Source organism: Brevundimonas sp. CEF1 (assembly GCF_051353055.1).
GTDB lineage: Bacteria > Pseudomonadota > Alphaproteobacteria > Caulobacterales > Caulobacteraceae > Brevundimonas.
Map to the genome: position 1 here is coordinate 1,222,403 of NZ_CP195593.1, position 54,247 is coordinate 1,276,649.

A 54,247-nucleotide genomic window follows, 5' to 3' on the forward strand; every position below is an offset into this window, starting at 1 on the left:
TCTCGGCGCGCATGACCTACACTTGGCGGTCGAAGTATTTCACCGGCGTGGATCGTGGCGACAACATGTATGTCCGCGCCTACACGGGCCTCGACGCCACGGCGGCCTATGCCTTCAACGAACGGGTCAGCCTGACGGTCGCGGGCCAGAACCTGCTCGACAGCGAATACTACGCCTACGCCAATACGGTCAGCCTGCCGCGGGGCGTCTATCGCACCGGCCGCAAGCTGATGGCGACGCTCAGCGTCGAGTTCTAGGACGCGGGGTTCGGGGGACGGCGTTCGCCATCCCCCGTTCCGCCTATCGCCAAGGCTCTCTCCTGAGGCCAGACTGGCGCGGGGCGTCATCGTCCCGCGCGCTTTTTTTTGATGCGAGACTGCGTATGACCCAGGTGGTTCGATCGAGGGCGCATGCCCTGCGGCTGACGTCCGTTACTGCCCTGATGGCGGTCTTGGCTTCGGCCTCCGTCGCCTTGGCCGAAACGCCTGCCGGGTCGGTGATTCCGCGTCCCGCCGTCGTGACCCCGGCCCAGGGCGTCTTCGATCTGGGCGAGGCCACGGTCCTGATCGTCCCTCGCGGCGACGCCGAGGCCCTGCGCGCGGCGACCTATTTCGCCGACCTGATGCAACGCACGCGCGGCCTGAATCTGACGGTTCGCGAAGGCGAGGTCGCGCCCGGCGCCGTCGTCTTCCATCGTGCCCCTGAAACCGCCGCTGACGCCTATCGCCTGGACGTGACGCCGCGCGGCGCGGTCATCACGGGGGGCGACTTCGGCGGGCTGCTCTATGGCTCCATCAGCCTGTGGCAACTGGCCACCGCCGAGGCGGGGCAGGGGGCCGCGACCATTCCCGCCGTGGCTATTTCCGACGCCCCGCGCTTTGGCTGGCGCGGCGTCATGCTGGATTCCGCCCGCCACTATCAATCGCCGGAGTTCATCAAGGGCTTCATCGACTGGATGGCCCTGCACAAGCTCAACGTCTTCCACTGGCACCTGACCGACGATCAGGCCTGGCGGCTGGAGATCAAGCGCTACCCCCGGCTGACCGAGGTCGGCGGCTGGCGCGTCCATGCGGGGGCCTCGGCCCGCAAGGACATCGACCCGGCGACGGGCCGTCCGCGTCTCTACGGCGGGATCTACACGCAAGATCAGGTGCACGACATCGTCGCCTATGCGGCGGCCCGCAACATCGTGGTGGTGCCCGAGATCGACGTGCCGGGCCACGCCAGCGCGGCGGTGGCCGCCTATCCCGAACTGGGCGTGACCGACGCGCCCGGCGCCGCCGTGCCGGCCGTGCCCGCAGACTGGGGCGTCTATCCAACCCTGTTCAACGTCGAGGAGTCGACCCTGACCTTCCTCGAGAACGTCATGGACGAGGTCGTCGATCTCTTCCCCTCGGAATACATCCACATCGGTGGCGATGAAGCGGTCAAGGATCAGTGGAAGGCCTCGCCCCGCGTGCAAGAGCGGATGCGGGAACTGGGTCTGGCCGACGAGGAGAAGTTGCAGTCCTGGTTCGTCGCCCGCCTGGAGAAGCGCCTGAACGACCACGGCCGTCGCATGATCGGCTGGGACGAAATCCTGGAAGGCGGCATCAATCCCAACGCCAGCGTCATGTCCTGGCGCGGCGTCGCGGGCGCCATCGAGGCGGCGCGTCTGGGCCACGACACGGTGATGTCGCCGGCGCCCGTCCTCTATTTCGACAACCGCCAGAGCGCCGACGACGGTTCGCCGGGGCGCGGCTTCACCTCCACCCTGCGCGACGTCTACAGCTTCGACCCGACGCCGGACGTGCTGACGGCGGAACAGGCGCGCCGCGTCCTGGGGGTGCAGGGCAATCTGTTCTCCGAGCACATGCGGACCGAGGACCGGGTCGAATATCAGGCCTTTCCCCGTATCTCCGCCCTGGCGGAAATGGCCTGGACCCCGCATGCGCGGATGGACTTCGCCGACTTCCGCGCCCGTCTGGACCCGCAGCTCGCCCGCTATCGCGCCCTGGGCATCGACTATGCGACCATCGGCCTGACCGAGGTTCCCGCCACGCCGCCTGCCGACGGCCAGCGCCGCTACGACCACCAGATGAAGTTGTGCAGCGCGGCCCTGCCGCTGTCGCTGATCGACGACGCTCCGCTACAGGGCGAGCGGCCGGCCCTGCTCATGGACATCCTCAACCCTTGCTGGATCTATCAGTCGGCGGACCTGACCAAGGGTCTGCGTTTCGAGGCCGCCGTCGGCCAGGTCCCCTTCAACTTCCAGATCGGCGCTGATCGCGACAAGATCCGTCTGGGGGCGCCGCGCACCCCGGAGGGGGAACTTGAGGTCCGCATCGACGGCTGCGAGGGCGAACCCGCCCTGATCCTTCCCCTGGCCGAGGCCGCCGGCAACGACGGGATCACCACCCTGTCGGGCCAGTTGCCTGCCCGCGCAGGTCAGCATGACCTTTGCCTGAAGTTCACGCAGAAAGAGCTGGACCCGATGTGGGGCATCGACTGGGTGCGCGTCTCCGATCCCGCAGCCAAGCGCGAGAGCGACTGATGGCGGCCGAGATGATCGTCCACGCCCCGATCGACGGCTGGGTCTGTGCGCTGGAGGAGGTCCCCGACGCCGCCTTCGCCGCGCGCATGGTCGGCGAAGGCCTGGCCATCGATCCGACCGGGATGACGGTCTGCGCCCCCTTTGACGGGGTGGTGTCGAGTCTTGCCCGTACGGGCCACGCGGTCAGCGTCCGTTCGGACGAGGGTGCGGAAATCCTGATCCATCTGGGGCTGGAGACGGTGAGCCTGAACGGCGCGGGCTTCACCGCCCATGTCACCGCCGGGACTCGTGTGAAGACCGGCGATCCTCTGCTGACGCTGGATCTCGAGGTGGTGGCGGCGGGCGCCAAGAGCCTGATCTCGCCGATCTTGCTGGCCAATGAGGGGGAGGTTCGCCTGCTGCCGCTGAACCGTCTGGTCGTGGCGGGCGAACCGATCATGACCGTGCGTCAGGCTGCAATCGCCGTATCGACGTCCGGCGACGGCGGGGCAGTCCTGACCCGCACGGTGCGCGCGCCTCTGCCGCATGGTCTGCACGCTCGCCCGGCCTCGCGCCTGGCCGCCGCCGCCAAGGGCTTTGACGCCCACGTCCGCCTGATCCTGGGCGAGCGCAGCGCCGACGCGGTCAGCCTGACCGCCATGATGACCCTCGGCCTCAAGGATGGCGACGAACTGATCCTCAGCGCCAGCGGCAGGCAGGCCGAGGCGGCGCTGGAGGCCGTCGTCGCCCTGATCGCCTCCGGCCTGGGCGAGGGCGGTGAGGCCGCCCACGCTGCGCCCGCCGTCGAAACGCTGGGCGCGCAGGCCGGCCCCGCCTCGGGCGAGGACGGCGAACTGATCTTCTCGGGCGTCACGGCGGCGCCAGGTCTGGTCATCGGCCGCGCCGTCCGTCTGTGTCAGGCTGAGATCGAGACGCCTGAGCACGGTCGCGGCGTCATGCTGGAGCAGGCCGCGTTGCAACAGGCCTTGAGCGCAGTGCGAAGGCGTATCGAGGCCTCTGTCGCCTCGGGCGGGTCCCATCGCCGCGCCATCCTGGCCGCCCATCTGGCCTTCCTCGACGATCCCGGCCTGATCGCCACGGCGCAGGAAGCCATTGAGGCGGGCCGCAGCGCGGGCTTCGCCTGGCGCACGGCGACGCAGGGCGGCGTGGCCCTGTTCCGCTCGCTGGGCGACGCCCGCACAGCTGAACGCGCCGACGATCTGATGGATCTGGAGCGTCAGGTTCTGGTCGAACTGTCGGGTGAGGCCGCGCCTGCACCGGTGGTGCTGGGGGCCGGGTCGGTCATTCTGGCCGACGACCTTCTGCCGTCGCAGCTGATCGCGTTGGATGCGGTCAAGGTGGCGGGCCTGTGCACCGCGCGCGGCGGGCCGACCTCGCACGTCGCCATCCTGGCCGCCGCCATGGGCGTGCCCGCCCTGGTCGCCGTCGGGCCGGGTCTGGATCGGGTCGAGGACGGCGCCCTGGTGGTGCTGGACGCCGACGGGCGACGTCTAGTCGCCAGTCCGTCCGCCGCCCGGCAGGCCCGTGCCCAGAGCGCCGCCGCCGCGCGCGACCGCCGTCGCGCCGAGGCCCGCGCCCTAGCCGCCGAGGACTGCCGCACCGCCGACGGCGTCCGCATCGAGGTCTTCGCCAACCTGGGCGATGTGGCCGAGGCCGCGCCCGCCGTGGCCGGAGGCGCCGAGGGCTGCGGCCTGCTGCGCACCGAGTTCCTCTTCCTGGAGCGCCAGAGCGCCCCGACCGAAGACGAGCAACTGGCCCAGTATCAGGCCATCGCCGACGCCCTGGACGGACGACCCCTGGTCATCCGCACCCTGGACGCGGGCGGCGACAAGCCCTTGCCCTATCTGCCCATGCCGCATGAGGACAATCCGGCCCTGGGCCTGCGCGGCGTGCGCACAGGCCTGCACCGGCCCGACCTGCTGCTGACCCAACTGCGCGCCGTCTGCCGAGTGCGCTCCAGCGGAGCCGTGGCTGTCATGCTGCCGATGATCGCCTCGGCATCCGAGGTGCGTCAGGTCCGCGCCCTGCTGGACATCGCAGCCTCCGAAACTGACAGCGCGGCGCCCCTGCTGGGGGTGATGATCGAGACCCCGGCGGCGGCCATGACGGCCGATCTGCTGGCGCCCCATATCGACTTCGTCTCGGTCGGCACCAATGACCTGACCCAGTATGCGCTCGCCATGGATCGCCAGAACGCCCATCTGGCGGCCCAGTTGGACAGCCTGCATCCGGCGGTGTTGCGCCTGATCGCCCAGACGGCGGCGGGGGCGGCCGACACGCGCTGGATCGGCGTCTGCGGGGGCCTGGCCTCGGACGTTCTGGCCGCGCCCATTCTGATCGGTTTGGGCGTCACAGAGCTGTCGGCCACGCCGTCCATGGTGGCCGAGATCAAGGCCCTGCTGCGGGGCCTGACCCTGGCTGACTGTCGCCAACTGGCGGGTGATGTCCTGACGCTCGACAGCGCCGAGGCGGTACGCGCCCTGGCCGACGAACGTCTGGCCGCTCTTTTGAAATCCCGTGTCGTCGGAGCGGTCGCATGAAGATCGGATTGTCCAGCCTGCAGCCGCTCGGCCGGGCCCTGATGTTGCCCATCGCCGTCCTGCCGGTGGCGGGCCTGCTGCTGCGACTGGGCCAGCCGGACCTGCTCGACATCGCCTTCATCTCGGCGGCGGGGCAGGCGGTTTTCGCCAACCTGGGCCTGCTGTTCGCGGTCGGCGTCGCCGTGGGGCTGGCCAAGGACAACAATGGGGCGGCGGGCCTGGCGGGCGTGGTCTGCTTCCTGATCTCGGTCGAGGCGTCCAAGGTGCTGCTGAGCGTGCCGCCCGAGGTGATCGCCGGCCTGACAGGCGACGCCGTGGATGCGGCGTCCAAGGCCTTCAAGGATCAGGCCCTGTCACGATTGGGGGTGCCCATCGGCATCGTCGCCGGTCTGATCGCCGGAGCCTGCTACAACCGCTTCTCCACGCTGAAGCTGCCCGACTATCTGGCCTTCTTCGCGGGGCGCCGCTTCGTGCCCATCGTGGCGGGGGTGGCGGGTCTGGTGGTCGCTGCCGCTGTGGGCCTGACCTTCACCGGCATCGACCATGCCATCGACGTCTTCAGCCGCGCCGTCATTGGCTCGGGCGAGTTCGGCCTCTTCGTCTATGGTCTGCTCAACCGGCTGCTGATCGTCACCGGCCTGCACCACATCCTGAACAACGTCGCCTGGTTCATCGTCGGCGACTACAACGGCGCGACGGGAGACTTGAACCGCTTCTTCGCGGGCGATCCCAGCGCGGGCGTCTTCATGAGCGGCTTCTTCCCCGTCATGATGTTTGGCCTGCCCGCCGCCTGTCTGGCCATGTATCACGCCGCCCGCCCGGATCGCCGCAAGGAGGTAGGGGGGATGCTGTTCTCTTTGGCACTGACCGCCTTCCTGACAGGGGTGACCGAGCCGATCGAGTTCACCTTCATGTTCCTGGCGCCGGTCCTTTACGCCATCCACGCCGTGCTGACCGGGGTGTCGATGGTGGCGATGGACCTGCTGGGCTCACGGCTGGGCTTCACCTTTTCGGCGGGTCTGTTCGACTATGTACTGAACTTTGGACGCGCCACGCGACCGTGGCTGCTGCTGCCGATCGGCCTGATCTATGGCGGCCTTTATTATGGCCTGTTCCGGGTCGCCATCAGGGTCTTCAACCTGAAGACTCCGGGGCGCGAGGATGAACCCGTCGCGGCGGCGCCAATCGCCGGGGTGTCGGGCGGTCGAGCCGGGGCCTTCGTCGCGGCGCTGGGCGGGGCAGGGAACCTGACGGCCGTCGCCGCCTGCACCACGCGGTTGCGGCTGCACATCCGCTCACGCGAGGCGGTGGACGAAGCGGCGCTGAAACGGCTGGGCGCGCGCGGCGTGATCGCCCCCGGGCCAAACCAGCTACAGGTCGTCCTCGGCCCCATCGCCGACGCCGTGGCCGATGAGATCAGGGCGGTGGTCGGCGCGGGCGAGCAAACGCCCGCTCAGGTCTCTAGCGCGACCTTTGCAGAGACGCAGTCAGACCTGTCGCCAGACCTTCTTGCGGCTCTGGGCGGCCCCGAAAACATCGCGCGCGTCGATCACCAGGCCGGTCGCCTTTGCGTGCGATTGAACGCGGCCGAGATCGACCTGGATCGGCTGGCGGTCCTCTCGCCGCGCGGTTTCGTGCGCACCGGCGAGCGAACGCTCCAGATCCTCAGCGCGATCTAGCGTCGCCAGACCTCGCGGCCTTCCTTCCAGGTGGACTGCACCTTGATCCCGGCAAGCCTGTCGGGATCGATGGTCATGGGGTTGGCGTCCAGGAGGGTCAGGTCGGCCAGCTTGCCCACGGCCAGCGAGCCCTTACGGTCGTCCTCATAGTGCTGCCATGCGGCCCACAGGGTCATGGCCTTCAGGGCGACATCGACCGGCACGCGTTCGTCCGGGCCGAGTATGTCGCCCGACCGGGTGCGGCGCGTGACGGTGGCGGACAGGACGCGCATGGCGTCGGGGTTGGCCACCGGCGCATCGTGGTGGCTGGTGAAACGCATCCCGCGACGCACGACCGAGGCGCACGGCGAAATGAACTCGGCCCGGCGCGGTCCCAGTACTGAATCCCGATGATAGTCGCCCCAGTAGAAGGTGTGCATGGGGAAGAGGGACGGCACGATGCCCAGGGTTTTCAACTCGTCCAGTTGATCCATGCGTGTGGTCTGGCCGTGGATCAGGACGGGGCGGCGGTCCCTGGCGCCGTGCTTCCTCGTCGCCTCGCGCACCGCTGCGATCAGCAGGTCGATGGCCGCGTCGCCGTTGGCGTGGACTTCGATCTGCCAGTCGTTCTTGAAGGCCAGTTCGACCGCGGCCAGCGCCTGTTGCTCGGTCACGGCGGGATAGCCGCGATAGGAGGCCGGCTTGCCCTCCGGTGGCACGTAATAGGGCTGGGACAGCCAGGCTGTCTTGCCCTGGGGCGAGCCGTCCAGCGTCAGCTTGACCCCGCCGACGCGGTACTTGCCGACGTAGGTCCTGCGATACAGCGGCGTCGCCATCACGTCCGTCGAGGTCAGGATGTCGGGGAAGGACAGGATGTCGATGGGCAGTTCGCCGCGCTCGGCCAGCATGGCGATCATGCGACAGGTGTCGGTCGAGGAGCGACCGTCCTGGGCCGTGGTGTAGCCGAAGCTGGAATAGAAGCGCGCGCCCTCGCGGATCATCTCCATGTTGGCCTGAAGGTCCAGGCGCGTGAACAGGGCGCCCATGACGGTGAACAGGGCAGTCTCCTCCATGACGCCATTGGGCTGCTGCGAGCCCTCCTCGCGCCGGAAGACGCCGCCGTCGGGATTGGGCGTGGAGGCGGTCACGCCCGCTGCCGCCAGGGCCGCGCTATTGGCCACACCCAGGTGACCGGACTGGTGCATGAACAGGATCGGCACGCTATGGGAAACGGCGTCCAGTTCCTTACTGGTCGGATGGCGACCTTCCTTCAACTGGGAGTCGTCGTAACCGAAGCCGATGACCAACTGGGTGTCTCGGACCAGGGCTTCGTGCGCGTTCATCCAGTCGCGAGTGATCCGTTGCAGGGCTGGAATGTCATTTCCCTCCCCGTCCGGCGCAGGCAGCAGGTTGGCGTAGCGCGCTTGCAGGCCCACCATCGAGACATGGCCGTGGGGATCAAAGAAGCCGGGCAGCAGGGTGCGCCCGTCCAGATCGACCATCTGGGCGCTCCGGCCCGCCTCGGCGCGGGCGGCGTCCAGTGAACCGACAGCGACGATGACCCCGTTGTGAACCGTCACGGCCTCTGCGGTCGGCATGGCCTCGTCGATAGTCAGGATCGGACCGCCGGTGAAGATCGTGGCCGATCCGGCGCGTGTGGTTTGGGCCATGCTGCGGCCTCCCAGAAGGGTGGTTCCGGCCAGGGCGCCGGCGCCGGCGAGCAGGCTGCGGCGGCTGGACGGGGGGAGGGTCAGGGTCATGAACGCCTCGTTCGACTGGCTCGGGCGGCGGCTTTGATCTGAGGCTAAGCCCAAAGCTCCAGCTTCGAAAGGCCGCGTCCTATTCTGGCGGAATGTGCCCATCGCCCTCGACGCGGTCGCGATAGACGGCGGCGCGGGCCAGCAGGATCAGGGTCACGGGCGTCGTGACGGTCAGGAAGACCCCGATGAGCAGGTCGCGGAGCGCCAGCCGTCCCTCGGTCAGGGACCAGAAGGCGACTGAGGCCGCGACGATCAGCGCCATGCCCAGGGTGGCTCCCAGGGTCGGGGCATGGACCCGCTCATAGAAGCGTTTCAGCACGACCAGGCCGACGGAGCCGATCAGCGCCAGCAGGCTGCCGAAAACCGTGACGGCGACGATGGTCCAGGCCGCCCACAGCGGCAGGTCGGAGGGGCTCATTCGATCACCTCGCCACGCATCAGGAACTTGGCCAGGGCGACGGTGGCGGTGAAGCCCAGCATGCCGATGATCAGGGCCGCCTCGAAGTAGAGGCCGACCCCGCTGCGCATCCCCTGAACCAGGATCAGCAGCATGGCGTTCAGATAGAGGGTGTCGAGACCCAACACCCGGTCCTGCGCGCGCGGCCCGCGCATCATGCGCCAGGCGGCCAGCAGCATGGCCAGCAAGAGCATGGCCTGGGCCGCGCCCAACCCCCAATAGAGAACAGCGGAGGCGGTCACGGGAAGATCTCCAGCAGCAGGCGTTCATAACGCCCCTTGATCAGGTCGATCCACTCCTGCTCCTCGGTCAGGTCGAGGACGTGCAGCAGCAGGCGGCCCGAGGGGCGGTCGTACTGGACCCACAGGGTGCCAGGCGTGCTGGTCAGGATGATGGCGAGCACCGCCAGGCCGTAACGGTTGCGCAGGTCCAGCGGCACATGGATGAAGCCCGACATGCGCTGACGTCTACGCCGCCCCATGATGATGGTGGCCACGGCGTAGTTGGACCGCACCACGTCGACCGCGACATAGCCGGCCAGCCGCAGAATGGCACCCGGCGAGCGGACGCCGGATCGGTCGGGCTCCAGCCGTCGCATGACCTGCGGGATCGCCAGGGCCGCGATCAGGGCGACAAGGACGTCGCCCGCCGAAATCGGCCCGCTCAGCACAAGCCAACTGGCAAACAGCCCCAGGGCCAGCAGGGGGTGGGGAAGGAGGGCGCGGATCATGCGGCGTCTCCCAGCACGGCGCTGATATAGGCCTTGGGCGCGGCCAGCCATTCGCCGGTCTTCTCGGCGTAGGTCAGTCCGGCGGCGGCTCCGGCGCTCAGCCACAGACAGCACAGGACCAGACCGCCGATGGCCAGGAATTCAGGACTGCGGACCTTCGGCGCGACGGCGTCCTCGCGCCAGAAGCCCGCCACGCCGAACCGCGTCAGGGCGATCAGGGCGGCGAAGCTGGACAGGGTCAGAACCCCGACCAGGGTCCAACTGGCGGGCGACAGCGCGCCGTCGCCAGACAAGAGGGCGACGAAGATGCTCAGCTTGCCCGCGAAACCGGCCAGGGGCGGCAGGCTGACGGTCACCAGGGCGGCCAGGATGAAGGCCCCGCCGAGGAAGGCGGTCGAGGCCGGCAGGACGCGCCCGACCTCCTGCACGTCGTCGGCGGCGAAGGGGTCGTCATATTCGTCGTCGAAGACCGCGTCCTGGGGCGAGGCCGCGACGTCCTCGCCCCTCGCCAGAATCTCGGCGATCAGGAACAGGGTCCCGGCCGCCAGAGTGGACGCCGCCATGTAGAAAAGCGCGCCGCCGACCGCGTCGGGCACGGCGGTCCCCGCTATGGCTAGCACCGTGCCGGACGAGACCATGACGGCGTAACCGGCCGCGCCCTCGAGCCGACGCGCCGCCACCATGCCGGCGGCGCCGAAGACGACCGTGGCCGCGCCCGCCGCCAACAGCCAGATATTGCCGAACCCGGCCGAGGCGCCGGCGTCGGCGCCGAACAGCAGAGTGGCCAGGCGCAGGATGACATAGACCCCGACCTTGCTGAGGATGGCGAAGACCGCCGCGACCGGGGCGCTGGCGGCGGCATAGGCGCCGGGCAGCCAGAAGCCGAGCGGCCAGGCCGCCGCCTTGACCAAGAAGGCCACGCCCAGGATGGCGCAGCCGATATGGAACAGGGCGCGGTCATGATCGGGGATGGCGGCGACCTTGCTGGCGATGTCGGCCATGTTGAGCGCGCCGGTCACGCCGTAGATCAGGCTGACCCCGATCAGGAAGAACAGCGACGCTGTCAGGTTGATGGCGACATAGCCCAGCCCGGCCCGCACCCGCTTCTCGCCAGACCCATGCAGCAGCAGGCCGTAAGAGGCGGCCAGCATGACCTCGAAGAAGACGAACAGGTTGAACAGGTCGCCGGTCAGAACCGCGCCGTTCACCCCCATGACCAGCAGCAGATAAAGGGCGTGGAAACGCGGCCCGGCCCGGTCCCAGCGGGCGTAGGAGAACATCAGTCCGCCCGCCGCCAGCGTCGCCGTCAGCGCCAGCATCAGGGTCGACAGCCGATCCGCCACCAGGGTGATGCCGAAGGGTGCGGCCCAGGCGCCGAGGTTGTAGATGCGGGCCGTGTCGTCGCCCGCCGGACCGCCGACCGCCGCTTCGTGCAGCAGGGCGTAAGCCACGGCGACGAGGGCGATCAGGGTGCAAAGGCTGATCAGGGCCTTCAGCCCATAGCGCTGCTCCTTGAGCAGCAGCATGCTGGCCGCCGCGATCAGCGGCAGCACGATCGGCGCGACGATGAGGTGATCCTGCCAGTCGGTCATTCGCCTGGCTCCCGTCCGTCCATGTGGTCGCTGCCAGTGATCCCCCGGCTGGTCAGCAGCACCACCAGGAACAGGGCGGTCAGGGCGAAGCTGATGACGATGGCGGTCAGGACCAGGGCCTGGGGCACCGGGTCGGCATAGGCGGCGGGATCAACCGGACCCTCGCCCTTCAGCACCGGCGGCGCTCCCGCGCGCAGGCGGCCCATGGCGAAGATGAACAGGTTGACGGCATAGCCGAGCAGGGACAGGCCGATGATGACCTGGAAGGTGCGCGGGCGCAGCAGCAGCCAGACGCCGGCGGCGGTCAGCACCCCTATCCCGAGCGCGAGGACCAGTTCCATCAGACGCTCTCCTCGTCAGCGGTCGCAGGCACGACGGCGCGCGGTTTGCGCAGGGACTGGTGAGCGATGGCGACCAGCATCAACACCGTCGCCCCCACCACCAACAGGGCCACGCCCGCGTCGAACACGACCGCCGACGCCAGCGGCGTCTTGCCGATCAGCGGCAGGTCGACATAGCGGAACCAGGAGGTCAGCAGCGGATAGCCGAACAACCAGGACGCGACCCCGGACAGGGTCGCGATCAGCAGCCCCCCGCCGATCCAGACCAGGGGCCTTATCTTCAGCCGCTCTTCGACCCAGCGGGCGCCGGACGCCATGTATTGCAGGATGAAGGCGATCGACAGCGCTACGCCCGCCGCGAAGCCGCCGCCGGGCAGGTCATGCCCGCGCAGGAAGAGATGCAGCGCCAGCAGGATGATGAAGGGGAAAAGCCAGCGCATCACCACGCGCGGGATGAGCATGGTCTCGGACAGGGTGTCGCCCAGCTTGCGATCCTCGCGGCGATCATCGCTGTGGTCCTGGTGCTGCTTCTGCTCGGTATGGCCGAGACTGTCCGACGCCGGACGGAAACGCCGCAGCAGGGCCCAGATCGTCAGCCCGACGATGCCCAGGACCGTGATCTCGCCCAGGGTGTCGAAGGCGCGGAAGTCGACCAGCAGCACGTTCACCACATTGCGCCCGCCGCCTTCGGAATAGGCGTGGTCCAGGAAGTATCGCGCCAGCGGCGAGGCCGACGGCCGGGTCATGACGGCGAAGGCGATCAGGGCCACGCCGGCGCCGGCGATGATCGCGATGGCGAGGTCCGTCACGCGCCGCCGGCGGGCCTTGGCTTCCTGTTGGGGCGAAGCGAGGTCGGGCAGGCGTTTGGGCAGCCAGCGCAGGCCCAGCAGCAGCAGGACCGTAGTGACGATCTCGACCAGCATCTGGGTCGTGGCCAGGTCGGGGGCCGAGAACCAGACGAAGGTCAGGCAACTGACCAGGCCGGCCCCTCCGACCAGGACCACGGCGGCCAGACGATGATACTTGGCCTGCCAGGCGGCGGCGATCGCGCAGGCGCCGCCGATGATCCACAACAGGGTGAAGCCCAGGCCTGGACGCTGAACCGTCAGCCCAGCCTCGTCGAAGCCGAGGCCCGCCATGCCGCTGGCCAGCACCGCCGCCAGCAGACAGGTCAGGATGATGGCCCGCAGACGGGCCTGTTGCCGCGAGGCGCCGAGACGACGCACGATCCACTCGGCGCCGCCCTTGAAGGCCCGCATGACCCGGTCATAGGCGCGCGCGCCGTTGAAGCGTCCGACCACCCAGGGCCGCTCGCTGGCGTTGATGCGCCGACCCAGCAGCCTGTAGGCCACGACGCCGCCGACCAGGGCGATGGCGCTCATCACCAGCGGCAGGTTGAAGCCGTGCCAGACCGCCAGACTGTAATAGGGGACGTCCGGCCCCAGCACCGAACGAACGGCGACGGCCAGTACCGGCCCGATGGTGATGGCCGGCAAGACGCCGACCAGGATGCACAGGCCGACCAGAACCTCGATGGGGAAGCGCATCCAGCGCGGCGGTTCATGCGGCGTCTTGGGCAGGTCGACGGGCGGCGGGCCAAAGAAGGTCTGGTGGATGAAGCGCACCGAATAGAGCACGCTCAGCAAACTGGCGACGGTCGCCAGAACGGGCAGGGCCAGGTTCAGGTGTCGCCCGCCGGTATGGGCGATCGCCTCGGCCAGGAACATCTCCTTGGACAGGAAACCGTTCAGCAGGGGCACCCCGGCCATGGCGGCGGCGGCGACGATGGCCAGGGCCGCCGTGACCGGCATGGACCGCCTGAGACCGCTCAGCTTGCGCATGTCGCGGGTGCCGGTCTCGTGGTCGATGACCCCGACGGCCATGAACAGCGAGGCCTTGAAGGTGGCGTGGTTGACCGTGTGGAAGATGGCCGCCACCGCCGCCAGCGGACTGCCCAGTCCCAGCAACAGGGTGATCAGCCCCAGATGGCTGATGGTGGAATAGGCCAGCAGGCCCTTGAGGTCGTTCTGAAAGACGGCGCTCCAGGCCCCGAACAACAGGGTCGCCATCCCCGCCGTGCTGACGATGACATACCAGGCGTCGGTCCCTGCCAGCACCGGCCACAGGCGGATCATCAGAAAGACGCCCGCCTTCACCATGGTCGCCGAATGCAGATAGGCGCTGACGGGGGTGGGGGCCGCCATGGCGCGCGGCAGCCAGAAGTGGAAGGGGAACTGCGCGCTCTTGGTCAGGGCGCCGGCCAGGATCAGGATCAGGGCGGTCAGATACCAGGGGCTGTTCTTGATGATCTCGCCCGACGCCAGCACCACGTCCAGATCGAAGCTGCCGACGATGCGGCCCAGCACCACGACCCCGGCCAGCAGGCACAAACCGCCCGCCGCCGTCACGGTCAGCGCCATCCGCGCCCCGTCGCGCGCCGCCGCGCTATGGTGCCAATAGCCGATCAGCAGGAAAGAAAAGAGGCTGGTCAGTTCCCAGAAGACGGCCAACTGGATCAGGTCGCCGGCCATGACCATGCCGGTCATGGCGCCCATGAAGGCCAGCAGGAAGGCGAAGAAGCGCGGGACCGGGTCGTCCGCAGACATGTAGTAGCGGGCGTAGAGCACCACGAGGGCGCCGATGCCCTGGACCATGACCGCGAACAGCCAGGCCAGGCCGTCCAGGCGCAGGGTGAAGTTGACCCCCAGCGTCGGCAGCCAGGCCATCGACCAGCGCACAGGCTCCCCGCCAGCGACGGCCGGGAACAGAGCCACCAGACAAAGCAGGCCCGCCAGGGACGTCAACCAGGCCAGTGCTGCTGCGGCGTTCCGGGCGCGTGACGGCAGGAAGAGCGCCATCATGGCCGCCACGAAAGGGGCCCCGAACGGAATGAGCAGCAACAGGGTATGGGACATGCGTGGCGGGAATCCTGTCGCTGCGGCGCTTCAACGCCACCCTAGACAAGGGATCATGCCAGAACCATAGGCGGCTCCCGCCTGCGGCCATCCGACCCAAGCTCTATCCGCCGGTCGCGGTCACTCCCACAGGGGCAGGACGCGGCCCGCGACCGGGGGCGATTCAATACCGATGACGCTCGCCAGGGTCGGAGCAATGTCGATGGTGCGGATCGGCAGGAAGCGCTCCTGCGTCGTTCCGTGGGGCTTCCAGAACAGGATCGGCACCCGGCGGTCATAGTCCCAGGGGGTGCCGTGGCCGGCGATGTTGCCGCCGACGCGACCGCCGCCGGTCACGTTCGCCGCCCGCACCATGATGATGTCCGAGGAGCGCGCGTCCACGGCGGACAGGCGCATCCTTTGTTCTAGGGTCAGCAGCTCGGGCTGGCGGCTGTCGGGCAGGGGGGCGGTCAGCAGGGCGTCGCGCGCCTCGGCGTAAACGATGTCGGGCATGGACCGAACAAGGGGCAGGGCCGCCGCGATGATCTCGCTGCGCAGCGGCTCGGGCAGGCTTCGGTGGTCCTTGTCGGCGACGATCAGGCCGCTGGACCCGGACTGAAGCGGGGCGGCGTCCAGGTTGAAGCGCGCCTGCAGGCCGGCGTTGATCTCGGCCAGGGGGGCGGAGCTGATCCGGTGGGCGTGGGGATAGCCGCGCTGGGCCAGGCGCTCGACGAAGTCCGACCCGCCGTGGTCGGCGGTCAGGACCAGGACCACGCCGCCGGGCACGGCCTCAAGCCGGTCCAGGAACTGGCCCAGTGCTGCGTCGAGGCGGTGCATCTGCTCGCACATCTCGGGACCCTGGGTGCCATAGGCGTGGCCGATGCGGTCGGTCGCCGACAGGCTGACGCCGAGCAGGTCCGTGCTCGACCCCTGGCCCAGGTTCTGGCTGTCGATCAGATAGGCGGCGGCCTTCAACGTCTCCTCGTCGAGGGACGGCGAGCCGTCGAACTTGTCGCGAGCGGGCGGCACCCTGGAATGCAGGACATCGCCTCGGATCGTCCAGTCGGCTTCCAGCGCGCGGCACTGGGGCTGGGAATAGGTCCAGGCGTGGGGCGCAGCGGCCTGGCGCTGGCGGAAGGCGAGATTGAAGGCGTCCACGGCGGCAAGGCGGGCGGCTGGGTCCTGGCCCGGCTCGACATAGGTGGTCAGGCCGAAGCCGTCGGTGAACCAGAAGGCGCCGTCGGGATGATGGCCCGCCAGGTTGATCGCGCCTCGGTCCTTGCCGGACACGGCGAAGACGCGGGCGTCGGGCCGTTGGGCCTTCAGCCAGTCGCCCAGGCTGGTCGCGCGGATGTTGTCGGGGCCGACCGGGCCGTTGTCGGTGTTCTTGCCGTGCGCCAGGGTGTTGTGCGGCGCGGCCAGGCAATAGACGTCCTCGCCCGTCGCCGGATCGATCCAGTCGTTGGAGGGGATGCCGGTCTGGGCCGGATGCATGCCGGTCAGAACGGTGGAGTGACCAGGGCAGGTCTCTGTCAGTCCGTGGGTCTGATAGCCGTTGGTCGAAACCAGGCCCTCGTCTGACAGGCGGCGCAGTCCGCCGGTCCAACGGCTGCGGTACTGGTTGAACAGGTTGGCGCTGAACTGATCGACCACGACGGTCACGATCAGCCTGGGCGGGGCCAGTGGCGCCGTGTCGTCCGTATGGGCTCGGGCCGCTAGGCCGGAGGCGGCGCAAACAAGGGCCGCAAGAGCGGCGGCGACACGAAAATGCATGACGAGACCCTGGGACGGGCGCGGCGGCTGGGCGTCGCGCAAACAAGAAAGCTCCGGCGACGCGGTGGGGGGACGCCGCCGGAGCAGTGGGCTCAGATCAGAATTCGACCTGGACGCCCAAGGTGAAGGCCCGGCCGGTGATGCCGTAGGCCGAGCTGTAGTTGTACGAGTTGCCGCTGTCCGTGCCGTCCGGCAGGAAGGGGCCGTAGTTGTTGAAGATGTTCTTGATCGTGCCGAACACCTTCAGTTGCGGGTTTTCGCGCAGCGGTTTGACGCTGACGCTCAGGTCGTGGCGCCAGTAGGCGTCGACATTCAGATACAGCGGATCGGTCCAGCCCATTTCGATGGCCTGCTGCTCGCGCTCCAGGCTGTCGACGACGTCGCCGATGTAGCGCGACGACCAGCGGACGCTCCACACGTCGTCATACCAGGACAGGCCGAACTTGGCCTCGTTCTTGGCCGAACCGACTTCGCCGACCGACTCGACCAGCTCCACCTTGTCGATGCTGTCGTATTCGGTGCTCAGCTCCAGACGACGGCTGTAGTTGACGCTGGCCTTGAAGGTGCCCGGCACCTGCCAGCGCTCCAGATCGAAGCGATAGGAGGCCGCCACGTCCACGCCGCGCGCCCGCGTCTCGTTCAGGTTCTGCTCCTGATTGAGGATGCGGACCAGTTGGCCCGTCTCGTCGCGGGTGATGGTGTCGCAGAAGACATTGTCCGCGCCCGCCGGGTCGAAATAGCAACCCAGCAGCAGGGCCGAGTTGCTCAGCGACGCGATGACGTCCGAGATCTTGATGTCGAAGTAGTCGACGCTGGCCTCGAAGCCTTCAAGGTAGGAGGGGCGATAGACGAAGCCGAGCGTCCAGGTGTCGGCGGTTTCCTCGAACAGGTCGGGGTTGCCGGCGTTGGGCGCCTTGATGCTGGTGCTCAGTTGCCGGAACGTGCCGTCGGTGTCGGCGGCGATCGCCGCGGCGATGCGGCTGTCGGCGCGGCAGTTCTGGGCCACGGTGCCGGTGGTCGTGGCCGTGACCCCGCTGCAGATGTCCACCACGCTGTCGGCGTCGTCACGGGGCGGCGAGAACAGCTCGCTGGTGTCCGGGGCGCGCTGGGCGCGGGCGTATTCGGTGCGGATGCGCAGATCGGGGATCGGCGACCATTGCAGGCCGGCGCGATAGCTGACCGTCGTGCCCACGGAGTCCAGATTGTAGTCCGCCAGGCGAACCGCGCCGTTGACCGTCAGGCGGTGGGCGAAGGGCAGGTCGGCCAGCAGGGGAACAGAGGCTTCGGCGAAGACCTCGTTCGCCTTGATCGTTCCCTCGAACTCCGGAAGGAAGGACGAACTGGCCAGGCCGCTCTGGATCAGCGGGTCGGTGCGCGTCTGGGTGTGGTCGCGGCGGCTTTCAAAGCCGAAGGCGGTCTCGATCGGGCCGGCCGGCAGCTCGAACAGGGTGCCCGAGACATAGCCCTCGATCGTGTCCTGACGGTTGGTCGGGCGGTAATAGGTATTGGCGCGAATATAGTCGGCCATTTCCGGGGTGATCGATCCCACCCCGAAAAGATTCAGCGGCACGCAGCCGTCGGCCCGCGCCTCGGCGCTGCGGCACTGGACGACGCCGTTGACCCGCTCGGAATCCAGGGCCCACTGAACGCGTTGCAGGTTCAGCGTATTGCCGCGGATCTGCTCGCCCGAGAACTTGCCGTAGCCGTAGGTCAGCTTCCAGTCCCAGTCATTGGGCAGGACGCCCTCGATGCCGACCCAGCCGCGAATGGTCTCACGCTCGTTGTGGATCAGGTTGGGGCCGACCTCGACGACACGGCGGCGAAAGTCGATGCCGGAGCTGGAGGCGGCCGACTTGATCTCGCTCGGGGCGAAGGGGTTCAGGGTGCGCGACATCCGCCCGACGGTGAACTCGTCGTTGACGCCGAAGGTGGTGGAGTTGCTGACCGTGGTCGGTTCGCGCGTGGAGTCCGTCGTCACGTTGGAATAGAGCAACTGGCCCCAGACCTTGAGGTTGTCGGTCAGGGCGTAGTCGAACTTGGCGGCGCCGTTCAGGTTGTCGCGCGGCGTAACGAGGGTGCCGTTCGGGCGGCTTTCATAGCCGTCGACCGCCGTGACCATGTTGGGCTTCAACCCGGTCTCGTCATAGAACCAGCGCCCGCTGATGAAGCGTCCGCCGGCGATGTTGGTCGACCGGTCGGGCGTGGTGACGGTGTTGCTGGCGGGCAGGTAGGCGATGGACTCCAGGGCGCGATCGCGATCCGTCGCCCGCAACTTGAACTGGCGGTCATAGGTGGCGCCGGCCATCAGATAGAGGCGGTCGTTCAGAAAACGGCCGCCGGCGCCGACGGAATACTCGATCGAGTCGCCGCCGCCGTCGTCGGTCGTGCCGCCGACGATGCGGGCGCGCACGCCGTCCAGATTGCGTTCGGTGATGATGTTGACCACCCCTGCGATGGCGTCGGAGCCATAGACGGCCGAGCCGCCGCCCGTCGTCACCTCGACGCGGTCGACAAAGAACTCGGGAATGGTGCTGAGGCTGACGGCGTTCTTGTTGCCGGCGTTGGAAACGGTGCGGTGGCCGTCGATCAGGGTCAGGGTGCGGTTTTCACCCAGGTTACGCAGGCTGATGGTCGACAGGCCGTTGGCCTGGGTCGCGGTCTGGCTGTTGGACAGGGACACGGCTTCCTCGACGCCGGGGATGTCCTGCAGGGCTTCGGCCAGGTCCATGTAGCCCTGCTCCAGCAGGGCTTCGCGCTCCATGCTGACGACGGGGGTGGCGGCGTCGAACACGTTCTTCAGGCGCGAGCCGGTGACGACGACCTCCTCGACCGTCGAGGCTTCCTCGTTCAGGGCCGAGCGTTGAGCCGGCTGGCGAACAATGGCCAGGGCGCCCGAGCTGTCGCGTTGCACGGTCAGGCCGGTGCCTTCCAGCAGGCGGCGCAGGGCGGTTTCGGCGTCCACGGCGTCGCGAACGCCCTGGGTGCGAACGCCGCGCACGTCCTCGGTCTTGTAAACCAGTTGCACGCCGGCCTGGCGCGCATAGGCGTCCAGCGCGCCCTTGAGCTCGCCTGACGGCAGGTCGAAATTACGGGTCTGGCCGCCGCCGCGCTCGCCAGGATCAAGGCGCAGGCGCTGCCGGTCAGCATGTGTCGCAGGAACGAAACCTTAGTCATGAAATCCCCTCGTCGCCCGGATTGGGCGCCCTCAAGGATTGTGACAAGATGAAGGCGGAAACCCCCTACATCCTATTCCGATATTTTTACAGTTTCCCCGTCGCGGGCGATTTCCAGCCCATAGGCGCTGCGCAGCAGGCGGACGAAGGCCTCGACATTGCCGGCCTCGAAACTGCCGCCGATCCGGATGTCCGCGGTGCGGGCGTCGCCCACGACCAACTGGGTCTCATTGTAGCGGTTGAACTCCTTGGCGGCGTCCGACAGCGTGATCTGGTCGAACACCAGCAGGCCCCGCCGCCAGGCGAGGTTGTCTTCCACGCGCTGGGACGTGGTGCTGCTCTTCAGGGTGGAACGGCCGTCGCCCATCGCCACTTCGTCGTGCACCAGGATGACGGGGGCCGGCGCCGAGGCGCTCTTGGGTCCGCTCAGACGCACGCGGCCCTCGGCCACCATGACGCGTACGGTGTCGCCGTCGCGCTTGATGCTGAAGCGCGTGCCCAGAACCTGGACGGTGCGATCGCCGATATGGACCGTGAAAGGGCGGCTGGCGTCGTGGGCGACATCGAAATAGGCCTCGCCCTGATCCAGCCAGGCTTCTCGGCCGTCAGGCGACATGGAGGCGCGCAAACGGGTCTGGGTGTTCAGATCCACGCGCGAGCCGTCGGACAGGGCCACCAGTCGACGTTCGCCGACGTCGGTCGCATAGACGGCCGGCCGGGGCCAGAGCGTCGCCGATACGGCCACGACCGCGAGCGCGGCGGCCAGTCCTACGGCCCAGCGGGGCAGGGGGCGACGGCGCGGCGCGCGACGCGTCTCGGCCAGGGTGTCCGCCAGGGTGTCGGGATTGCGCAGGGCGATCAGGCGTCCGGCCTTCTCCCAGCTGTATTCCAGGCGCCAGAAGGCGGCTTTGTGCGCGGCCGAGGCGTCCAGCCAGGCCGTCAGCTGCGCCTGCTCGTCATTCGACAGTCCGTCCGCCTGGCGGGCCAGCCATAGGGCGGCGATGTCTTCGATGTCGCTGTGCGGGGTCATGAGCGGCGCTCGCTCTTGGCGGCGGTCTTGGACGCGGCGCGACGGATTTTCCCCTGACCGCCCAGCATGTAGTCGGCCAGGGCCTTCAGGCCGTGGGCCAATTGTTGCTCAACGGTGCTGGCGCTGATGTTCAAGTGATCCGCGACTTCCTTGGTGGACAGGCCTTCTATGCGCCGCAAGGTCATGACCTGTCGGCAGCGCGGGGGCAACCGCTCCAGACCCGCCTGGACACGCCTCAATTCTTCGCGCGCCGTCAATTGTCGGTCAAGGTCCGCCGAGGCCGCCTCGGGGAAGGCGGATTCCAGATCCGCGACCAGGTCGAACGACACGATCTTGGCCCGCTTGGCCGTGTTGATCAGGTGGTTGCGCGCCGTGGCGAACAGGAAGGCGCGGGCGTTCAGCGGCAGTTGGCTGCGCGCGGCGGTATAGACCTTGGCGTAGATGTCCTGCCGTAGGTCCGCAGCGTCGCTCTCATTACGCCAGTTGCGACGAATGAAGCGTGTCAGGGCCGGTTCGAGCGGGAACACCTCTCGAAAGAACCAGGCCTTCAGGGCCTCGTCGTCAACCATGCCTGTTTCATCCTGCCAAGCCCGGCCGGATCGGCGCGCTGCATGTGTTCAGACAGTCCTGAACCGAAATTCCCCTACACGAACTTGGAAGGTCGTGGGTGGAAATCGCCAGGGGAGGGCCGTCGAGGTCTGGGCTTCAATGTTGGAAGAAGGATGGTGGACGCGACAGGGATTGAACCTGTGACCCCCTCGGTGTGAATTGTATTCAATCGATTTCAGGCTTTTTCAAACCGTTTCAAATCTTGTTATAAATTACTGTTTATATGTAGTTTATTGTTCCATTTTCGTTTCAGGGCATTTCAGGCAGTTTCGTTTTGGGCGCCCCCCTGGCGCCCCCCTTGATGTACTATGAGGGGGTCAGAAGTGATTTGGGGGAAAAGATGCCTCAGGATCCCGTGCGTACAGATCGTCAGATCGCCGCCCTCAAGCCGCGCGAAACGAGATACGAGGTGGCTGTCGCGGACAGTCGAGGCCTCTACATTCGCGTCTGGCCGACGGGCGCGAAAGGTTTCGAGCTTCGCTACACAGCCGAGAACGGCAAACGCCGTCGTCATGTGCTGGGCGCCTATCCCGATGTCACCTTGGCGGAGGCTCGTCGTCTGTCTGCTGCTGCCCGGGTCGCTGTCTTGGGCGGGACAGATCCTGTCGCCCAACGCAGTGCGCGTCGCGAGGAAGCAAGGACGGGAGAGACGCTCGAAGACTTGGCTGAGGCCTACTGGAGAGCGGCGCGCAAGGGGCTGCACGGCGGACGTCGACGTCCGAAGCAGGCGAGAACCATAGAGTCCGAACGTTCGCTGTTCCGTCGCTACATAAAGCCGGCTCTCGGCGATATGAGATTTGCAGCCATCAGGCGCACGGATATCCGTATCTTCATGCGGGACCTGGCGGCGAACAGCGGCCTTGCCCCCGCCAGTCTGGCCTCAGTCGGGGGCGTCCTTCTGGGCGTGCTGGGCTTTGCGGTTTACGAGGACCGCCTAGAAGCCAATCCGGCCTACGGACTGACCAGGCCCCTTGCGCTCATGCCCCGCGAACGGATGTTCGATGACGAGGCGCTGCGGATTCTCTGGAATGAGGCTTCGTTGGCGTCGCTCTCCCGGACGCCAGACGAAAAAACGGCCGGCAAACATGCCCGCCTCGACGCCCCCACGGGGCTGGCTATCCAGTTCCTGATGACGACCCTGACCCGACGGTCTGAAGCCGCCGAGGTGCTCTGGAGCGAGATCGACATGGACAGCGCCGTGTGGACGATTCCTTCGCACCGATCGAAGGCGCGACATGTTCAGGTGCTGCCCCTTCCAGACGAAGCCCTGGCCATCCTGCGGCGCGCGCGAGCGCTGTACCCGAAGAGCCCCTGGGTCTTCCCGGCGCCGCGCAACCGGACGGGTCCCGTGGACTCCCGCGCTTTGACGAGGGCCGTTGTCCGAACCTGCAAGCGTCGCAACCTGCCTGCGGGTTCGCCTCACGACGTGCGCCGCTCCGGTGCCACGACCCTGACTGGCAGGTACGGGGTAGGGCGTTTCATCGTCGGTCACCTGCTGGGCCATACAGTACGGGACGGCGCGACCGTCACGGGCGTCTACGACCGTTATAGCTACATGGCGGAGAAGCGGGCGGCCCTTCAGACCTGGGCCAGCCATGTCGCCAATCTGAAACCCTCCGGGCAGCGGGATCAAGCGGGTCAGCCAAGCTGGGATTAGAGCCCGCCTCCCCATATTCCATCCTCATCATCAGGACGGAGGCGATCATCTATGGCTGGAGGCTGGACCAGGGACGGCGCGGTGCTTGACCAGATTAACGACACTGTCGTTGACGGCGTCCTAACAGCACGCGCTCGTATTCCCAATGGGCCGGGGCGAGACGCCTGTCTCGAATGTGGCGACCCCATTCCCGAAGCCCGTCGCCGCGCCATGCCAGGGGCCGTGACCTGTGTTTCCTGCCAGTCCGGCAGGGATGCGCGGATTGTGACCGTCGGCATCAACCGACGCGGAAGCAAAGACAGTCAGTTGCGCTAGGCGCGCGGTGAGGTTCCATAGATAAGGCCGCTAGACGGAAGAAGACCTTCTTCGATCAGCCAAGACTTGAACGCCTGGGCTGCAGCGGCGTCCGCTATCTTCACCGCTTTTAAAAGGTGCGTATGAGGAATTCGAGCAGCCATAAGATAGGCGAGTGCAGCTTTTCGGGGTTCGGGGGCGCGAGGCATTTTAACAATCATCCCCGTGGAAACTCGACGACGGTTTTCGAGGTTCCATATCTTGGGGGCATGGAGCTTCTCCTTTGCCCCTGTGTCGGGTATCGGCCATTTGCGACACGCACGGCCTCCCGGGCGTAGAAGGCTCCATGGCGACCTATGATTTTATTGTGAGGGGCGTGGATCCCGAGACGGCCCACAGGGGCTCGGCCTCGACGGACGACGAGGCGTGGCGGGAAGCCATCCTCTTCCTTTCGGAAATGTTGCGCGAGAAGCCTGTGCGGGAAGGCGGCGCCTTTTCGCTTCAGGTCATTGTTCGGAATGAAGGTCGGGAAATCTGCCGGGTCGGCGCTTCGGCTCATTAAACGCCCAGCCCGAAGGCGAAGAAGACGACCGGTTACGCCAAAGGGGGGCAATCACGGAGCCGGCCGTCTGCCGATCTTCTCCCCAAGAAGAATCTGCATCCGGAAAACGTCGCGTCCGCCGTCGCCACTCCCTCCGTCGGGTTCCGGACTTATCGGCTCGTTTCGGAAGAGAAGCGGTCCTTCTGGCAAGCTTTTCCCTAGGGCCTGGAGCGAGACGGATGGCCCGGCGTTGCTCCGGTAGTCATCAGGAGCAGACACATGAGCATGCACGACCAGGCCTTCAGAACTGTGGAACTCCCGGCGCTTCCGGGAAAACTGGGTGAAATCGACGCTCTTCTACAGGCGGCCAGATCCTCCGGAGCCGCAACCGGGGAGCGCGCCGTGCTCCAGGAGATCGCGCGTATTATCGACCGCTCTTCTGAGGGGGACATCTATCAGAAGCCGCTCGGCTGAGCGGCGGCACCACGGCGTTTCCGGCGCAGTGTTCAAAACCCGACATAACCGCGAAAAGCGGACTTGATCGCCGATTTCAGCCGGTTTTCGAGCAAATTTGGAGGGTTCCGCTGGAGGTGCGGAAATTTCGGTCGGCAACCCTTCGGAGGGGCGATCCCTTGAAATCGCTCACAACGAAAGGCGCTTGAATGAAGCTGCTAATTCCCGCTCTCGCCGCGACGGCGCTGATGTTGACCGCGTGCGGAGACAATTCTCCGATCGCGGGCAGGTGGAAGGTCCCGTGGTTTCGGGGTCTGAAACGCCGCGCAATCCAGCCGTCGATACGGGCGGCGGCGATACGCTTACACCGGGAGCCAACTCCTTCACGGAGGCTCAGGCGCGTTCGGCGATCGAGAGGCAGGGCTATGTCGTCGCCGGCCCGTTGAGCCAGGACGCCCAGGGCCTGTGGAGCGCGTCCGCCACCAAGGACGGCGCCGAGGCCGTGGTCTCGGTCGACTACAAGGGCGTGGTGAGCGCCGCCGTTCCGGGTCGCTGACCCTTCAACGACAACTGATGTTCAAAGGAGCTCTCATGCCTGCTGTTACGCGTCTGTTCGACCACCACACCGAGGCCTTGGCCGCCGTCTCTGAACTCGAGGCCGCCGGCTTTGATCATTCGACCATCAGCATTGTCTCCAACAATGCGGAAGAATGGCATGATGGTCATCAACACAAGGACCATCCCGGCTCCGCCCTGGGCGACAGGAATGGCGACGGCGTCAACGACGTCGGCGAAGGGGCGGGCAAGGGTGCGGCTGCGGGCGGCGCCCTCGGCGCCGGCGTCGGCGTTCTGGCCGGCCTGGGCATGCTGGCGATCCCGGGCCTGGGGCCGGTCGTTGCGGCGGGTTGGCTGGCGTCGACGGCTGTCGGCGCCGCGGTGGGCGCGGCGGCCGGCGGCGCGACCGGCGGTCTTCTCGGCGCGCTCAAGGAAGCCGGCCACAGCGACGAAGACGCCCACGTCTATGCCGAGGGCGTCCGGCGCGGCGGCACGCTCGTCAGCGTCCAGGCGTCCGATGCGGATCGCGCCCGGATCGAGACCATTCTGGACAATCGTCGCGGCCTGGATGCTGTCACCCGAGGCGGCGTCTACCGCCAGGCGGGCTGGACCGAGTTCGATCCGCGGGGTGAACCCTATAGTCCGGAACAGATCAGAGCCGAACGCGCGCGCTACCGCTGACGCGGTTCAAAAAACCCGGGGCGTCTCTCCTGACCGGAGCGACGCCCCTCTTTTGTCGGCGAACTGCAGTGTCGCCCAGACGACATTTCCCGCCTGCGGCGGGGATTTCGGCGTTCCTGGTCTAGGCAAGGGTCGAAGACATGGGCGTCGTCATTTCTTTTCCAGACAGGGTCCGCCCAGGTCGCAGACGGCGCGCCTTGAGGTTAGGGGTTGTCGGCTTTTGCGCTGGCTTGCTCGTCGCGGCAGGCGTCGTTCTGGCGGGCCAGGATCTTCTTCGAGGAGGACGGGGCGGCCTCCTGAACGAGGCGGCAGGCTCAGCATCGGTCGCTCCGGTCCACCCTGATCAGGCGGCTGTATCCCGTTGATGAGCATCGTTGGAGACCAGGCTTGCAGATTCCGCAGGGCGTTGCGGGCCGACGACCATGGTCGCCGAGGGCGTCCTGCTGTCGCCGCAGCCGCAGGACACGGCGCGCAGACCGGCCAGGTCGAGGATCTGGACCCGTCCACGTCCGAACCGGACCAGACCGAGGGACTGCAGGCGTCCAGCGGCGGCGTTGACGCTGGTCCTCTGCACGCCGAGCATGGCGCCGAAATCGGCCTGGGTCAGCCGGAGGGGCGCGCCATTGGCCCCGCAATGGAGCCGGACCAGCCACTTCGCCAGCCGCTCCTGGACCAGGTGGGAGGCGTTGCAGGCCGCTTCGGCGGCCAGCCCGCTCAGTCGTCTGGAAGACTGCCGGGCGACCAGACGGTTGAGCCAGTCGCGGCCGAGGCCGTCGACGACGCAGTCAGCGGGCACCCGGCAAAAGGTGGTGTCGATCAGGGCTCTGGCCGTTGGCCGGTCGGCGTCGGGCTCAAGGGCGTGGTCCCATCCATGAACCGACCCGGCGACGACGGTCGCGACGCAGATGCGGTCGCCGTGCGGGAAGAGGCCCAGAACGCCTGCGAGAACAAAGGAGAGAAAGCCGGTTTCCACGAGGGGCTGGCCGGCAGGGATCGTCATCAGCCGGCTGCGAGCCTGTGCGATCGACTGGATGCTGCGCGGGAGCGCCTGGAAGACAGGATGGTCGACGAGGTCCAGGTGCGGTCGATGAAGACCGCAACCTGTATTGGTGAGGCTGATCATAGTTTGCATGTCGGACTCCTGAGCGCAGAGTGACGCCCCGGGCACAAGCCGCACTTACATGGGTTAGGAATAGAGCGAGGAAGTCTGAAATGCGCGAGCAGCCGACGTCGTTTTTTTCGCCAAGTCCGGCCCAGTGCATAAGGAACGAGCGCCCAGGCTTTGAATTCAACTTTGGGACCCGGAGGCGATATGACGCATTTCACCATTTGCTACAGCGCACGCGGGACCGGCGTGCTGAGAACCGAGCGCCTCCTGGCCGACGAGCAGGCGGCCATCGCACAGGTGAAACGCCGGTTGGGCGCGAGCAGGACGTTTCAGGAAGCCAGGGTGTACGAGGACGGGGAACTGCGGTTCAAGGTTTCGTCGGACGCCAGTGGGGCGCCGCCGGCGGCCGGCGGGCCCAGTTGGGTATCCTGACCCAAGGCCGACGGCGGGGCGACGGAACGCGTGCGGCGCATGAGGATTAACACGGCGACCCTTAACGCGAGGAGACCGTTCTGATCAGTCCCCTGATCCAGAAGCTGTCGCGCCGTGATGACCTTTCCGAGCCGGAGAAGGTGGTTCTGGGTGAGCTTCTTCAGCCGCCGGTCGTCATTCCGGCGGGAGCCGACATCGTCCGGCAGCATTCATCGCCCGGCTTCAGCACCCTGATCCTCGACGGCTTCACCGCCCGATATGTCGTGCTCATCAACGGTTCGAGGCAGATCACGGAACTGAACGTGCCCGGCGACTTCGTCGATCTGCACAGTCTGATGATGAACCCGATGGATCACGGGGTGGTTGCCCTCACTGCCTGCACGGTGGCGCGATGCCCCCATGAGGGCCTGAGCCGGCTGACAGAGACCGAACCCCATCTGACCCGGCTGCTCTGGATGGACACCCTGATCGACGCCGCCGTGCACCGGCAATGGATCGCAGGCCTGGGACGCCGGACCGCCGTGGCGCGCCTCGCCCATCTCCTGTGCGAACTCTATCGTCGCCTGGAGATTGTCCATCGCGCGGGTAGCGGAAGGATGGAGCTTCCTCTCAGCCAGGCCGTCCTCGCAGACGTCCTCGGGCTGTCGGACGTCCACGTCAATCGTTCCATCGCCCAGCTTCGGAGCGCGGAACTGGTCAAATGGACAGGACGCGCCATCGAGATCTGCGATTGGGACGGCCTGGTCAGGCAGGCGGAGTTCGACCCCACCTATCTGAGGCTGACAAAGGCTCCTGTCTAAATCTGGTCTAGTTCGTGGTTGTCGATCACGAGACCCGAGGAGGGAAGGCGATGGCTCCGAAATTTCCATAGGGAAACCGGTTCCGGCACGGGCACGTCCGAAAGACTGTCCAGCCCGGCCAGGCGATCCTTCAGGTCTGTGCCGAAATACTTGTCACGGGGCGGAGAGCCTAGAAGCTTGAAGGGTCCGTTCGACCCCTGTTCCAGGGCGGCGTGCTCTCGCCACAGGCGTCGCCATTGTCGGATCCAGGCGCGCGTCGCCAGGATCTCGACCGGAGTCGCGGCCTCCAACTCGCCGGCGATGACCCGCATCAGGTCCATGATCGAGATCAGGTCGTCCACGACCCCGCGGTCGATGTCGACATAGCGCGGGTACAGCAGTTCCTCGCGGATGATGGAGACCATGGCGAACAGCCGGCAGAGTTCGGCGGGGCGGTCCGCGCCCGTCTCCGATTCAAGATGGTCCTTGAAACGGCTGTCGAGATAGCGGAGCTCGGCAAGCATGTTCAGAACCTCCTTCTTTCGGGACCAGGGACGATATTGAAAGCCAATCGTCCGCGCCCCGGCGCCCAGAGTCCTCTTTTGGTCACTGGCGGAGGACGGGGCTCGGGGAAACCCAATGGATCCAGGCGGGCAGGCGGCGCTCCGGAACTTTGGCAACCCCTGCGGGAGGCAGGGATTGATTCAGGATGCAGAACCAGATCGTGATCGTGGGCGGCGGTGCAGGCGGCCTGGAGCTGGCCGCCCTTCTCGGACGCCGGCTGGGTCCCCACGAAGGGCCCCGGAAAGTGCTCCTCATAGACCGGGCGGTCTTTCATCTGTGGAAACCCTCCCTTCATGAAGTCGCGGCCGGCTCGCTGGACTCGAGGCAGGAAGGCCTCGACTATCTGATGCTCGCGCGTCGCAATCATTTCAGGTTCATGCTGGGCGAGGTCGAAGGCCTCGACCCCGTCGCGCGCCGCCTTCGTCTGGCTGAAACCCGGGACGTCGACGGCGCCCTGCTGATCGGGGCGCGGTCGCTGGATTTCGAACGCCTGGTTCTGGCTACGGGCGCCGGGAGCCATCTGTTCGACACGCCCGGCGCGGCGGAACACGCCTGTCTGCTCGAGGACGTGGCGGACGCGGAAGCCTTTCACCGGCGGCTCGCCGCGCTCTTCCTGTCATCCGCCTATGACGGTCGCCGTCTGCTCAGGATCGCCATCGTCGGGGCCGGCGCGACGGGGGTCGAACTCGCCACGGAGCTTCTGGAAGGACATGCGGTCCTGTCGGCGGCGCTCGACCCCACCGAGCGTTTCACGCTGGAGGTGACGGTGGCGGAGGCCGCGCCGCGCATACTTGGCGGTCTTCCCCAGACGGTCGCCGACAAGGCGGCCCGGGCCTTGCGGGCGCGGGGCGTCCGGCTCGTCGTCGGGGCGCGGGTAACGCGCGTCCGGGCCGACGGGCTGGAGACCAGCGCCGGCGAGATTCCGGCCGACCTGATTGTCTGGGCCGCCGGGGTGAAGGCGGCCGAGGTCAACAGGACCTTCGGCCTGACCACGGGGCGTCTGAACCAGTTCGTCGTGGACGATCGCCTCCGCACCTCCGCTTCCGGCGTCTACGCCATGGGCGACTGCGCAGAGGCGCCGGGGCCTGATGGACGCCCCGTTCCGGCCAGGGCCCAGGCCGCATCCCAGGAGGCCGCCTACCTGGCGAGAGCCCTTACGCGGCCCGGGGATCCCGCACCCTATCGATACCGCGACAAGGGCTCCCTCATCTCCCTCGGCCCGGGTCATGGGCTGGGCTCGCTGATGGGCGGACTCGTCGGCCCTGACTTCCTGATCGAGGGACTTCTCGCGCGCTGGGCCTACATGGCTCTTCACCTCGAGCACCACCGGGTTGTCGTCGGTCTGCGCAGAACCGTGCTGCTGGCCCTGAGCCGGTTGTTCCACCGCCGTGTCTCTGGGCGGCTCAAACTGCACTGAAGAAAGCCCCTCCTGGTCGGCCAGGGAAGGGCTCGGCGGGTCAGCCGCGCCGACTCGGCGCCGGTCGCCGGGGCGAGACCCGGTTGCGGGTCCGGCCGGACCGACGCATCAGGGGCGTCCGACCGAAGACGAAAGCGAGCAGCCAGCCAACAAGGCCGCCTGGTCGTATCGATGTGGATCCGGCATTCGACATGAAGCCATCCTGACCCTGTGCGCAGGGGCGCCCAACAACATGGGTTAGGAAGATCGGCGACGCCTGCGACCGATGGCACGTCGTCTTCGGACAGGCGGGCCGAATCCAGTTTGGGCCAAGGCGCCTTTGGCAGCGTGATCTGGAGTTTGCGCGATCAGGCGACTTGCGCGGCGGTCGCGCTCTAGGTCCGCGTCGAGGCGGCGGTGGAACGGGTGTCTCCGCCCGCATTCTGGCCGGCGCGGAAGATCCGGATGGGTTTCTTTTCCTCCAGACCGTCGGAGCGTCCGTCCGTGCGGGCCGGCGCCGTCACCGTGGGGTCGGAATTGTCCTCCGGGTTCGGTCGGGGCGGCTGGTCTGGGCTTCGGGTCATGGCGTCCTCGCGAGTATGCGTGAGGTCAACCCGTCCGGGGTCCGACCGGTTCCGGTCGCGCCAGGCCCTCAGAAGGCTGTGGGAATGAGCGGTCCGCAGACGGCGCTGAGGTTGGCCGCCTGAACCAGGCCGGGCAGATCCTGAAGCACGGTGCGTCCCGCCCTGTAGTCGACGAGAACATTGCGTCGAAGCTGCTGGAGGGTGCGGTTCATGTGAACGGCGCTCAGGCCGAGGATGTCGGCGAGCACGTCCTGCGTCAGGGGCAGATGGAGGGCGCCGCCACGCGCGGACCCGAGACGGACCTGACGCTCGTGCAGTTCGAGCAGCAGGTGGGCCGTGCGCTCGTAGGCGTTGAGCCGCCCGAGCCGGACGACCTGGCGCGCCATGCGCAGGCGTTCCGCCGTCCGACATCGACGCCAGGCGTCCCTCAGGGGAGAGGCCTTCACCTCGGGCTCGGAAAGCGTGGTCCAGAAGGCGGTGGCGTCCACCGTGACGATCTCGGTCAGGGCCCAGACCTGGAGATCGGCGTCGACCGATCCCGAGGCCGCGATGACGTCGCCGGGCAGGCTGAGGCTGACGATCTGACGTCGTCCGTCGTTCAGCATGGCGCCGCGCGCGATCCAGCCGCTCGTCACCAGCCGCGCCTGGTTGCGCTCGGGGTCCATGGGAATGGCGGCGCCGGAGGGCTGCTGCTGGGGCGCGCCTGTGAAATTGCTGCGGATCAGGGCGGTCCCCTCCACCCCGATTGGGGCGAAGCTGGCCAGCATCCGCTCCAGGGGCGCGGTGAGGCGGGCTTCAAGACCTGTATCCGACTGATTCTTCATGGCCTTCGACCAACAGCATGGCTTCGACGACCAGTTCTTCACATAGGTTGGTTTTCGCGCGTTTCGTGCTGGCCGGGTGCTGAAATCAGGCGCCGGCCGATGCGCCGCTGGTCCAGAATTTCGCGTCCAGACAGGCTGCTGGGCGAGTGTCGGCGCCCAGACCGTCGGAGAGAATCTCCAGCGCGGGTTCCAATCTCGCGGGGCGGGAGGGCACGAGACCGTCGCGGGGCGTCCAGAGGTCATAGGAACGCATATGGGCGTCCGCAGCCGTAAACAGGAGGCAGAGATCCGCGGCGAGCCCCACGAGAACCAGGCGGGTGGCGCCGAGGGAGGGCAGGAGCACCGGCAGACCCGTGCCGTAGAAGCCCGACTGCTGGGGTTTGATGATGAAGACGTCGTCGTCGGCAGGCGCCAGACGTCGGGAGATCGAAGCCCCCCGCGCCCCGGCGCGGCAGGCCCGGTCGACGATCTGCCGGCGGTCTTCAGACCATCGATCGAAGTTGTCATTGACGTAGATGACCGGCGCGCCGCAGCGGCGGGCGGTCGCACGAAGGTCGTGGATGACGAGGCTCGCGGCTTCGGCCTGGTCCAGGATCGCCGCAGCGCCGTCGAATTCCAGGTCGTTGATCATGTCTATGATCAGCAGGGCGGGGCGTTCGCCCGCAGGATGTCCGGAAGCCGTCGGCGACATCGTGGGTCAGCCGCCGACGTAGCGATCGAATTCCTGGAGATAACGGATCTTCAGTCGATCCTGGTCCTCGGCATGGGCTTTCAGGTGGAGAAACCACCCGTGCTCTTCCTCGTACATATGGGTCAGGACGGCGCCCTCGACATGTTCCCACTTGTCGAGCCATGCCTGCGAGTCCGGCGCGATCGTCTCCAGTTCAGCCATCTGCATCTTGGCGGCGGTCTGCTCGCCATAGGCCAGTCCGGCCTGGCCCTTGTGGCCGTGGCGGGCCATGGCCGGATAAAGCACCAGTTCCTCCGCCAGGCTGTGACCGTTGAGGACGAGGGCGAGGGCGTCCCGCGCCGCCAGACGCGCTTCGCCCGCAGCCGCCTCACGTCCGGACTGAAACGCCGCCCGGATCGCCTCGTGATGATCCAGGGCCGCGGACAGCCAGTCTCCGGGGGCGGCGGCCTCCCGCGCGGCCGCCGTGGCCTCGGCCCTTTTTTCCGCCGAGGGGGCGGGCGTTATGGCGGCGAGCGCCTTGTCGATGACGGACATGTCCTGCTTCTCCCTGGGGCTTCAGTCAGGCCTAACGATCCGCGAACAGGCCGGTCGGCAGAGACCGGTAGCCGACTCAGCCGTCGACCGTCCGTCAGACGGTGATGACGCCGCCGACGGCGGCGATGCGCTCGACCTGGGCATAGGAGGCCCGTGCGAGGCTGGCGCCGAAGACGTCAGGATCAATCTCCTCATAGACCAGCCGGGCCCCGCGCCGGTCGGCCAGGGTGGCGAGGGCGGTGCGCACCATGTCTTGGCCGGCCACGACCGGAGCGCCGGTGTAGAGCAGGAGGCGTCCGCCGGGCGCGAGGCGGGAGAGGGCTTCTTTCGCCCACTCCAGAGCGACCTCCGCGCCGTACTGACCGCCGCCGTCGCGGTACAGCCGTCCGCTGCGCCCCGCCATATAGGGCGGGTTGGCGGCGATCAGGTCCCAGACGCCCTCAGCAGGAAACCCGCCTGGCCGGAGATCGATCGGGAGACCGGCATGTCGGGCGTTGAGGCGGCAGAGGCGAAGGGCCTGGGGGTTGATGTCGGTGGCGACGACGGAGGCTTCGGGATCGAGGGCGGCGATCGCGAGGGCTCCGGCTCCCGCGCCGACCCCGATCTCGAGCGCCTGTCGCCAGGCGGAGCCGCGCAAGGTCTGGCGAAGGAAGCGGACGTAGCGATAGCTGTCGGGTCCGAGGAAGACGGCCTGTTCCTCCGCAGAGGAGGCGGAGTGCAGGTGCAGGCGTCCGTCCAGACGACTGACGCGGATCCGGGCGCGCAAACCGTCGGCGTCTTCGCCGAGGGCGTCGGCCTCTGTCAGGATGTTCAGAAGCCATGCGGGGGCGGTTTCGGCATGGAAGGCGCGGCCCCAGCCCAGGACGTCGCGAAGGAGGTCGGCCTCGTCGGCCCGCCGCCGCCGCGCGACCAGGCCATGGACGGCCGGGGTGGGCGAGACGAAGTCGTAGCCGGCGGCGTCCAGGCGGGAAAGAAGCTCGAGGAGGGCGGCGTCGCCGGGCGCAGGGACCTGAGCCGTCACGCGGAACGACGCAGGGGGGCTGCGCCCCAGAGATGGGCCCGGTAGGCGTCGAAGCAGCGGGCGCCGGCCATGAGCCGCATGATCGCGCCTTCAGCCAGGGCGCGGACGCACTCCGGGCGCTCCGCGGCTAGGGGGCGAAGCACCTCCTCGTTCCAGGCCTCGGAATGGGCGATGTCGAGGGTGGCGTGAAGGGCGAAATACTTGCGCTCCACCCCGACGCCGAGCCGCTTGAGGCCCTCGGCCACATGGGCGGCTCGCCAGGGGGCCGTGAGCTCCACAGCCCCCAGGGCGCCGAGGGCGTGGTAGGCGTAGCGTCTCTGGGTCGAGAAGGCGACGAGGGTGTTGCCAAGAGCGAGGGACGGCCACGCCGTCTCATCGATACGGGGATGCAGGTCGAGCGCCGCGGCGAGACGGTCCAGCATGGGACCGTGCATGCCGGCTTCCGACCCGCGGCCCATTTCGTCCCAGTAGTTGCGCGCCAGTTCGAGCTTGGGACGGGCCGGCATCTTGACCTGGGCCATGGCCACGAGATCCTCGAACCCGGCCTCGCCCGCCACCTCCTGCAGCAGGAACCAGCGCATCTCCTCCATCGTCGCCGTCTCGGCGAGCCAGGGAAAGAGCGGGTCCGCCTCTCCGGGGCCGGAGCCCTTGAGCCCCTCGAACCAGGCGACGAAGGCGTCGGCCGTGGTCGGCAGGTCGGCGAGCCAGGGCGCGGCCTCGGCCCGCGCGCGTTCGATGAAGTCGCCCTCGACCAGCATCATCTCCGCATCATGGCGGAGGTCGTCACGCCAGGCAGGACGCGGCGTGGCCGGGGCGAGGCGACGGTGGTTCCAGTGCGCCAACCGGCGATGAAAACCCGCCGGGTCCGAGGGTTCGGGGGCGGGGAGCGGGGCTGGACCCTCTGGCGACATGAAAGGCTCCTGTGACTTGGGGACTGCCATACGCCCTGCCGCGACCCAGGGTTCCCGAAGGGGTGCGAGGCCCCGAAATCCCTGCCTCCGTGTCGGGTTTCAGACAGTGGAACTGGGTCCGTGACCGTCGGTTCATCCAGTCCTTCAGGGAGGCGCCGAATGGAAGAGACTGGATTTAACTGGACGATCAGCCGGGTCGAGGAGGTCTGGGCCTGGGTCGTGACGGACCCGGCGGACGGGGCGGCTCTTGTCGCCGGCCAGGCCCCGTCCCGCGCCGTCGCCGCCGCCATGGTGGTTCGCGCCCTGGCGCGCGGCATGACCGAGGCAGCGCCTCGCGAGTTGGCCGCATGAACGCGACGACGACGAGCGGACCGCGGGCGATGCAGGTCCTGGAGCGGAGCCTCTATCGCGGTCCCCATCTTTACAGCGCCAGGCCCATGGCGCGCATCCGTCTCGACCTGGGTCGGATGGAGGACTGGCCGACCAATCGGCTGGGCGACTTCACGGCGCGCCTGATGGAGGCGCTGCCGGGCCTCGAGCGGCACGGCTGCTGCTACGGCGAGCCGGGAGGGTTCGTGCGTCGCCTGCGCGACGGGACATGGTTCGGCCACGTCGCGGAGCACGTCGCTCTGGAACTCCAGACCCGCGCCGGAACCCCTGTCACCCGGGGCAAGACGCGTTCGGTGCGCGGCCAGCCGGGCGTCTACGACATCCTCTTCACCTATGGCGACGAGACCACGGCGCTTCTGGCCGGACGACTGGCCCTGCAGATTTGCGACGCCCTGCTGCCGGAGGCGCTCGCCGGGATCAGCGGCCTGGACCGGGTCTGCGCGGACAGTCTCGATCCGCGCCTGCCGGGCGCCGTCCAGGCCGATGAGGCGGCGGCCATCCTCCGCGATGCGGTGCGCCGGACGGCCTTCGGCCCCTCCACCCAGGCCCTGGTGGACGCCGCGCGACGTCGGGGGATTCCTGTGGAACGCCTCAACACCGGGAGCCTCCTGCGCCTGGGATGGGGCGCGCGGCAGAGGCGCCTGCGCGCCAGCGTGACGGACCGCACGGGCCTGATCGCGACCGAACTGGCGGGCGACAAGGCCCAGGCCAAGGCCTTGCTCGAGGCCGTGGGCTGTCCGACCGCCCGCGGAGAGGTGGTGCGCACCGCGGACGAGGCCGCCGCCGCCGCCGCACGCCTGGGCGGCAGGGTCGTGGTCAAGCCGCTCGACGGCAACCATGGACGGGGCGTGACGACAGGCCTGGACACGCCCGAGGCCGTCAGGAAGGCCTTCGCCCTCGCTGTGCCCCACGGTCGGCGGGTCATCGTCGAACAGGAGCTTCCGGGCCGGGATTACCGGGTCCTGGTGGTCGACGGCAGGGTCGTCGCCGTCGCCGAGCGCAGGCCGCCCTGCGTCGAGGGCGACGGGCGTCGTTCGGTCGCGGAACTGGTCGAGGCGGTCAACGCCGATCCGCGCCGGGGCGTCGGCCATGAGAACAGCCTGACCCGGATCCGCCTCGACGAGGAGGCGCTGGCCCTCCTGTCCCGCCAGGGCCTGTCGCCCGAGAGCGTTCCGGGGCCCGGCGTCAGGGTCCTGCTCCGCACCGCCGCCAACCTCTCCTCGGGCGGGACCGCGACGGACCGGACCGACGAGATTCACCCGGCCAACGCCGCCATCGCCCGGCGGGCCGCCCTGGCCCTGGGCCTGGACGTGGCCGGGGTGGATCTTCTGGCGCCGGACATCCGCCGCTCGGTGCGCGAAACCGGCGGGGGCGTGGTCGAGGTCAATGCGGCGCCGGGACTGCGCATGCATCTGTCGCCTTCGGAGGGCGAGGCGAGGGACGTCGCCCGGCCGGTCCTGGACATGATGTTCCCGCGGGGCGTCCGGTCCCGCATTCCCGTGATCGCAGTGACGGGCACCAACGGGAAATCGACCGTGGGCCGGATGATCGCCCATGTGCTGCAGGCGGAAGGACGGACCGTCGGCCTGACCAACACCAGCGGGGTCTATGTCGACGGAGAGAGAATCCGCGCCGGAGACGCCAGCGGTCCGCGCAGCGCCCGGATGGTGCTGAATGATCCCGTCGTCGACGTCGCGGTGCTGGAATGCGCCCGAGGGGGCATCCTGCGCGAGGGCCTCGCCTTCGACCGCTGCGACGTCGGCTGCGTCCTCAACGTCCAGCCCGACCACCTGGGGCTCAAGGGGGTGGACACCCTGGAGGATCTGGCGAAGGTCAAGTCGGTCGTGGCCGAGGCCGTGTCACGTCGGGGTCTGAGCGTCCTCAACGCCGATGATCCGCTCACCCTGCGCATGGCGCGCCATGCCGGCGGCCGGGTCTGCTGGTTCTCCATGAGGGGCGGCGCCGAGACGCCGGGCTTCCTGCTCAAGCATGTGGCCGAAGGCGGGGCCGCGGTCCTCTATGACGCCGCAAGCGGCGTGCTCGAGCTTCACGACCGGGGCGAGCGAAAGCTGCTGGGCCGTGCGGCGGACCTGCCTTCGACCCTGGGCGGGGCGGCGGCCTTCAATGTGGCCAATATCCTGGCGGCTGCGGCGGCCTGCTACGGCGTAGGCGTGCCTCCGGACCGGATCGGGACGGCTCTGGGCAGCTTCACATCCAGCTACGAGCAGAATCCCGGCCGCCTCAACATCTGCGACCAGCACGGCTTCCGGGTCATCATGGACTACGCCCACAACCCGGACGGCCTTCGGGCCCTCGGCGCCCTCGTGGCGGCGATCCGGCCCGCCGCGGGACGGACCATCGCCATGATCAGCATCCCCGGCGACCGGCGGACGCAGGAGATCGTCGCCATGGGTGAGATCAGCGCAAGCTTCTTCGACGAGGTCGTCTTCAGGGAGACGCCCGACAACCGCGGTCGTCCCGCCGGCGAAGTGATCCGCCTCCTCGCCGAAGGCGCGCTGCGCAGCGGCGCGGACGCGTCACGTTTCCGCGGCGTGCAAAAGGAGGAGGAGGCCGTGGCTGCATGCCTTGAAGCGGCGAGACCCGGGGACCTCGTCGTCCTCACGCCGACCCGCATCGAAGCGGTGTGGGCGCAGATCCTGGCCTTCCGTCCTGCCTTCCCGTCCTCGGCCCTGGGCCTGAATGCGCCCGGCGTCATCCTGGAGCCTCCCCATGGGTAAGGGCCCCCTGATCATCATCGGCGGGCATGAGGACAAGACCGGCGAGCGGGTCATCCTCAACGAGGTCGCCCGGCGCCTCGACGGCGGCAAGCTGGTGATCGCGACCATCGCCTCCCATGAACCCGAGGGCTATTTCGACAGCTATCGGGAAGGCTTCAAGGGCCTCGGCGTCGGTGAACTGATCGAGCTCTACGTCGAGGATCGCGCCGAGAGCCATGAGCGGGACCTTCTCGACCGGCTTGACGGCGCCGCCGGCGTCTTCTTCAGCGGCGGCGACCAGCTCAGGCTGGCCAGCCAGATCGGCGACACGCCGATCGAACGACGCATTCGCGATCTCCATGCGCGCGGCGGCGTGATCGCGGGGACGTCGGCGGGGGCTTCGGTGATGAGCGAGACCATGCTGGTGAAGGGACCGAGCGCGGAGTCCTACAGGATCGGCGAGGTGCACATGGCTCCCGGACTGGGCCTGCTCCCCAATGTCATCATCGACCAGCATTTCGCCGAAAGGGGACGGTTCGGCCGGCTGCTGGGCGCGGTGGCCCACAATCCGCGGCTCATGGGGCTGGGCATCGACGAAAACACGGCTGTGGTGGTCGAGCACGGGCGGTTGAGGGTGCTCGGCGACGGCGCCGTCTATGTCGTCGACGGGGAGGATGCGACCCATTCCAATATCTCTGAAGGCGGCGCCGAGGACGCCCTGTCCATGTTTGACGTGCGCCTCCACGTCCTGGCCCGGGACGACGGCTTCGACCTCGCCCGCCGTCGTCCGCAGCGCGCGGCCCCGGAAGAGAAGGGCGGGAGCGGCGATCCGCAGTGACCTGAACCCGACACGTCGGCCCCGGCGCCGGTCGCGAGGGTTAGCCTCCTGAACCGACTGCAAGGAGGGACGCCGACATGACCAATGCTGACGACGTCTGGTGCGACGTCTTCGTGACAGGCCTCAAGAACGCCCACGCCGTGGAAAACCAGGCCCTGGCCCTGATGGATCGCCAGATCGACCGGGCCCGGAACTTCACCGAGGTCGCCGCCAGGCTGAAGGCCCACCGTCTCGAGACCGAGGGACAGATCCTCCGTCTAGAGACCCTGCTGGACGGCTTCGACGAGAAGCCGTCCGGCCTCAAGGACGCCGCCCTCTCGCTTGGCGGCAATCTCGCGGCCATGAGCCATAGCTTCGCCGAAGACGAGATCCTGAAGAACGCCTTCGCCAACTACGCCTTCGAGAACTTCGAGGCGGCCTCCTACCGGGCCCTGATCCTTCTGGCTCAGAGCGGAGGCTATGAGGCGGCCTATGACCCCCTCGCCGCCACCCTGGAGGAAGAGGTGCGCATGGCGCGCTGGGTCGACGAAAGCCTGCCCATGCTGGTCGAGAAACACCTCGAGCTCAGACGCGCCGGCGAAAACGCCAGCCGCTGAGTCCTGTAGCTGCAATTGTATATATTCTCATTATAATCAACGGGATAAAACCGTCATGTTCATGCACAACAAGAAGTTGATGTATACGGTGCGGGTCGCCGAACCCAATCCGGCCCTGGCCACTCTCATGCTCGAACAGTTCGGCGGACCCCAGGGTGAGCTGGCCGCCGCCATGCGCTACTTCACCCAGGGGCTGGCTGACGAGGACGTGGGGCGTCGCGACCTGCTGATGGACATCGCCACGGAGGAGCTGAGCCACCTCGAGATCATCGGCTCGATCGTCGCCATGCTCAATCGCGGGGCCAAGGGGAAGCTCGCGGAAGCCGCCGAGGAGGAAGCGGACCTCTACGCCAGCATGACCTCGGGCGGCGAAAGCCACACCATGTCCATCCTCTATGGCGGCGGCACGGCCCTGATCAACTCCGCCGGCGTGCCCTGGACAGCGGCCTATATCGACTCCATCGGCGATCCGGCCTGCGATCTGCGCTCCAATATCGCCGCCGAATCCCGGGCCAAGATCGTCTATGAACGGCTGATCAACGTCACCGATGATGCGGGAATCAAGGACGCCCTGACCTTCCTCATGACGCGCGAAGTGGCCCACCAGAAGTCCTTCGAGAAGGCGCTCTACGCCATCCCCGCCAACTTCCCGCCCGGCAAGCTTCCCGGTCATCCGGACTTCGCCGACAAATACTACAACATGTCCCAGGGGGACGGGGATGCGAGCGGGTCCTGGAACGAGGGCGAGCAGTGGGAGGTCGTGGACGACCGCGAAGCCCAGGCGGCGGTGGACGGCGGCGCGGGCGACGCCTCGGTCAAGCTGGCGGCGTCTGACAAGAAGACGGTTCAGGCCTTCGCGGCCCGCACCCGGTCCGATCCTTCAGCCAATCCGATCACCGGGGCCGATCTCGGCGCCGGTCCCGGGGCCGGGCGCACAACGCCCATGGAGGCTCCGGCCTGACGAGGATCGTGGGACACGCGGGCGCTCGGTGGCGCCCGCAAGTGCCGCCGCCGCGCGACTGAGCGCTGCAAGACGCACGAGGAGCAAGAGCATGACGGATCCATTCCGTGCCCACAGGGGCGCCGCCAGACCGACGGCTCTGGTGACCGGCGCCCGCCGCGCGCAAGGTCTCGGCGGTCTCAAGGGAGCGGGGATAGGGTGAAGCCAGCACGACTTCGGGGCGTTCGTGAGCCGGAAGGTTCGCGAACCAGGTTCCGAGGGCGCGGGCCTGCACAGGGCCCGGAGGCTCAGCGGGACGTCCGCGTCCCGCATTTCCAGCTGGATGCGGTCATGGCCGGCGGCATGGGCGGCCTCAAGCGCGACATCGTCGGCGCCTTGCCCGTGGCGAACCAGCCAGAGGGCCGCGCGCCAGCGGGACCGGTCAGCCTTAATGGCCGGTCTCAGGTTCGGCGGGGATCGGCGAGCCTGAACCTCGGCCGCCGCATCTCGTCCGCTCGTGGGGTCGACGGGCTCAGGCCGCCTCGGCCAGCGCAGGGACGGCCGGAGCGGACTGGACGACGTCCTGACCGCATTGGTTCGAAAGAGGGCCCGGCGCAACCGGCTCAGGGCGCTTCACCGGCACCGCCGCATGACAGGCCGGCGACGTGAAGACATAGAAGCCGCGGTCGGCCATGGCGGCCAAGAAGTCCTGATCGTAGACGCGATCCGCAAACATCGAAGCTGACAGTCTCCCTTCTGTTCATCGGGAGGGCGTAACGAGACCCATGCGGCGGCGTTCCATGGGTCCGGCTTCCGACTCTCTGAGCGCGACCTCAATCGCCTACGGCTCGCTCAAGGGGCGCCTCGGCGCCCGTCATTCGCGGGTCGGGCCGCTTATCCTGATTTCTCAGAAACCCGGTCAACGCCGTGGCGAGGTAGACAAGAGCCAGGAGCAGAAGGAGGACGCCTCCGAACTGCAGGAGCCGCCGGGGGTTGCGCAGGACTGGCGGCTTGTCGGCGGATTTCATCGGAGCGCCTTCCTTCTGGCCGGGTGTGCGTGGGTTCAAGCGCCCGAAGCCCCCGCCTGTTCCCGGGGGAGTCGCTGTGTCGCCCATCCGCCGTTTCGAGGCGATGCGCCCGGAACGCGTGGGCCGCCGAAGCGCTACCCGGAAGCAGCGGGCCGCCGGACGCCCCCGTCCTTCGCGGTCGTACAGACAATCCCGAGCCAGGTGAGGAATGAGATGAAATTCTACGAGATCGTCGTCGCCGACGCCCACGGCGCCGAGCGCAAGCTGAGGGTGCCTTCTCCGACGGACGCCCAGGCGGCGGACGCCGCAGCCCCCCTGTTGAACAGCGGCGACTCCATCCTTTCGATCCGCGAGACGCCCGATGACGGCCTTCAGAAAACCGACGGTCCGCCCCCCAAGACCCAGGCCGAGGAACTCGCGCCGACCACGCCCGGCATGGCGGCCCGTCGCGATCCTTCGTGAGCACTGAAGGCCTTGTCGGCAGCGCGGCCCCCGGCGAGAAAAAGCTTCGCGTCGGGACGGCGGGCTGGGCCATACCGGCCGGGGTGAGAGACCGGTTTCCTGTCGAGGGGGGCGGGCTCGAACGCTACGCCGGCCGGCTCGGCGCCGTGGAGATCAACTCCACCTTCTACCGCCGCCACCGGGTCTCGACCTTTGAGCGCTGGGCCGCCGCCACGCCGCCGGATTTTCGGTCGCCGTCAAGGCGCCGCGCGAGATCACGCACCGCCGCAAGCTGGAGAACTGCGAAGACCTGCTCGCGGACCTGGCCGCCGATCTCCGCGGGCTGGGAGACCGCCTCGGACCGGTCCTGATCCAGACGCCGCCGAGCCTGGCCTTTGACGAGACCCGGACAGGCGCTTTTGTGGACGCCTGCGAGGCCCAGATCGAGGCGGCGATCGTGATGGAGCCCCGGCACCCTTCCTGGTTCACGGCCTCGGCGGATCATTGGCTCGCCTCTCGCCGGGTGGCGCGTGTTGCGGCCGATCCGGAACCGGCGCCGGGGGCAGGTTCGCCCGGCGGTTCCGGGTCCTATGTCTACTTCCGGCTGCACGGCAGTCCGGACATGTATCGCTCGGCCTATGGGCGCGATCGGCTCAAGGCCATCCTTCAACGGGTCATGGCGGCGGGGGAGGTCGGGGCCGAGCGCTGGGTCATTTTCGACAACACCGCCTCGGGCGCGGCGGCGGCGGACGCGCTTGCGCTCGCCCGGATGGCGAGGTCCGCCTAGTCTCCGGTCTGGTCGTGAGGCGCGGCGACCGGCTTGGACTCGGGCGACTCGCGTTGCCGCAGGAAGATCGACAGGACCACCAGGACCGCCGTCGACAGAAACTCGCTCTGCCAGTTCTGGAAGGACTCGAACCAGAGCTGGGGGTCGGCGAGATAGGCGAAGGTCCCCGTGGCCGCCTCGCCATGCTCCAGCGCCTCCTGCGCGGCCGCTCGCGCGCTTTGGGTCCAGTGGAGGATGAAGGAGGCGAGGAAAAGGACCACAAGCGCCAGACCCAGGGAACGGGAATAGACAGCCCGTGCGAAGGCGCCCCAGCGCAGGGGCGCGGGCGCTCCCGCCTTGTCGGCCTGGGCCTGAAGATCAGCGTCGCGGGGCGGCGCCTCGGGGGCCCTGGATTCCGACGAACCCTTCTGGATCAGGAAGGCGGTCAGGACCACATAGGCCGCCATCTGCAGGAACTCGCTCTCCCAGTTCTCGAAAACGGTCGACAGGAAGGGAGCGCTGCCGAGGTATTCCATCAGCGTGCCGCCGTCCTGGCCGTGTCGCAGGGCGTCCCCCGTCTCGACCCGCCATCCTGTCAGGGCGTGGCCGATAATGCTGGCGGCGAAGAGGAGCAGAAGAAAGAGCGTCAGCCCGTTGTCGCGCAAGATCCGCATGATGTCCTCCGGGTCGCCTTTGAAACGTCGTGATACGGTCAAGGCTCCTCTGACGCAGAGGCGCCGTGGAAGCTCCCTGTGTCGGGTAGAGGGCGCGAGAAACAGACGGCTGTAACGGGCATTGCCCTGTCTCACCGGAAGGACATCGCCCATGAACGCCCAGCAGTCCGGAGCGCTTTCGCTCGCCTCGATCGCCCTCAACCTGACCCTGCTCGACACCCTCGTGGAGAAGGGACTTCTCGACCAGGAGGAGGTGCGGCGCCTCTTGCTCCAGGCGGACGACAAGGTCGGGAAGAGCCCGTCCATGGAGGTCACCCGGGGTTTTCTCGCCGGTCTCCGTCGTGATCTGGGGTTAGACGAAGCCTAGGAGCCCCGCCGCCGCTCGAACGGGGCGACGGGGCGAGCGCAGGCTTCGCCTTGGCGCTCTCGGCGGACCGAGACCCCCAGCGCTCGGCCGGCGGCGTTCCAACGGACGCGCCCCTCCGCGGGTTCCGGCGGTGCGCAGGCGGTCCGGATCGGCCTTGTGTCGCCTTTCCGACAGTGGCGGGCAACCCCGCTGCGCGGGGCTCGCAGGGGCCTCGTCGTGACCGTTGGCGGTCGCTGGAACCCCCCCGGCCCGACGCGCGCTTCGTCTGTCACATCCACAAGGAGCTCATGACCATGCGACACGCCCCGACCCTCGCCGCCGCCGCCGCCGCCGCCGCGCTTCTGTCCGCATGCAGCCCGCAGGGCGGAAACGAAGCGGTCGACAAGGCCCAGGACGCAGTCTCAGCACCCGTCGGCCAGACCTCGGCCGCGACCATGGGGAGCAACCTCGTCAGCGCCTATGTGCCCGGCGCGGCCATGGGAGACATGTATGAGATCGAGGCGGCGGACATCGCCCTGGAGCGGGCCAAGCGGGCCGACGTCAAGGCCCTGGCCCAGATGATCAAGACCGATCACACCGCCGCCGCCGCCGCCCTCAAGACGGCCGCCGCCTCCGCGGCTCCGGATGTCGCGCCGCCCGCCGAGCTGGACCAGCGTCGCAAGGGCCTGCTGGACAATCTGAGATCGGCGGGCGTGGCGGACTTCGACAAGGTCTATATCGACCAGCAGGTGGCGGCCCACCAGGAGGCCGTGACCCTGCATCGCGGATTCGCCGACAATACGGATGCGCCGGCCCTGGCGGCCCACGCACGGACTGTCCTGCCGAAGATCGAGGCTCACCTGCAGAAGGCCCAGGAGATCCAGGCCGCGATTTCCGGCTAGGCGACATGGCGCCCAGGCTGAAGGTCTTTGAATGGTCGGATGGCTTCCATCGTTTCACGGTGGCCGCCCCCTCCCGACCCAAGGCCCTGGCCGCCTGGGGCATCCAGCAGGACATCTTCGCTTCCGGCCTCGCAAGGGAGGCCCCCGAGGCGGAGGACGCCGAGGCGGCGCGAGCGCGACCTGGAGAGGTCGTCGAGCGTGGGCTGACGGTCGACATAGGCCAGGCCGGCCCCCGGGCGGCGCGGCGGAAGGCGCGCAAGCGACCGACCGCGGCGGAGCGGCGCCGGGCCCAGCACCTCGCCGACGAACTGGAGGCGCTCGATCGGGCACAGGCCGAGAGCGCGGAGGCTGTTCGCGTCGAGATGAAAAACCTTGAAGCGCGGGCCGCTGATGAGAAGGCGCGGTTTGACCAGACACGGACCAAGCTGGTTCGCGATCTGGCCAGGGCGCGCGAGAAACTATGATGGGCGGAGGCGCCGCGCCTCCCCGGAACCGGAGAGAACCCATGCAGACGCAGCCGACAAGCACCGACGCGGACATGGCGTCGACAGGATTTCTGAACGACGACGTCCACGACGGGGACCACGCCTCCTCGTCCATCCAGGCCGTCATGATCAACCGGCCCCGATCCGAGCTCTACGCCTTCTGGCGCGAGTTCCGGAACCTTCCTCTCTTCATGGCCAATGTCCGGTCCGTCAGCAGCGACGGACGCGACTGGGTCATAGCCGGGCCCGGCGGCATGGATGTCGAACTGGAAACCGAGATCGTCGAAGACCGGCCGGGCGAGAAGATCGCCTGGCGCTCCACGGAGGCGGCGGACGTCGATCACGAGGGCTGGGTCGAGTTCCGCGACAACGCCTTCGGGCGGGGGACCGAGGTCAGGGTCATGATCAGCTATGACCCGCCCGCCGGCGCCGTGGGCAAGCTTGTGGCCAAGGTGATGCAGCGTGAACCGCGCATCCAGGCCCGACGCGAACTTCGCCGCTTCAAACAGCTGATGGAGACGGGCGAGGTTTCCACCTCCCAGGCTCCCGCCGCCGCGCCCCGCGGCTGATCATCAAGGACGAAATCCATGCGCGCACTGACCTGGCACGGCAAACACGATGTTCGGGTGGACACGGTCCCCGATCCCGAGATCGTCAATCCTCGCGACGCCATCATCAAGATCACCGCCACCGCCATCTGCGGCTCGGACCTCCACCTCTATGATAGCGTCATCCCCGGCATGCACCGCGGCGACATTCTCGGCCATGAGTTCATGGGCGAGGTCGTCGAGGTGGGGCGGGGCAATACGAGCCTCAGGGTCGGGCAGAAGGTGGTGGTGCCCTTCGTCATCGCCTGCGGCCAGTGCTTCTTCTGCGGCAAGGAGCAGTATTCGGCCTGTGACAACTCCAACCCCGCCGACAAGTCCGACGCCTCCGAGGTCGCCTACGGCTATCCCGCCGCCGGGCTGTTCGGCTACTCGCACCTGACCGGCGGTTACGCCGGCGGGCAGGCCGAGTATGCGCGCATTCCCTATTCGGACTTCGGCCCCATCGTCGTGCCTGACGGCATCGAAGACGAGCGGGTGCTCTTCCTGTCGGACATCTTCCCCACCGGCTGGATGGCGGCGGAAAACGCCGGGATCCAGCCGGGCGACACGGTGGTGGTCTGGGGGTGCGGGCCCGTCGGCCTGTTCACGATCAAGAGCGCCATCCACATGGGCGCGGCGCGGGTGATCGCCATCGACCACCATCCGCGCCGTCTCGCCCTGGCGAAACAGAACGGCGCCGAGGTCCTCAACTATCATGAGGTCAAGGTGCTGGAGGCCCTCAAGGAGATGACGGCGGGCATCGGCCCTGACGCCTGCATCGACGCCGTGGGCATGGAGGCGCACGGTTTCGCTCCGGACAACATCATAGATGCGGTCAAGCAGGAGACGAAACTGGGCACGGACCGCCAGCACGTCCTGCGCGAGGCCATCATGGCCTGCCGCAAGGGCGGCCGCATCTCCATGCCCGGTGTCTATGGCGGCATCGGCGACAAGCTGCCGATCGGCGCCTTCATGCAGAAGGGGCTGACCCTGAAGACGGGGCAGACCCACGTGCAGAAATACCTGCCCAAGCTGCTGGAGCTGGTGATGGACGGTCAGATCGACACGACCGACCTCATCAGTCATCGCCTTCCCCTCGAGGAGGCGGCGACGGCCTACGAGAACTTCCACGACAATCCCAATGAGTGGACCAAGGTCGTCCTCAAACCCTGAGCCGCCTCAGGACGCCCGGCTCGTCGGCGAGCAGGACGAAGGCCCGTCTCCGGTGGAGACGGGCCTCGATGGCGGAGCCTTGCGGCTCGACGCGGTCGGATGAAGGCGGGCGGTCGGGCTAGTCCGGGCTCAGGCGACGGGCCCAGCGGGCTTCGTCGCTCGAAGGACCGAGGCGTTTACTGGCGATTGTCGCGTTCATGGCGCTTCTCCTCGCTGGACGCCTGCCGTGTCGAACGCGCCTCGGCCGAATGACCCTTGTGCACATCCTTCTCGCCTCCGCCGCCCGAGACCTGGCTGCGGGGCGACAGATGATCGGGATCTTCGGCGTCCTTCACTACGGGATCGGGCTGCGGGGCTTGCCGGTTCTGGTGACTTGAGCCCGGGCCGCCCCAGCGGTCGGCGTCCTTGTCTCGGTCCATTGACGTGTCTCCCTCTGTTGGTCCACGCCTGTCGAACCGTCGGCATGACGCCGTGTTCCTACTGTCGGGCAGCGGGCCCTGGCAGCCTTGGCGGAACCCGTTTCGGTCCCTTGTCAGGGCGGGCGCCCTGGTCGCGTGGTGTTGAACGGTTGCTGACGGGCAGGATATCAGTTCCGGCTTTGTTCTCTTTCTGCTAGGCGTGGCGAATGGACGTCGCCGCGCTTCGTAAGATCATCCATGTGGATATGGACGCCTTCTTCGCCTCGGTGGAGCAGAGGGATGATCCGGCCCTGCGCGGACGGCCGGTGGCCGTAGGCCACGCCGCTTCGCGCGGCGTGGTCGCCGCCGCCAGCTATGAGGCGCGCAGGTTCGGCGTGCGGTCGGCCATGCCGTCGAGCACGGCCTTGCGGAAATGCCCTGAGCTGATCTTCGTACCGCCCCGGTTCGAGGTCTATCGCGCCGTCTCGGCGCAGATCCACGCCATCTTCGCCGACTACACCCATCTGATCGAACCTCTGTCGCTCGATGAGGCCTACCTCGACGTCACCGCCAATATCCGAGGACTGCCGACGGCCTCGGCGACGGCGGAGGAAATCCGCGCGCGCATCCTCGAGAAGACGGGTCTGACGGCCTCGACCGGGATTTCCTACAACAAGTTCCTGGCCAAGCTGGCCTCGGACCAGCGCAAGCCGAACGGCCAGTTCGTGGTCCCGCCCGGGCGAGGGGAGGCCTTTGTCGAAGCCCTGCCGGTCAAGCGTTTCCATGGCGTGGGGCCGGTCACGGCGGAGAAGATGAACCGCCTGGGCATAGAGACCGGCGCGGACCTGAGGCGTCAGTCCCTGGCCTTCCTGCAGCATCACTTCGGTAAGTCCGGCGCCTGGTACCATGGCGTGGCCCGGGGAGAGGATCAACGACCCGTCAATCCGGATCGCGAGCGCAAGTCGAGCGGGTCGGAGACCACCTTCGCCAGCGACCTGGTCGATCCGGCGGCGATCGAGGCCGGGCTGGACGAGATGGCGGACGATGTCTGGGCCTGGTGCGAGAAGGCCGGGTCGCTGGGCCGGACCGTGACGGTGAAGGTCAAATGGGCCGACTTCCAGCAATCGACCCGGAGCCGCTCCTTCAATGAGCCGGTCGCCTCCAAGGCGCGCCTGCGCGAGATCGCCCGGCTGCTGGCAAGATCCCTCTATCCGCCGACCAGGGGCGTACGGCTTGTCGGCGTGACCCTGTCCAATCTGGAGAAGGCGTCGCCGGGATCGCCCTCAAGGGCTTGTCCGGGCGAGCTGGCGCTATGACCGCCATGCTCCAGGCGGACCTGTTCGGGCACGCGCCCCAGCCTGCCGTGCCTCCGGGCTTCGACTATTGGCCGGAGGTCCTGTCGGCATTCGAGCAAGCGGCGGTGGTCGAGCAACTGCAGCGGTTGAGCTTCAGGCCCTATGAGCACATGGGCTACCAGGGCTTCCGGCAGATCGCCGCCTTCGGGCGCCGCTATGATCTGGAACGGGGCAGGCTGGAAGCAGCCGATCCCTGGCCGGATTTCCTGAAGGGGCTTTTGGGGCGTCTGACCGGTCGGCTCGGCCTTGATGAAACGGCCTTCGTCCAGGCTCTGGTCAATGAATACGCCCCCGGCGCCGGTATCGGCTGGCACCGCGACAGGCCGGTCTACGGGGAGATCCTCGGCGTCTCCTTTCTCGCGCCCTGCGTCATGCGCCTGCGCCGGAAGGACGGGACGGGATGGCGTCGGTCAGCCGCGCCCCTGGCGCCCGGATCCGCCTATCGGCTGTCAGGCGAGGCGCGCAGAGACTGGGAGCATTCGATCTCTCCGATGACGGCCCTGCGCTATTCCATCACCTTCAGGACCCTGGCCTGACCGGAGCGCCTAGCTGGCCAGGGCGTCGGCGGCTTCGGGATAACGCTGGGCCAGACGAGAGGCCCAGTCCGCCGCTATCGGGCGAGCCTGCCGGGCTTCCCGGGGCCGCGCCAGGACGAGGGCGGCCGCCTCCCTGTGAGCGGGCCAGTCCATCAGGAGACGCATGGCGGCCTCGAAGTCAGGGTGGCCGGAGGCGTGGGCGAAGGCCCGGTCCAGGGCCTCGACGTCGTCGAAGTCGGGCAGGCGCGAGAGGTAGTCGCGCAGGACCGGCGCCGACAGGTCGCGCTCGAACAGGCTCCAGCGCAGGTCCTGGGCCTCCTGGCGGCTTCCTTCGGCCTCGAGCACGTCGATGGAGGCGGCTTCCCAGGCCGGGGTCAGACGGGGCGCGCCCTCCTTCGGGTTATGGCCGAAGGTCCAGCGCCGGTTGAGCGGGGAGGGGCGCAAGGGGGCTTCCAGGGCGGCGCGGGCTTCGGCGACGCGGCCGGCGCCCAGGAGGCGGCGGGCGATGTCCGCGGCTATGTCGGGCGATCCGGCCTGTTCGGGGGTGACGAGGGACAGCCAGAGATCGAGGTCCCCGGCCCTGTCCGCGAGGCGGCGCAGCAGGTTCCGGCCTGCCGGGGTCTTCCTGGCCGAGGCGTCCAGGCTCTCGAGCAGCCGGCGGGCGGCGACGGGACCCAGAGCGTCCCCTGCAGCGGAAATCCAGCGCCCATAGTCCTGCGGACGCCGTTCAAGGGCGTCGACCAGATCCTGCAGGGCCTTGTCGCCGCCAGCCTCGGCGAGCGCGAAGAGATCAGGCGCCGCCGCTTCGAAGGCGGCGGGGAGTTCGCCCCTGGTGTCCTTCACGCGGGCGGCCAGGCCAGGATAGAGATCGAACCAGCGGATGAGGACGGCGAGCGCCTCGACGGGCGCCTCCGGCGACAGGCGCTCCATGATCATCCGGAGGTGGGCGTTGAGGTCCTCGATCAGCTCGCCGCGCTTGCGCCATGACACGCGGGTGCGGGCGGCGGCGAGGGCCGTGATGCGCTTGTCGATCTCCAGCGCCAGGACATCCGGACCCGCCTCGGCCGCCAATTCAAGGCGAAGGCGGCGCTTCAGATTGGCGTTTCCGGCGCCAGCCTCAATCAGCAGGTCGGCCAGGCGCGGCGCGCCGAGATGGACGAGGCTGGCGGCGGAAAGCCGCGTCGAGAGTCTTGACTGACGCGCCATGAGGTCCTTTGCGAGGCGGGCGAACCTGCCCGAAACCTTATACCATGCTCAGCCTGACGCCTGTCGAAACGGGAGAGGTCGAATTCGGCGAGGGGTCTTTTAGCGAGATATCCGTTCCGACGGCTTCATGGCGCCGCCGGGGCCCACTGAAGGCCCGCTCTGATAGTCGGCGCTCAGGCGTGGAAAGTCGACCGTTCCGCGGCTGAGTCGCCGGAAGCCTGGACCACCCGCTCGATGGCCGCGTAGAGGGTTTCGGGTTGCACTGGCTTGCCGATGAAATCATCCATCCCCGCCGCCGCATATTCCTCCTGTTGATGCTGCAGGGCGTTGGCTGTCAGGGCGAGGATCGGCGTGCGCTTGCGTCCCAGGAAGGCCTCTTCGGCGCGGATCGCGCGCGTGGCGGCTATGCCGTCCATGACGGGCATCTGGATGTCCATGAGGATCAGGTCCCAGTCACGCTGTCGCCAGGCCTCGACAGCCTCCTGGCCGTTTTCGACAAAGTGGCATTCCACGTCGGCCGGTTCGAGAAGAAGCTCGAGGACCTTGCGATTGATCGGATGATCCTCCGCCGCCAGAATTTGAAGTGCTGCGGGCGGGTCGCACGGTGAGACTTCGCTGACGGCGGCCGCCGGCAGAGCCGGTTCCGCCTCTTGCTGCGGTCGGGACGTGTTCCGTCGTTCGGGCAGCGGGAGGACGACTTCGAACCTCATGCCCGCGTCCGGAAGACGTTCGGCGCGAATGTCGCCCTTCATCAGCGCGACGAGATCGGCGCAGAGAGAAAGGCCCAGACCGGCGCCGCCGTGACGGCGCGTCGGGGACTCGTCGAGCTGCACGAACTTCTGGAAAAGCAGCGCCATCTGGTCGGCGGCCACCCCGGGACCGGTGTCGGATACCGCCAGCCGCAAGCCCTGCGGGGCGGGGCGAGCCTCGACCAGTATCCGGCCATGGTCGGTGAACTTGACCGCGTTCGAGATGAGATTGGCCATGATCTGGCGCACCCGCGTTTCATCGCCGACATAGACCTCGGCGAGATCCGGCGCGGCGGCCAGACGCAACTCCAGGCCCTTGGCCGCCGCCACGGGTTCGAAGAGGCGGACCAGGCGGTCGAGCAGGTCGCGCAGGGCGAAGGGGCGGGAATCCAGAACGAAGTGACCGGCCTCGATCTTGGACAGATCAAGCATGTCGTTGAGCAGGACCCTGAGCGCTTCGCCGGATTCCAGGAGCAGCAGACTCTGCTCGCGCTCGCGCGGCGGCAGGTCGGCGCCCGCGAGCGCTCTCGCCAGACCCAGGACGCCGTTGAGCGGCGTTCTGATCTCATGGCTCATATTGGCGATGAAGGCGCTCTTGGCCCGGCTGGCCGCTTCCGCCTGACGGCGCGCGGAGACCGCCGCCGCCTCGGCGGCGCGCTGGCGCGCCATGGTCCTGGACAATCCCCTGACGGCGGCCACGGTCGCGGCCGCCAGCAGCATGCCGGCCACCAGGAGCTGCACCGCCGGAAGCGGCGAGTCATAGCTGAGGTAGAGGAAGACCGGCAGGCTCAGGAGCAGTCCGATATGGGGCGCCAGGGCCGCCAGAGTGACAGCGCGCGACCCGCCGGTCGTCATGGCCCCGTTGATGAGGGCTCCCGAAGCCAGGACAGCGGCGCAGACCAGACCGAGCGTGTCCTGCGTCATGGCCTGGCGCAGGGCGAAGCTGGCGAAGACCAGGTTGCCCGCCAGTACCAGAGCCAGACCCGGATACGTCAGACGTCGCCGGAGCCGGGGGGAGGCGCTCCACAGGGCGGTCAGGAAGCGCTCGCCCGCCTGGACGAGAAGATAGGTTCCGGTCCAGGCCAGGGCGAAAAGGGGACCCGTCATGGGCCAGAAGACCAGCGCGATCAGCAGGCCGAACCCGATCCGCGTGCGCCACTGCTCCGCGCGCCGCCTCAGGGCCTCTCCAATCCACCGTCGCTCCATAGGGGTCATGCCGGTCTCTCCTGAGGGCGAGGATGGTGGGACGGTCTTCGTCAACAAAACGTTCGACGTCTGCGTGAAGCGGAACAGAGCATGGCTCTTGATCATTGCCGCTACGGAGCTGTGATGCGCTCCATCCTTCGGCCGGCGGACGTCGTCGTTGCAAGACGCGCGGCGTCCGCCATCCGCCGTTGGAAAGTCCCCCGGTTCCCGGTCGGGGGGCGCCGCCAATGTCGGGACTGGCCCTATGTCGGGCATCCGACACAGGGAGACGGCGGCCGGCGAGAGCGCTTGACGAAGGAGGAGAGCCGGGAGCGATCCATGTCCTATCTGGTCACCTATGAAGCCGGCGAGAAAGACCTCGCCACCTGCGTGTCCGACGACCGCGCCGCCCTGCGCCTGGCGGCGTTGTTCGAGGCCCAGGGGCTGACAGGCGTGGTCATTCAGGACGGGGGAACGGGCGAGGTGTTTTCGCCCCTGGCCTTCCGCCTTCGATGCGGGCCGGACGCAGGACTGCAGGGCCGTGGACTGAAAGCGCTTTGAAATGTGCGGCCCGCCGGCGACGTCCTGGCATCAGGAAAATGAAAGCTCGGCGCGCTCGGCGCCCTGCCGCGCGACAAGGCGCGCCGAACGGCCTCTCACCCGGAGGCGGTCGATCCTGACAGCCTCCCAGCCGGCTGGGAGGGTGATCGGGCGGCGGGCCCAGGTATCCGGCTCGCCGTCGTCCACCACGAGTCCGGTCAGACCGTAGCAGAGGCCGAGAAGCATGCCGCCGAGATTGGCGAAGAAGGGCCCGGCTGCGGGTCCCTCCGCGTGATCCAGCCGATATTCGAGGCACTGGTGAAACCGGGGGCGGTCGTAGGCGGCGAAGCCTTCTTCAAACAGCTTGAGCGCGAGGTCCCGGTCGCCGGCCATCGCGGCCCAGACGCAGTAGAGGGCGGGCAACATGGGCGATCCGACATAGTCGGGCCAGAGCTTGAGGTAGAAGGCCAGCGTCCTGCGGCTCACAGAGGGCGAGGCCGGATAGTCATAGGGAAATAGTCCGGCCAGGGGAGAGGGCGTGGCGCCCTTTTCCTCGCGGCGGTCATAGTCGTCATGGGCGGCGATGACCCCGTCGGAGCGCACCGGCAGGTAGAGGTCGGCGAGCACCGTCTTCCAGGCGTCGGGCGCGGGCCGCCGCAGGCGTTCCGAGACGCGCAGGGCGCGCCGAAGTACGTCGGCGCCGGCCATGAGACTGAAGGCGTCGTTGTCCGGGGGCGTGGGGACCTCCGCCGGGCCCATGGACCGCAGAAGCTCAAATCCCCGACCTGTCCGGCTCACCCGGCTGACGAACCAGTCGGCCACCCCGCTGAGGACCGGCCAGGCCTCCTCTTCCAGAAATCTCTGGTCGCCCGTGGCGTCGGCGAAGAGGGAGAAGGTGCGGGCCACATGCAGGGAGACATGGTCCTCGTGATGGGCGGCGTCGCCGGCGCCGGGCGCCGCCTCCTGGCCGGTGCCCGGCGCCGCCTCCCAGGGATATTGCAGCCCCTGACGGTCGGAGAGGCGCGCATTGGCCGCCGCAGCAGGCCGGCCTCGACTCCGGAAGGCCAGCATGGCGCGCGCCGCGTCCGGCTGCATGAGGATCAGGGGCGGGAGGCAGAAGGCGTCCACATCCCACATCACGTGGCCGTAGTAGTAGTGATAGTCCCGCCAGGTCGCGAGGCCGAAGATCGAGGTGGAGGCCGGCGAAGCGGGGTGGGCGGAAGCGTTCAGGTAGTAGAAGGCGGCGTCGACAAGCGCTTGGTGCCGCGCGCTCGCGCCCACAATGACAATCCGACCCTCCCATATCTCCGCCCAGGCTGCGCGGTTGCATCGTCTCAAGACGTCGAAACCGTCCCGGGATGCTCGCGCCACGCGCCTGACGGCCTCCTCGTCCGGCCGTCCGTGGAGCACGGAGGGGATCAGGGCCGCCAGTTGCCGAAAACGCGCGGCTTTTCCTGAAGCCAGCCGGATCTCATGCTCCGTGCAGAGGGGGCCGGCGTCGCACCAGGTCAGGACCTTGCGGCCGGCGGCCGCAGGGGCTTCGGTGGCCAGGGCCAGGCCGCATTGGCCGAGCGCTTCGGCCGTTTCCCAAAGGAGGCTGCCGTCACAGGCCGGCTCGGGTTCGCCGGGCGTGTCCGTGCGCCGTCGTGCGATCCGTCCGGTCAACCCGGCGATCGACACCACAGCCCGGAACTTCAGGTCACAGGGGCCGTCGGCTGTGACCCGGACCTCCTGGGCGACGATCGAGGGGGCGGTGCGGCTGGCGAAGGTCACGACCTCCACCGAGAGGGTCCGGGCCCCGGCCTTAAAAGTGAAGGCGGAATGGAGCTCGGCGGTCGCGAAGTCGTAGGACTGTCGGAGATCGCCGACGCCCCAGGGCTGCTCGCTCATCCAGACCCCGTCGATCGCCAGATCCCCGGATAGCGGATAGGGCGCAGCCGCGGCGGCCTCGATCCCGCGCTCGGGGTGGGCGCCGGCGAGGCCGCTGACGAGAACCATGCCGGCGAAGAGGGGGACCTCGCGGATCCTCAGGCCGATCAGGCCGTTGCCGAGATAGGCCGGCAGATCGCCGTCCCTCGGCCCGGAAGCCGGTTCGGGGCTCAGGGGCGGCGTGGGACGGTCATCCATTCGGCGGACGCTCCGCCGGCTTATTGGGGCCGGTCTCTTTCGACCGCCGTCGATCGGGCGGTCTCTTGAAGATGTCGCCGACCACCGTCGCGTCCGGACCGTCGGGACCGGCGCGCTTGCGGGCCTCGCGGCCCACGCGCTCCACGGCCTCGT

53 protein-coding genes and 1 pseudogene (2 of these 54 cut by a window edge) are annotated in these 54,247 nt (G+C 68.1%); 28 read left to right on the forward strand and 26 right to left on the reverse strand.

Translation table 11 applies throughout. The annotated features are described in order from the left end of the window. The 4 genes from ACR9FL_RS06345 to nagE form a co-directional block, all read left to right on the forward strand. Nucleotides 1–257 carry the end of a TonB-dependent receptor gene (locus ACR9FL_RS06345; protein WP_436357751.1) on the forward strand. 2,482 nt of this gene lie to the left of the window's left edge, so the window shows 257 of its 2,739 coding nt (coding positions 2,483–2,739); its start codon lies off the left edge, out of view; it ends in the stop codon at nt 255–257. Between the two features lie 194 nt (nt 258–451). Then, nucleotides 452–2,533: a family 20 glycosylhydrolase gene (locus ACR9FL_RS06350; RefSeq protein WP_436357752.1), complete on the forward strand. Its 2,082-nt coding sequence runs from the start codon at nt 452–454 to the stop codon at nt 2,531–2,533. Next, on the forward strand, nt 2,533–5,073 hold the full coding sequence (ptsP, locus tag ACR9FL_RS06355) for a phosphoenolpyruvate--protein phosphotransferase (RefSeq protein ID WP_436357753.1): 2,541 nt from the start codon (nt 2,533–2,535) through the stop codon (nt 5,071–5,073). Before ACR9FL_RS06350 ends, ptsP begins: the two co-directional genes overlap by 1 nt. Then, a complete protein-coding gene (nagE, locus tag ACR9FL_RS06360; RefSeq protein WP_436357754.1) occupies nt 5,070–6,752 on the forward strand; it encodes an N-acetylglucosamine-specific PTS transporter subunit IIBC in 1,683 nt (560 codons plus the stop codon). The genes ptsP and nagE overlap by 4 nt, the downstream gene beginning before the upstream one ends. Here nagE and ACR9FL_RS06365 read toward each other — a convergent pair. The 11 genes from ACR9FL_RS06365 to ACR9FL_RS06415 form a co-directional block, all read right to left on the reverse strand. Continuing rightward, on the reverse strand, nt 6,749–8,491 hold the full coding sequence (locus ACR9FL_RS06365) for an amidohydrolase (protein WP_436357755.1): 1,743 nt from the start codon (nt 8,489–8,491) through the stop codon (nt 6,749–6,751). The two genes, nagE and ACR9FL_RS06365, sit on opposite strands and share 4 nt — an antisense overlap. Before the next feature lie 79 nt (nt 8,492–8,570). Continuing rightward, nucleotides 8,571–8,909: a monovalent cation/H(+) antiporter subunit G gene (gene mnhG, locus ACR9FL_RS06370; RefSeq protein WP_436357756.1), complete on the reverse strand. Its 339-nt coding sequence runs from the start codon at nt 8,907–8,909 to the stop codon at nt 8,571–8,573. Further along, on the reverse strand, nt 8,906–9,190 hold the full coding sequence (locus ACR9FL_RS06375; protein WP_296171905.1) for a K+/H+ antiporter subunit F: 285 nt from the start codon (nt 9,188–9,190) through the stop codon (nt 8,906–8,908). The genes mnhG and ACR9FL_RS06375 overlap by 4 nt, the downstream gene beginning before the upstream one ends. Beyond that, a complete protein-coding gene (locus tag ACR9FL_RS06380; protein ID WP_296171904.1) occupies nt 9,187–9,678 on the reverse strand; it encodes a Na+/H+ antiporter subunit E in 492 nt (163 codons plus the stop codon). The genes ACR9FL_RS06375 and ACR9FL_RS06380 overlap by 4 nt, the downstream gene beginning before the upstream one ends. Next, entirely contained in the window at nt 9,675–11,270 is a 1,596-nt protein-coding gene (locus tag ACR9FL_RS06385) for a monovalent cation/H+ antiporter subunit D (protein ID WP_296171903.1), read from the reverse strand. Before ACR9FL_RS06385 ends, ACR9FL_RS06380 begins: the two co-directional genes overlap by 4 nt. Beyond that, entirely contained in the window at nt 11,267–11,611 is a 345-nt protein-coding gene (locus tag ACR9FL_RS06390; protein WP_296171902.1) for a Na+/H+ antiporter subunit C, read from the reverse strand. Before ACR9FL_RS06390 ends, ACR9FL_RS06385 begins: the two co-directional genes overlap by 4 nt. Next, a complete protein-coding gene (locus ACR9FL_RS06395) occupies nt 11,611–14,526 on the reverse strand; it encodes a monovalent cation/H+ antiporter subunit A (protein WP_436357757.1) in 2,916 nt (971 codons plus the stop codon). The genes ACR9FL_RS06390 and ACR9FL_RS06395 overlap by 1 nt, the downstream gene beginning before the upstream one ends. 120 nt (nt 14,527–14,646) lie before the next feature. After that, entirely contained in the window at nt 14,647–16,278 is a 1,632-nt protein-coding gene (locus ACR9FL_RS06400) for an alkaline phosphatase family protein (protein ID WP_436357758.1), read from the reverse strand. A gap of 97 nt (nt 16,279–16,375) precedes the next feature. Further along, nucleotides 16,376–19,303, reverse strand: coding sequence for a TonB-dependent receptor (locus ACR9FL_RS06405; protein WP_436357759.1), 2,928 nt, complete (start codon nt 19,301–19,303; stop codon nt 16,376–16,378). 221 nt (nt 19,304–19,524) lie between these two features. Further along, entirely contained in the window at nt 19,525–20,481 is a 957-nt protein-coding gene (locus tag ACR9FL_RS06410) for a FecR family protein (protein ID WP_436357760.1), read from the reverse strand. Further along, nucleotides 20,478–21,050, reverse strand: coding sequence for an RNA polymerase sigma factor (locus ACR9FL_RS06415; protein WP_296171897.1), 573 nt, complete (start codon nt 21,048–21,050; stop codon nt 20,478–20,480). Before ACR9FL_RS06415 ends, ACR9FL_RS06410 begins: the two co-directional genes overlap by 4 nt. Nucleotides 21,051–21,445: 395 nt before the next feature. Here ACR9FL_RS06415 and ACR9FL_RS06420 point away from each other — a divergent pair, with 395 nt between their 5' ends. From ACR9FL_RS06420 to ACR9FL_RS06445, 6 genes are all read left to right on the forward strand, one after another. Further along, entirely contained in the window at nt 21,446–22,747 is a 1,302-nt protein-coding gene (locus ACR9FL_RS06420; RefSeq protein ID WP_436357761.1) for a tyrosine-type recombinase/integrase, read from the forward strand. A 51-nt stretch (nt 22,748–22,798) separates the two neighbouring features. Continuing rightward, on the forward strand, nt 22,799–23,062 hold the full coding sequence (locus ACR9FL_RS06425) for a DksA/TraR family C4-type zinc finger protein (protein WP_436357762.1): 264 nt from the start codon (nt 22,799–22,801) through the stop codon (nt 23,060–23,062). A 436-nt stretch (nt 23,063–23,498) separates the two neighbouring features. Next, nucleotides 23,499–23,603: a hypothetical protein gene (locus ACR9FL_RS06430; protein ID WP_436358126.1), complete on the forward strand. Its 105-nt coding sequence runs from the start codon at nt 23,499–23,501 to the stop codon at nt 23,601–23,603. Between the two features lie 258 nt (nt 23,604–23,861). Beyond that, nucleotides 23,862–24,056, forward strand: a complete 195-nt coding sequence (locus ACR9FL_RS06435) for a hypothetical protein (protein WP_436357763.1) — start codon at nt 23,862–23,864, stop codon at nt 24,054–24,056. A gap of 280 nt (nt 24,057–24,336) precedes the next feature. Then, nucleotides 24,337–24,591, forward strand: coding sequence for a hypothetical protein (locus ACR9FL_RS06440; RefSeq protein WP_436357764.1), 255 nt, complete (start codon nt 24,337–24,339; stop codon nt 24,589–24,591). 35 nt (nt 24,592–24,626) lie between these two features. Then, nucleotides 24,627–25,271: a hypothetical protein gene (locus ACR9FL_RS06445; RefSeq protein ID WP_436357765.1), complete on the forward strand. Its 645-nt coding sequence runs from the start codon at nt 24,627–24,629 to the stop codon at nt 25,269–25,271. A 343-nt stretch (nt 25,272–25,614) separates the two neighbouring features. Here ACR9FL_RS06445 and ACR9FL_RS06450 read toward each other — a convergent pair whose 3' ends face one another. Next, a complete protein-coding gene (locus ACR9FL_RS06450) occupies nt 25,615–26,403 on the reverse strand; it encodes a Crp/Fnr family transcriptional regulator (protein WP_436357766.1) in 789 nt (262 codons plus the stop codon). A 180-nt stretch (nt 26,404–26,583) separates the two neighbouring features. Here ACR9FL_RS06450 and ACR9FL_RS06455 point away from each other — a divergent pair, with 180 nt between their 5' ends. Both ACR9FL_RS06455 and ACR9FL_RS06460 read left to right on the forward strand, forming a co-directional pair. Beyond that, nucleotides 26,584–26,811, forward strand: a complete 228-nt coding sequence (locus ACR9FL_RS06455) for a hypothetical protein (RefSeq protein WP_436357767.1) — start codon at nt 26,584–26,586, stop codon at nt 26,809–26,811. Nucleotides 26,812–26,951: 140 nt separating this feature from the next. After that, a complete protein-coding gene (locus ACR9FL_RS06460; RefSeq protein ID WP_436357768.1) occupies nt 26,952–27,611 on the forward strand; it encodes a Crp/Fnr family transcriptional regulator in 660 nt (219 codons plus the stop codon). On the opposite strand, the gene ACR9FL_RS06465 is transcribed toward ACR9FL_RS06460, so the two are convergent. Then, complete coding sequence (locus tag ACR9FL_RS06465; protein ID WP_436357769.1) at nt 27,608–28,114, reverse strand: hypothetical protein; 507 nt, start codon at nt 28,112–28,114, stop codon at nt 27,608–27,610. The genes ACR9FL_RS06460 and ACR9FL_RS06465 overlap by 4 nt on opposite strands. 185 nt (nt 28,115–28,299) lie before the next feature. On the opposite strand from ACR9FL_RS06465, the gene ACR9FL_RS06470 reads away from it, so the two are divergent. Continuing rightward, nucleotides 28,300–29,571 carry an NAD(P)/FAD-dependent oxidoreductase gene (locus tag ACR9FL_RS06470; RefSeq protein ID WP_436357770.1) on the forward strand — a complete coding sequence of 424 codons (1,272 nt, stop codon included), beginning with the start codon at nt 28,300–28,302 and terminating at the stop codon, nt 29,569–29,571. Nucleotides 29,572–29,945: 374 nt separating this feature from the next. Here the strand turns inward: ACR9FL_RS06470 and ACR9FL_RS06475 are convergent, their stop codons facing one another. From ACR9FL_RS06475 to ACR9FL_RS06500, 6 genes are all read right to left on the reverse strand, one after another. Beyond that, nucleotides 29,946–30,134: a hypothetical protein gene (locus ACR9FL_RS06475; RefSeq protein WP_436357771.1), complete on the reverse strand. Its 189-nt coding sequence runs from the start codon at nt 30,132–30,134 to the stop codon at nt 29,946–29,948. Nucleotides 30,135–30,202: 68 nt separating this feature from the next. Further along, nucleotides 30,203–30,958, reverse strand: a complete 756-nt coding sequence (locus ACR9FL_RS06480; RefSeq protein ID WP_436357772.1) for a Crp/Fnr family transcriptional regulator — start codon at nt 30,956–30,958, stop codon at nt 30,203–30,205. 85 nt (nt 30,959–31,043) lie between these two features. Beyond that, complete coding sequence (locus ACR9FL_RS06485) at nt 31,044–31,589, reverse strand: cysteine hydrolase family protein (RefSeq protein WP_436357773.1); 546 nt, start codon at nt 31,587–31,589, stop codon at nt 31,044–31,046. Nucleotides 31,590–31,655: 66 nt separating this feature from the next. Then, nucleotides 31,656–32,183 carry a hemerythrin domain-containing protein gene (locus ACR9FL_RS06490; RefSeq protein ID WP_436357774.1) on the reverse strand — a complete coding sequence of 176 codons (528 nt, stop codon included), beginning with the start codon at nt 32,181–32,183 and terminating at the stop codon, nt 31,656–31,658. A 94-nt stretch (nt 32,184–32,277) separates the two neighbouring features. After that, entirely contained in the window at nt 32,278–33,204 is a 927-nt protein-coding gene (locus tag ACR9FL_RS06495) for a methyltransferase (RefSeq protein ID WP_436357775.1), read from the reverse strand. Then, nucleotides 33,201–34,115: an iron-containing redox enzyme family protein gene (locus tag ACR9FL_RS06500; RefSeq protein ID WP_436357776.1), complete on the reverse strand. Its 915-nt coding sequence runs from the start codon at nt 34,113–34,115 to the stop codon at nt 33,201–33,203. The genes ACR9FL_RS06495 and ACR9FL_RS06500 overlap by 4 nt, the downstream gene beginning before the upstream one ends. 159 nt (nt 34,116–34,274) lie before the next feature. Between ACR9FL_RS06500 and ACR9FL_RS06505 the strand changes: the two genes are divergently transcribed. The 5 genes from ACR9FL_RS06505 (at nt 34,275) to ACR9FL_RS06525 (ending at nt 39,617) form a co-directional block, all read left to right on the forward strand. Then, complete coding sequence (locus tag ACR9FL_RS06505) at nt 34,275–34,466, forward strand: hypothetical protein (RefSeq protein WP_436357777.1); 192 nt, start codon at nt 34,275–34,277, stop codon at nt 34,464–34,466. Next, complete coding sequence (gene cphA / locus ACR9FL_RS06510; RefSeq protein ID WP_436357778.1) at nt 34,463–37,243, forward strand: cyanophycin synthetase; 2,781 nt, start codon at nt 34,463–34,465, stop codon at nt 37,241–37,243. The genes ACR9FL_RS06505 and cphA overlap by 4 nt, the downstream gene beginning before the upstream one ends. Continuing rightward, nucleotides 37,236–38,060, forward strand: a complete 825-nt coding sequence (locus ACR9FL_RS06515) for a cyanophycinase (RefSeq protein ID WP_436357779.1) — start codon at nt 37,236–37,238, stop codon at nt 38,058–38,060. The genes cphA and ACR9FL_RS06515 overlap by 8 nt, the downstream gene beginning before the upstream one ends. Before the next feature lie 77 nt (nt 38,061–38,137). Next, the gene (locus ACR9FL_RS06520) at nt 38,138–38,656 is read left to right on the forward strand and encodes a ferritin-like domain-containing protein (protein ID WP_436357780.1); all 519 of its coding nucleotides are present in this window, start codon (nt 38,138–38,140) and stop codon (nt 38,654–38,656) included. Between the two features lie 55 nt (nt 38,657–38,711). After that, complete coding sequence (locus ACR9FL_RS06525) at nt 38,712–39,617, forward strand: manganese catalase family protein (RefSeq protein WP_436357781.1); 906 nt, start codon at nt 38,712–38,714, stop codon at nt 39,615–39,617. A 511-nt stretch (nt 39,618–40,128) separates the two neighbouring features. On the opposite strand, the gene ACR9FL_RS06530 is transcribed toward ACR9FL_RS06525, so the two are convergent. Further along, nucleotides 40,129–40,332 (reverse strand): hypothetical protein, encoded by a 204-nt coding sequence (locus tag ACR9FL_RS06530; RefSeq protein WP_436357782.1) that lies wholly within the window; start codon nt 40,330–40,332, stop codon nt 40,129–40,131. A gap of 505 nt (nt 40,333–40,837) precedes the next feature. On the opposite strand from ACR9FL_RS06530, the gene ACR9FL_RS06535 reads away from it, so the two are divergent. Next, nucleotides 40,838–41,086: a hypothetical protein gene (locus ACR9FL_RS06535; protein WP_436357783.1), complete on the forward strand. Its 249-nt coding sequence runs from the start codon at nt 40,838–40,840 to the stop codon at nt 41,084–41,086. Between the two features lie 146 nt (nt 41,087–41,232). Then, nucleotides 41,233–41,852: pseudogene (locus ACR9FL_RS06540) on the forward strand (DUF72 domain-containing protein). Here ACR9FL_RS06540 and ACR9FL_RS06545 read toward each other — a convergent pair. After that, nucleotides 41,849–42,505, reverse strand: a complete 657-nt coding sequence (locus tag ACR9FL_RS06545) for a DUF6766 family protein (protein ID WP_312065272.1) — start codon at nt 42,503–42,505, stop codon at nt 41,849–41,851. The pseudogene ACR9FL_RS06540 and the gene ACR9FL_RS06545 sit on opposite strands and share 4 nt — an antisense overlap. Before the next feature lie 151 nt (nt 42,506–42,656). Here ACR9FL_RS06545 and ACR9FL_RS06550 point away from each other — a divergent pair, with 151 nt between their 5' ends. The 5 genes from ACR9FL_RS06550 (at nt 42,657) to ACR9FL_RS06570 (ending at nt 45,998) form a co-directional block, all read left to right on the forward strand. Continuing rightward, nucleotides 42,657–42,872, forward strand: a complete 216-nt coding sequence (locus ACR9FL_RS06550; protein ID WP_312065271.1) for a hypothetical protein — start codon at nt 42,657–42,659, stop codon at nt 42,870–42,872. Between the two features lie 287 nt (nt 42,873–43,159). Further along, nucleotides 43,160–43,753, forward strand: coding sequence for a DUF4142 domain-containing protein (locus ACR9FL_RS06555; RefSeq protein ID WP_436357784.1), 594 nt, complete (start codon nt 43,160–43,162; stop codon nt 43,751–43,753). Between the two features lie 5 nt (nt 43,754–43,758). After that, nucleotides 43,759–44,217 carry a hypothetical protein gene (locus ACR9FL_RS06560; protein ID WP_313471984.1) on the forward strand — a complete coding sequence of 153 codons (459 nt, stop codon included), beginning with the start codon at nt 43,759–43,761 and terminating at the stop codon, nt 44,215–44,217. 41 nt (nt 44,218–44,258) lie between these two features. Continuing rightward, nucleotides 44,259–44,807 carry an SRPBCC family protein gene (locus tag ACR9FL_RS06565; RefSeq protein WP_313105124.1) on the forward strand — a complete coding sequence of 183 codons (549 nt, stop codon included), beginning with the start codon at nt 44,259–44,261 and terminating at the stop codon, nt 44,805–44,807. An 18-nt stretch (nt 44,808–44,825) separates the two neighbouring features. Beyond that, the gene (locus tag ACR9FL_RS06570) at nt 44,826–45,998 is read left to right on the forward strand and encodes a zinc-dependent alcohol dehydrogenase (RefSeq protein ID WP_436357785.1); all 1,173 of its coding nucleotides are present in this window, start codon (nt 44,826–44,828) and stop codon (nt 45,996–45,998) included. 176 nt (nt 45,999–46,174) lie between these two features. On the opposite strand, the gene ACR9FL_RS06575 is transcribed toward ACR9FL_RS06570, so the two are convergent. Beyond that, a complete protein-coding gene (locus ACR9FL_RS06575) occupies nt 46,175–46,417 on the reverse strand; it encodes a hypothetical protein (protein WP_184269176.1) in 243 nt (80 codons plus the stop codon). Nucleotides 46,418–46,623: 206 nt separating this feature from the next. On the opposite strand from ACR9FL_RS06575, the gene dinB reads away from it, so the two are divergent. Both dinB and ACR9FL_RS06585 read left to right on the forward strand, forming a co-directional pair. Beyond that, nucleotides 46,624–47,712 (forward strand): DNA polymerase IV, encoded by a 1,089-nt coding sequence (dinB, locus tag ACR9FL_RS06580; protein WP_436357786.1) that lies wholly within the window; start codon nt 46,624–46,626, stop codon nt 47,710–47,712. Then, nucleotides 47,709–48,287 carry an alpha-ketoglutarate-dependent dioxygenase AlkB gene (locus ACR9FL_RS06585; RefSeq protein WP_436357787.1) on the forward strand — a complete coding sequence of 193 codons (579 nt, stop codon included), beginning with the start codon at nt 47,709–47,711 and terminating at the stop codon, nt 48,285–48,287. Before dinB ends, ACR9FL_RS06585 begins: the two co-directional genes overlap by 4 nt. A gap of 9 nt (nt 48,288–48,296) precedes the next feature. On the opposite strand, the gene ACR9FL_RS06590 is transcribed toward ACR9FL_RS06585, so the two are convergent. After that, nucleotides 48,297–49,493 carry a DUF6880 family protein gene (locus ACR9FL_RS06590; protein ID WP_436357788.1) on the reverse strand — a complete coding sequence of 399 codons (1,197 nt, stop codon included), beginning with the start codon at nt 49,491–49,493 and terminating at the stop codon, nt 48,297–48,299. Between the two features lie 173 nt (nt 49,494–49,666). Then, nucleotides 49,667–51,457, reverse strand: a complete 1,791-nt coding sequence (locus ACR9FL_RS06595; RefSeq protein ID WP_436357789.1) for a response regulator — start codon at nt 51,455–51,457, stop codon at nt 49,667–49,669. 309 nt (nt 51,458–51,766) lie between these two features. Here ACR9FL_RS06595 and ACR9FL_RS06600 point away from each other — a divergent pair, with 309 nt between their 5' ends. Next, nucleotides 51,767–51,988 carry a hypothetical protein gene (locus tag ACR9FL_RS06600; protein ID WP_312063197.1) on the forward strand — a complete coding sequence of 74 codons (222 nt, stop codon included), beginning with the start codon at nt 51,767–51,769 and terminating at the stop codon, nt 51,986–51,988. A 30-nt stretch (nt 51,989–52,018) separates the two neighbouring features. Here the strand turns inward: ACR9FL_RS06600 and ACR9FL_RS06605 are convergent, their stop codons facing one another. Next, nucleotides 52,019–54,094, reverse strand: a complete 2,076-nt coding sequence (locus tag ACR9FL_RS06605; RefSeq protein ID WP_436357790.1) for a glycoside hydrolase family 65 protein — start codon at nt 54,092–54,094, stop codon at nt 52,019–52,021. After that, nucleotides 54,087–54,247, reverse strand: partial view of a hypothetical protein gene (locus ACR9FL_RS06610; RefSeq protein ID WP_312063193.1) — the 3' portion only. The gene runs 76 nt beyond the window's last position; only the last 161 of its 237 coding nucleotides appear in the window; its start codon lies beyond the right edge, outside the window; it ends in the stop codon at nt 54,087–54,089. The genes ACR9FL_RS06605 and ACR9FL_RS06610 overlap by 8 nt, the downstream gene beginning before the upstream one ends.

Coding starts and splice junctions, on each gene's coding strand:
- ACR9FL_RS06480 (WP_436357772.1), bottom strand. CDS start 30,958: ATGAAGAATCAGTCGGATACAGGTCTTGAAGCCCGCCTCACCGCGCCC.
- mnhG (WP_436357756.1), bottom strand. CDS start 8,909: ATGAGCCCCTCCGACCTGCCGCTGTGGGCGGCCTGGACCATCGTCGCC.
- ACR9FL_RS06470 (WP_436357770.1), top strand. CDS start 28,300: ATGCAGAACCAGATCGTGATCGTGGGCGGCGGTGCAGGCGGCCTGGAG.
- ACR9FL_RS06570 (WP_436357785.1), top strand. CDS start 44,826: ATGCGCGCACTGACCTGGCACGGCAAACACGATGTTCGGGTGGACACG.
- ACR9FL_RS06575 (WP_184269176.1), bottom strand. CDS start 46,417: ATGGACCGAGACAAGGACGCCGACCGCTGGGGCGGCCCGGGCTCAAGT.
- ACR9FL_RS06395 (WP_436357757.1), bottom strand. CDS start 14,526: ATGTCCCATACCCTGTTGCTGCTCATTCCGTTCGGGGCCCCTTTCGTG.
- ACR9FL_RS06455 (WP_436357767.1), top strand. CDS start 26,584: ATGACGCATTTCACCATTTGCTACAGCGCACGCGGGACCGGCGTGCTG.
- ACR9FL_RS06445 (WP_436357765.1), top strand. CDS start 24,627: ATGCCTGCTGTTACGCGTCTGTTCGACCACCACACCGAGGCCTTGGCC.
- ACR9FL_RS06385 (WP_296171903.1), bottom strand. CDS start 11,270: ATGACCGACTGGCAGGATCACCTCATCGTCGCGCCGATCGTGCTGCCG.
- ACR9FL_RS06475 (WP_436357771.1), bottom strand. CDS start 30,134: ATGACCCGAAGCCCAGACCAGCCGCCCCGACCGAACCCGGAGGACAAT.
- ACR9FL_RS06550 (WP_312065271.1), top strand. CDS start 42,657: ATGAACGCCCAGCAGTCCGGAGCGCTTTCGCTCGCCTCGATCGCCCTC.
- ACR9FL_RS06520 (WP_436357780.1), top strand. CDS start 38,138: ATGACCAATGCTGACGACGTCTGGTGCGACGTCTTCGTGACAGGCCTC.
- ACR9FL_RS06525 (WP_436357781.1), top strand. CDS start 38,712: ATGTTCATGCACAACAAGAAGTTGATGTATACGGTGCGGGTCGCCGAA.
- ACR9FL_RS06390 (WP_296171902.1), bottom strand. CDS start 11,611: ATGGAACTGGTCCTCGCGCTCGGGATAGGGGTGCTGACCGCCGCCGGC.
- ACR9FL_RS06425 (WP_436357762.1), top strand. CDS start 22,799: ATGGCTGGAGGCTGGACCAGGGACGGCGCGGTGCTTGACCAGATTAAC.
- ACR9FL_RS06490 (WP_436357774.1), bottom strand. CDS start 32,183: ATGTCCGTCATCGACAAGGCGCTCGCCGCCATAACGCCCGCCCCCTCG.
- ACR9FL_RS06560 (WP_313471984.1), top strand. CDS start 43,759: ATGGCGCCCAGGCTGAAGGTCTTTGAATGGTCGGATGGCTTCCATCGT.
- ACR9FL_RS06555 (WP_436357784.1), top strand. CDS start 43,160: ATGACCATGCGACACGCCCCGACCCTCGCCGCCGCCGCCGCCGCCGCC.
- ACR9FL_RS06380 (WP_296171904.1), bottom strand. CDS start 9,678: ATGATCCGCGCCCTCCTTCCCCACCCCCTGCTGGCCCTGGGGCTGTTT.
- ACR9FL_RS06515 (WP_436357779.1), top strand. CDS start 37,236: ATGGGTAAGGGCCCCCTGATCATCATCGGCGGGCATGAGGACAAGACC.
- ACR9FL_RS06410 (WP_436357760.1), bottom strand. CDS start 20,481: ATGACCCCGCACAGCGACATCGAAGACATCGCCGCCCTATGGCTGGCC.
- ACR9FL_RS06590 (WP_436357788.1), bottom strand. CDS start 49,493: ATGGCGCGTCAGTCAAGACTCTCGACGCGGCTTTCCGCCGCCAGCCTC.
- nagE (WP_436357754.1), top strand. CDS start 5,070: ATGAAGATCGGATTGTCCAGCCTGCAGCCGCTCGGCCGGGCCCTGATG.
- ACR9FL_RS06500 (WP_436357776.1), bottom strand. CDS start 34,115: ATGTCGCCAGAGGGTCCAGCCCCGCTCCCCGCCCCCGAACCCTCGGAC.
- cphA (WP_436357778.1), top strand. CDS start 34,463: ATGAACGCGACGACGACGAGCGGACCGCGGGCGATGCAGGTCCTGGAG.
- ACR9FL_RS06600 (WP_312063197.1), top strand. CDS start 51,767: ATGTCCTATCTGGTCACCTATGAAGCCGGCGAGAAAGACCTCGCCACC.
- ACR9FL_RS06605 (WP_436357790.1), bottom strand. CDS start 54,094: ATGGATGACCGTCCCACGCCGCCCCTGAGCCCCGAACCGGCTTCCGGG.
- ACR9FL_RS06535 (WP_436357783.1), top strand. CDS start 40,838: ATGAAATTCTACGAGATCGTCGTCGCCGACGCCCACGGCGCCGAGCGC.
- ACR9FL_RS06545 (WP_312065272.1), bottom strand. CDS start 42,505: ATGCGGATCTTGCGCGACAACGGGCTGACGCTCTTTCTTCTGCTCCTC.
- ACR9FL_RS06595 (WP_436357789.1), bottom strand. CDS start 51,457: ATGACCCCTATGGAGCGACGGTGGATTGGAGAGGCCCTGAGGCGGCGC.
- ACR9FL_RS06365 (WP_436357755.1), bottom strand. CDS start 8,491: ATGACCCTGACCCTCCCCCCGTCCAGCCGCCGCAGCCTGCTCGCCGGC.
- dinB (WP_436357786.1), top strand. CDS start 46,624: ATGGACGTCGCCGCGCTTCGTAAGATCATCCATGTGGATATGGACGCC.
- ACR9FL_RS06430 (WP_436358126.1), top strand. CDS start 23,499: ATGTTGCGCGAGAAGCCTGTGCGGGAAGGCGGCGCCTTTTCGCTTCAG.
- ACR9FL_RS06450 (WP_436357766.1), bottom strand. CDS start 26,403: ATGCAAACTATGATCAGCCTCACCAATACAGGTTGCGGTCTTCATCGA.
- ACR9FL_RS06565 (WP_313105124.1), top strand. CDS start 44,259: ATGCAGACGCAGCCGACAAGCACCGACGCGGACATGGCGTCGACAGGA.
- ACR9FL_RS06585 (WP_436357787.1), top strand. CDS start 47,709: ATGACCGCCATGCTCCAGGCGGACCTGTTCGGGCACGCGCCCCAGCCT.
- ACR9FL_RS06415 (WP_296171897.1), bottom strand. CDS start 21,050: ATGGTTGACGACGAGGCCCTGAAGGCCTGGTTCTTTCGAGAGGTGTTC.
- ACR9FL_RS06400 (WP_436357758.1), bottom strand. CDS start 16,278: ATGCATTTTCGTGTCGCCGCCGCTCTTGCGGCCCTTGTTTGCGCCGCC.
- ACR9FL_RS06485 (WP_436357773.1), bottom strand. CDS start 31,589: ATGATCAACGACCTGGAATTCGACGGCGCTGCGGCGATCCTGGACCAG.
- ptsP (WP_436357753.1), top strand. CDS start 2,533: ATGGCGGCCGAGATGATCGTCCACGCCCCGATCGACGGCTGGGTCTGT.
- ACR9FL_RS06435 (WP_436357763.1), top strand. CDS start 23,862: ATGAGCATGCACGACCAGGCCTTCAGAACTGTGGAACTCCCGGCGCTT.
- ACR9FL_RS06505 (WP_436357777.1), top strand. CDS start 34,275: ATGGAAGAGACTGGATTTAACTGGACGATCAGCCGGGTCGAGGAGGTC.
- ACR9FL_RS06530 (WP_436357782.1), bottom strand. CDS start 40,332: ATGTTTGCGGATCGCGTCTACGATCAGGACTTCTTGGCCGCCATGGCC.
- ACR9FL_RS06465 (WP_436357769.1), bottom strand. CDS start 28,114: ATGCTTGCCGAGCTCCGCTATCTCGACAGCCGTTTCAAGGACCATCTT.